This is a genomic window from Candidatus Woesearchaeota archaeon (assembly GCA_016928155.1).
In the GTDB taxonomy this organism is placed as follows: Archaea; Nanobdellota; Nanobdellia; order Woesearchaeales; family JAFGLG01; genus JAFGLG01.
This window is the reverse complement of sequence record JAFGLG010000017.1, coordinates 57,672-115,007: the sequence shown is the minus strand read 5'-3', so window position 1 is coordinate 115,007 and position 57,336 is coordinate 57,672. Positions and strand designations below refer to the sequence as shown.

Below are 57,336 nucleotides of genomic sequence, written 5' to 3'. Positions count from 1 at the left end.
CAACTGAAAGGATTGAACTTGAAACAATCAAAAATTGACTAAATTTAAATAGTCCGGTCTCATATACTGAAATAATACAAACCCTAAAAAGGGCAAAAAAGGCCTTATTGCAAAAATAAAGCCTAAAAAAAGACGGAGAGGTAAAACAAGATGCAAAATGGGAGTTTCAGTGGAGGCGCTCCAGTCCAAATAGGAGAAGAAGTAGATGCAAAGATAGAAGCAGTCGGTGCAAAGGGAGACGGCATTGCAAGAGTGAAAGGATTTGTCATCTTTGTGCCAGGCGTCAATGCAGGGGACGAGGTCAGGATAAGGATAACCAAAGTACTGCAGAAGGTCGGCTTCGGAGAATTGATCGGCGAGGCGAAAGTACAGACAGAACAGGCACTTGAGCCAGAACCGATCGAGGATACAGAAGATTTCGGCAATGAACTAGACCAATAGATTAAAATAGCAAATTCTCTTCTCATCCAGGATGAGATGTTTCATAGCAATAGACATGCCTGCGGATGCTGAAGCAGAGGCGAGAAGAATCCAGGCCATGTTCGGCATGAAAGGCCTGAGGAAGACAAAGAGCTTCCATCTCACTCTCAAATTCCTCGGCGAGACAGACAGGCAAAGGCTTGAGGCTTCAAAGGAGAAGCTCCGGGATATAAAGCTGCCAAGATTCTCCCTCGAGCTAAGCAAGATAGGTGTCTTCCCGGACGAGAAAAGAGCGAGGGTATTATGGATAGGGCTGGATGGGGATGCAGCAAGGCTCCAGAAAGAGATTGATGAGAAACTATCAGGCATTTCTGACAAGGACAACAGGTTCCATCCGCACATAACACTAGCAAGGATAAGCTATCCAGATGACAAGGAAAGATTCCTTGAACTTCTCAGCACAGAAGTCAAGAAAATAAGATTCGACGTGAAAAGCTTCGCGCTATACAAGAGCACGCTCACAAGAGACGGGCCGATCCACGAGAAGATAGAGGAATATCACCTGAGCCCGGAATCGACAAGCTGATCGATCTCATTCTTCGATATTGCGCAGCCATTGAGCTTCAGGCCCCACAGGACAGCCTGCAGCAGATTCTTCCTGGCTTCAGGGATCTTCAATACATACCTGTCAAGGAAGCCGGCATGGTATGCGACAAGAGCGAATTCAGCCGACCGTATCATCCTGATACCCTTAGTCATATTCCTGAACTTCTTCAGATTATCCTTATTGACGCTTATCCTCGTATGGAGCCGATGCTCCATCAGCGACACGAAAGAATCAGGATCCTCAATCATGGCCCGCGTGGTGCGCTCATCGATGACCAGGGCATCAGCATCAAGGACAATGGCGGCAGCAAGAGCTTCAAGCTCGCCCTGATGCACAAGATTAAGATACCTGCCCTTTGCAGAAAGAGTGTGATTAGCTATCTCAAAGATCCTATTAGCCATCTCCTTTATCTTCCTGTCAGCCGTGAGCTTCAATACGCCGGAATCTATCTTCTCCAGCACCATCAAGGCCTCGAACTTGAACTTCTTTGACCTTATCGGCCTGTCGACAAGCTCAGATTTCACTGCCTGCGGAAGATAGAAATCCCCGCCGAACCTATCCCTCATAGGCTCAAGCAGCCACAGCAGATTATTTATGGTCAGGCTGATTACAGGTCCTGCATCGAAAACCAAGGCTCTCATCTAGACACCGAAAATGCTTCTTGCAAGCTTCAATCTCTGACGGGCATTCATCGGCCCTATCATCTCCTCAGGAAGCTTTGTCTTACCGATATAATTCAACAGCTCCCACTGGGTTATGCCAAGCATCTCAGAAGCCTTCCCAATGGAGAAGCCGTGCTCGAAAAGCTTGCTGCCTTTCTTGATATTGGCCTGGTTGATGACCTCTTCAATGTAGAGGCCCAACCTGACATCATGCTTTGCGATGGATCTCAGGATGTGCTTCAGGTTATAGCTGAAACCCTTCAAGTTATCCTTCTGCAGATCAAGAATGAGCTTTGAGATCTTGACAGTTATCCCAGAGATATTGCCTGCGCCCCTCTCCATTATCTTGGAGACAGCATAAATGAGTATCGCAATCGAGAGAGAATCCTTGTCGCCATAGATGCTTGCGTTATGGATGGTGTGGTTCGAGAGCTCCTTGACCTTTGCAGGATCATCCTCTTTTATGGCTGCAAGAACATCTTTCATGACAGAAATGATGTCTGATTTTACCTCTCTTATCATCCTCAGTAATAAGCCTGAAGTTTTTAAATATGTTTTGATTAGGACCAACAATCTTTTTGGATATGGCTTTCAAGCATAATTTCAGAGAACCACAAAAATCAGGACAAATGCTGCCAGAATCATCAGAAGATACCTGTAATTATAAGAAATCATGGATTTGGGCGGCTCAATAGACGCCTTATGATCTTCAATAACTCTCCTGTCATACTGAAGCATAGCAAAATCACCGGATGGTCAAAAGCAGAAGTATAGTGGTTGACTGATTATTTAAACATTGTGTTATTATAATAACAAATCTCATCTTGTCTTATGTTTTGTTACCTGGAAATCCACACAAACCCTGTAAGTCCTGGGACTATGCTGGCCGCATTTCCTGAACCCAAGGAACCTGCACTCCAAGCCCGCCTTTGTGCATGCCTTAAGTATCTTGTCATGGCTCCTCTGCGGTATGTCCTTATCTTCAAGGAAATCATAGAAATGAATGATTGTGCCCTCCTTTGATGCAGAGAGAGCGACATCAAGGAAATCGCCGGCTGATTTAGGTAGAGGCATTATGATGCGGTCAAATCTCTGATCAAGCTTAGGTACAATATGTTTCACATCCCCATTGATGACCTTTACATTCTTCGCCTTGTTGAGCGCAATGTTCTTAAGAGCATAATCATGGCCTGCAGGATTGATCTCAATGCCTACGATGTCACCAGCTTTTGTATTCCTGGACAGAACAATCGGATAAGGGGCGCACCCTGAGAACATGACCAAGACTGATTCGCCTTTCTTGACCATCTTTGCGATGATCTTCCTCTCATTGCCGAGCCTGGGTGAGAAATACACCTTCTCGACATCAAGCATGAAACAGCAGCCATATTCCTTATGGACAGTCTCCTTCTTCCTCTCGCCTGCAAGGTACTTCATCTTCTGGGTCCTGAAAGTCCCCTCATGCGAACCTGCCTTCTTGAGCACAGTCCTGATATTCTTATGAGACAGCAAGAGGGCTTCAGCGATCATCTTCTCTTTAGGGACAAGCTCTCCTGGTATCTCAAGAATGGCGATGTCTCCGATGACATCAAATGAGGTCACAAGAGACCCGAGCTCCTGCGAATTCAGATTCTCGAACAGGAAATCCTTGAAGACCAGCTTCTTCTGCCTAATGTCAAGATCAATATCAACAAACCTTATGTCCAACTCCTTTGACCTGAATCTCCTTATCACAGGGAAGTAAATCTTCCTGCCTGCCTTCTTGACACCATAATCATAATTGAAGAGATGATTCTTGATAAGATACTTCTTGACCTTCTCAGCGTCCTTTATATTGCATCCTATGGCTAGCATAATCTCATATGGCGATGAAAAAAATGCCTGCAATCATGACAATGCAGGCAGCCACCTTCCTCCAAACATCTGATTCATGAAAAAGCTTTCCACCGAGAATGGTGGTGAATAGAGTGCTGAGCCTCTTTATCGGTATGACCAGGCTGACAAAAGCAGCCTTCAAGGCAAAGACATAGAAGAACTTGCTCAACAGGCTGAAGACAGCGATGACGGCGATAAACCTGCCAGAGGAACCAAGACCTTCTGCAAGATCCCTGTAACCACCATACATCAGCGAGGATACGATGAAGAAGTTTATGCCCATGAAGATGATGAACAGGAACAATAATGTCACAGGCCCGATGAAATCCAGCAGGAATTTCTCCCCTGTTGCTGTGAAAGAATAAAGGAAATAAGCGAAAATGACTAACACGACATATCGCGAAGTGAGAAGATGCCTGATGTTCTGCCAGACACCCTCCTGATCCCTGGCCTCAAGATAATAAACACCCAGGACAAGCAGGATGATGCCAATGAACTGGACAAGGGTCAAGGTCTCTCCCAAGAAAAAATATGCAATGACGATAAGGAAAAACGGGCTCAAATTAGTGAGCGGAGCCATAGATGATATCTCAAGATGCCTCATGCCCTTTGTAGTCAAGAGATTAGCGGCAGTGGCAATCATAGAAAGGCCATATACAGCAAAATACACCCAGAGCGGGACACTAAAGTCCATCATCGAAATGAAAAACAGGATCATGACCAGCTCAAATAACTTGAGGATCATGGAAAACTGGAGGGCATGGAGGTCCTTCAGGGACTTCTTTGCACTGAGCTCTGCCAATGAGAAAAACAAGGCAGACAGCATAATCATCACAATACAATTCATCCAAACCACTCCCCAAGGCCTTTCTGCTCCCTCACCTTGAATGATCTCAGCTTCTCAAGGGCCGAGTCAACCCTCTCCCTGGCAAAATCATGACGCTCAACAAGGATCTCAACAACCTTATCAAAGTCAGGAGGAACCCATTCGAGCCTGTAATCATCAGTCGCGGGCATATCCTTGAAGAGATTGAAGACATCCTGCCAAGGATAATCAAAATTGTCATCCCAGCCAGCTTTCCTGAACAGAGAATCATGGTCGCTGCCATGCTCCTTGACAAGGTTCAGGGCCTTTTTCGGGCCTATCCCGGGAATGCCACCAATATTGAAATCTGTGCCGATAAGAATAGCAAGGCAGATGAGAGAATCATGATCAATGCCGAGGCTGTTGAGGGTCTCTGAGAGATCCACAAGCTCAGGGCGGACATCCTGATACTGGAACTTCCCAGGCAGCTTCTTGCGCTGTGAGATAGTAAGGTTCCTGATGAGACGCGGAGCTCCGAACAGGAGCGAGTCAGCATCCTGGGAGGCGATGCCGTAGATGTCTCCTCTCCTTATCATGTAAGAAGCCTGGGCTTCCCCTTCTGAAGGGGCCTGTATGACTGGAAGGCCCAGAGCAGAGATAAGATCCTTTGCCTCATCAACCATCTCCTTTGTGAGCTTCGAAGTGCGGGCAGCATATTTCTTCATGCCGTCAACATCTTCCTCATCCTTAGCTTTCTCAAATCTCTCCTGGGCATCCTTCTTGAGGTCAGCTCGCCTCTGGCGCTCCCGGAACTTAAGCTCAGGTGGGGTCCCATCAAAGACAAAAGCAAGCTTGATGTCCTTCTGCATGAGATTTGCTGTCCTCGAGAAAAGCCCTATGAGGTGGCTTGTCACATTGCCCTGGGAGTCTGTCAGCAGAGTGCCGTCACGCTGCCTTATCGTCGACAAGAACTGATAGAGCACATTAAAGGAATCCACTGTAAGCTTCTTATGCCCCAATGCAGCAAAATCCAGCTCATGCCTGATCAAGAGATCAGTTATCTTCACTCCCATCCTAGATTTCCCCTATCATCATATTTTCCATTTAAAATTATCCAATGAACACCCATCATATGCCCTCATCATAATACCTTCATTATCATCCCTCTAAAATCCTTCTCAAGCATCGATTCAGCCTTCTTTGTGACCTCCCCTGTAGTGATATAAAGTGTGGGCAGCTTCTTTGACTGGCCCTGGATATACGCTGAGCTGAGGTCACCATCATTGCTCTTCTTCTTGTTCTTTGCCTTGCAGAAATACTCTATCTGGCCGATCACGCTCGGGACCCTGATGATGAACTCGATATCAGACCCTCTCCTCAGTATCTCATGAGAGAGGATGTGTATATTATTTGACTTGAAGAAAGCATTTATCCTCTGGAAGAATTCATCATCGATCCCTTCCATGTCGACAGGTGCAGGCTCTTCCTTCGGCGCTTCCCTGAATGGGCTGAATTTTGAGAAAATATCAATGAGCCTCTTCTGACTCTTCTTCTTACTCACTTCTTTCTCTTCTTGCTGTCCCTGAGATCCTGTGTCTTGGATCTCTTCGAGCTCTTGAGGCTCTTCCTGATCCTCCTGCTCTGGCCGGCCTTCTGGTTCTTGAGTCTCCTGCTCTTCCCCTGCACTTTCTTGAGGATCCCGGCTTTCCTGGCTTTCTTCTGCTCTCCTGCTTGGGTCTTCCCTGGTCTCTTCTTCTGTCCCTGCACCGAGCGTCTGCTGGCTTTCCTGGTTTTCCCAGATCTCGTTTTTTTTTTAACGCCAAGATCCTTGGAGGCGTTGAGAATCTCACGGATCCTTGACTCGGCATCCTTCATAGGAAGAAGGAACCATCTCCAGAAAATCTCAGTATGGCCAGCGACTGTGACCTCAAGAGGCTTGGCAAAGTCCCTGATGCTCCTCAAGCTGACCCTCATTATCGGGGTGAGATCAACATCTCTCAAGACACCCTCTTTCTTCAGAGCATCAAATGATTTCTTGTCCTTGTCATTCATGCTGCCATAGAGCGAGACAAGCTTGGGCTCCTGGCCAATGACATAATACAATGGGCTTCCGCCGACCTTGGAGTTCGTAATCTTCACCCTGTCCTTAGAAGCAAGCTCAGAAAGCATGGCACCGATTATTATAGTGTTGCCGCCCACCTCCTTCATTATCTCTACAGGAAGGACCGGGCCTTTCCTCGCAACAATCTGGACAATCTTCTCCCTGAGGTCATTCATGTCATCCACCTATGGCCTCATCCATCTTATCTCATAATAAGTGACGTCACCTTCGTCGTCAACAATGCCTATCATGAGCCTCTTCTTTGTCGAATGCGCTACCCTGTTCTTAGCAGCGAACTCATACCATGTGAGCTCTTCTCCTTCATGGACAGGATAGATTATCCATCGGGCGTGGTCCTCACCAGGCTTGACGCCGCGGTCATAGACGCGGAAATCAGCTCCGAACTTCAGAGCAGTCTTGATTATATAACCGCGATTCCTCATGTCCTTGAACACGCAGAACCTTGTCCAGAAATTCGGTTCGAACTTAGTGGCCTTTGCAAGGAAGCGTTCAAAATCATATAATTTTTTGCGGCCATCCAGGATCTCAATCTTGCCTTTCTCAAGAAGATAAAGGGCTTCTAGTAAGCTGAGCTGGATCTTGCCATTCGCAAGCTTGGTGCCGTACCTGCTCTTGTCAAACAATTCAAGGGCTTCATCGGTCTTATCCAAAAGAACCCTTTCAGTGGAGAGAACTGCCTGGATTGTCATAATAAACTCCAGAAAAGGTGGCTTTATAAATTTTGTTGGATGATTATTTCTATATTGAAAATAAATAAATTTGAAACCCTTTTTATAGGAAAGCCAAATTCAACAGGACATGGAAATCACATTTTTAGGAACAGGATGCATGGTGCCGACAAAGGAAAGGAACCATCAGGCAATCTTCCTCAAATACGACAAATGGGGGCTGCTTTTCGACTGCGGCGAGGGAACACAGAGGCAGCTCCGCATAGCAGGGATCAAACCATCGCAGATAAGCAAGATATTCCTATCCCATTGGCATGGAGACCATGTGCTTGGGCTTCCAGGACTGCTCCAGACAATAAGCGCGAGCGAGTATGAAGGGAAATTAGAGATATACGGGCCAAAAGGGACCAAACAGAGAATAGAATACATGCTCAAGGCATTCGAGTTCGACATGCAGATAGAGATCGAGATAAAAGAGATATCAGACAAAGTGGCCTATGAGAACAGCAGATTCTCAATCGAGGCATACAAGCTCAACCACAGGATACCCTGCTACGGATACAACTTCCTCGAGAAGGACAGGCTACGCATAAATCTGGATTATGTCCGCAAGCTCGGTATACCTGACGGTCCGGTGCTCGGGAGACTGCAGAGCGGAAAAGACGCAGAATGGAAAGGCAAGAAGATAAAAGTGGAGGATGCAACATATGTCGTTGAGGGAAAGAAGATAAGCTTCATATTCGACACATCGCTCTTCAATGGGTGCTATGAAATGGCAGAGAGCGCAGACCTGCTGATATGCGAAGCAGTATATGCAAGCGGGCATGAAGAGAAGGCAGAAGAGTACAAGCACCTGACAGCAAGGGATGCTGCTCTCATAGCCAGCAATGCAGGTGTCAAGAAACTCATACTGACACATTTCAGCCAGAGATACAAGGACATATCAGAGATAGAGGAAGATGCAAGGAACTATTTTGAAAATATCCAATGCGCATATGACTTCATGAAGGTGAACCTATAAATCCAAATCATATAAAAAATCATAATATCCCAAAAACAATATACCCAAAGACAACATATCCAAAAATCATTTATCCAAAAAACTATAAAGCCAGGATTTCATCCCTCATATCAGATAAAGAAATTATTAATATCAAACAATATTCTGATATAACCTATTCATCAAAATATGAATGATATGCGGATGATATATGAATGATGCATCATTAGTTCATAGATATTAAATTATTAGTATATCGATATTACATCATCAACATATGAGCATTGCGTGGTCGGCAAATGGATGATGTGTGAGGTGTATGCAAGAGACATACAATACCAATATCAATATAATACTATTACAATATAACATCATTACAATATAACACCATTAAAACATAACACCATTATCCATATCAACAAGCAGGTGAAAAAATGGGGGGAATATTCGGGATCATCTCAAAGCAGGACTGCGTCCAGGACTGCGTGTATGACCTCTTCTTCGGGACAGATTATCATTTCCATCTCGGCACAAAAAGAGGAGGATTAGCAGTCAAGAATGACGAGGGCATAGAGAAGGCGATACACAGCATAGAAGAGGATCAATTCAGGCCGAAGTTCAAAGAAGACGTGCAAAGATGGCACGGCAAGAAAGGGATCGGGGCCATAAGCGATACAGATCCCCAACCTCTAGTGTTCAGATCGCATCTTGGAGAATACGCCCTTGTAACAGTGGGAAAAGTGTCAAATCTCAATGAGATAGTGAATGAATCATTCATCAGGAAAAAAGCGCATTTCTCAGAAATGAGCGGAGGCGACATAAACCAGACAGAAGTCATCGCAACAATAATGGACCGGGGAGACACGTTCCAAGAAGGTATCAGGCTGGTGCAAGACTCCATAAGAGGATCAATCTCAATGATGGTGCTCACAGACAAGGGAGTATATGCAGCAAGAGACAAATTCGGCAGGACACCCATAATACTTGGTGCAAGAGATGATGCATATGCAGCAGCCTCAGAGACCAACTCTTTCCCGAATCTCGGATTCGAGATATCCAGATTCATGGGTCCGGCAGAGATAGTGCTCATGACGCCTGATGGCATCGAACAGCTTCAAAAGCCCGGTGAGAAACTCCAAATATGCAGCTTCCTATGGGTGTATTTCGGATTCCCAGCATCAGATTATGAAGGGATAAATGTCGAAGACACAAGATACAGGTGCGGAGCCAACCTGGCAAGGGAAGATGATATTGACATAGATATTGTTGCAGGAATACCTGATTCTGGAACAGCACACGCGATAGGCTATGCAAATGCCAGAGGCCTGCATTACAAAAGACCCATAGTCAAGTACACACCCACCTGGCCGAGAAGCTTCATGCCCCAGGAACAGAGAATCAGGGACATGGTGGCAAAGATGAAGCTCATACCGATAAAAACATTGATAGACAGGCAAAGGATACTTTTCTGCGAAGATTCAATAGTGAGAGGGACACAGCTTCAACAGCAAGTACAGGCAATCTATGACTGCGGAGCAAAAGAAGTCCATATGCGTCCAGCGAGCCCGCCACTTGTATTCGGATGCCCATATCTCAACTTCTCGAGATCAAGATCAGAGATGGACCTTGCAGCACGCAGAGCCATCCGCGAGCTTGAAGGCGTGGCTGAAGCGACACCAGAGATGCTCGCAGAATACACTACATCTGATTCAGAAAAACAGCTTGCAATGATCGACCGGATCAGGGAAAGACTGGGGCTTACAACACTCAAATACCAGAAGCTCAATGACCTTGTAGAATCGATCAGCCTGCCTGCAGATAGGCTCTGCCAGTACTGCTGGACAGGAAAATAAACCAAAACAGCCTGATATTCTCTGGAAAAAATATTTAAAAAGAGATGGCTTTCAAGATAAGATGAAGACAAAAGCAAAGGGCAGCAATGCAGAAAGGGAACTGTTCCACAAGTTCTGGAGCAGTGGATGGGCATGCATGCGTGCAGCAGGAAGCGGATCAACAAGCATGCCTGCGCCTGACATACTTGCAGGCAATGTCACAAGGAGACTGGCCATAGAAGTCAAGGTAACAAAAGCCATAAAGCAATACCTGACACGCAAAGAGGTCGAAGAACTCAAAGAATTCTCGAGAATCTTCGGGGCAGAACCATGGATAGGGGTCAAGTTCAACAATGTAGACTGGTATTTCATCAATCCAGAGGATCTCGACGAGACAGAAGGCCAGAATTATGTTGTCTCAATACCGATAGCAAAAAGAAAAGGGCTCCTATTCGAGGAAGCGATCAACAAATAAGGTGATAAAATGGCAGCAACACCAAAAGGGCCCCAAAAGGCCAAAATAGACTATGTGATAGACAGAGGAGTGTATGATTCATTTGTGAGGGCATGCAGCTCAAAAGGATTCGCCCCGCAGATAGTAGTAGAAAGGCTCATGAAAAAATACGTGGAAACAGGACAGATCTGATCAGACAACCTTCAAAAGCTTTCTCAGCACTATGCTGAATACAAGCGAGAGGATGATATAAGTCCCAAGCCATCCCGGATGCCAGCCGAATATCGAGATGGAACCAAGTGGCTTATTAGGAGGATTGTTGATCTGGATAATCTTCACTTTCTCATTCTTGAAAATCTCCTGGAATTTCGCATACTTGTAATTATCAATCAAAAGCTCCTTGTGATACTCCTTGCCATCATAACTGACAGTCAGCACATATTCACCTGCATTCCCCTTCAGATCCCAAGTTGCCTGAGAATCAGCAATCTCAACATCAGGATCCCCGATGACAAGCTCAGGAACAGATGACAGGCTCGCAGAACCAGCTGAACCTTCTGGAAAAAAAGCAGTGACTGAGAAATCAGAAGCAGGATAAATCGGGGCAAAAGCCAGATTGGCATTCATCCAGCCAAATATTATGATCAAAGGGATAAGAGTGAATAAAGTCGGCTTGAAGGAATGGGTCATGTACTGCATATTTGTCTGCATGGCCTTCTTCTGGAGCTCCATCATCTTCTTAGGATCCTCCTTGTGCTTCTTCATCTCGTCCTGATGCATCTTGAGCTCATCCTTGAGCTGCTTCATCAGCTTCTGGTCAGTCAAGTACTTGTAAGCCATAGTCATGACAACAGTGATGCCCAAAGAAAGCATCAGGATGACATAGAAAGGCTGGAGCCTGAGAAGAGGATCAAATACAGGATTCAAAAGATTCTCAAACATCAAGGCCACCCCCTAAAACTTCATGAACTTACGCATCGCAGGATGCATATCAAACATATGCTTACGAGCAATATCCTCGTACAGCTTGTAGATAATCATAACAGTGAGCAGGATACCAGTGCCAGAGCTAAGAGCGCCGATAAGATCAGCACTTGCAGCGATGAACCCGACAAAAATCGCTCCCATGACAGTCAAAGGACCGATATATCTCTCAAGCAACCTCTCCATGACTCTCGGATCCTGCCTGAAGCCAGGAATCTGGAGACCAGAAGACATGATCTGCTTAGCCTGGCTTCTCGCATCCATGCCAGATGTCTGGACCCAGAAATACGAGAAAACCACAGCTCCTCCTATCATGAACAAAAGATAGACCAATCCATGCCAGATGTCCGGCCATGCGATATTCCCTATAATCAGCTTCTCGACAACATTAGGATACTGGATCCAGGAGACAAAACCTGAAACAGGAGTGCCCTGAGAATTGAATGTGCCAAGCAAAGGATGCCCCCAATTCTGCAGCAATCTGCCCCAAAGCTGTATATTAGCAAGCAAAGCTGCCACCAAAATGACCGGGATGTTTGAAGTATAAATGAATGAGAGCGGCCACCTGACGCCATGACCCCTTATCCTGCCGAAAGAAAGAGGGATCTCGACCTTCATGGCCTGACCATAAATGGAAATCATGAAAACAAAGATAGTAGCGAGGATGGCAGCAAGCATCAGAGCAACAAGCTGAGGATCACCTGTCCTCAAGCCGAGGAAAAGCTGCCAAAGAGCACCAGTCGGGACCTCGGGATTAGCAGGGCTCGGAAGCCATGAAAGAAGCCTGACAAAAACAGATTTAGACACTCCAGCTGCGATGAACAATGAGATGCCAGAACCGAAGCCGTGCTTTGAGACGACTTCATCCATGAACATGACCATCAAGCCTCCCAGGAAAAGCTGGAATATCAAAAGCAGATCAAGCTGGAGCTTCAAAGCGCCAGTTATCTCAGCTGCAGGAGCCAAGCCACCCATGAAAACATAGATGAATGCCTCGAACAAAATGAAGAATATAGACAAGAGCTTCTGGATGCCCTGGAACCTCATCTTACCTTCTCTCGATGTCAAGTCAAACTTGACAATGCCTGACCCGTTCAACAGCTGCAGCACAATGGAAGCTGTAACAATCGGGCCGATACCCAGAGACATAAGAGAGCCGAATTCAGCCCCAAGGATCAATGAAAGGTATTCGAACTGCTGCAATGCATTCTGGCCAAGACCGAACAAAGGGATAAGGCCCATAGCAAAGAACAGTACAAGAATCGTCAGAGTCCACTTGAGCTTTGTCTTGAAAGGGACATTCTTCTGGGTAGCCGGAGCAACCTCCGGAAGATTTGCCAGGATATTATCTAGGAATGATGCCATTTTCATTCAGCTTGCACAGGCTCTGCCGGCGCTTCTTTCCTTACAGGAAGCTGAACCTCCCCTCCTGCAGAGCCGATCTTCTCAACAGCGCTCCTGGAAGCATACTTGGCCGAGATCCTGTATCTCCTCGTCGGCATGCCGACACCCAAGAGCTTGTTGCACTTCATATCAGCGAGATTTATCATGAAAGAACCATCAACTTCCTTGACGATACCTCCTGCAAGGAGCTTCTGGAACTTCTCTTCAATGAAAGCTATGTTGATGGCAGAGATCTTCTCCTGATTCTTCTGCTTGAAGCCGTGCCTGCCAAAATAATCTTTATCCTTCCAGATAGATGGCTTCTTCGCGTCCCCTCTCTTGCCAGTGCCTGCCATGCCGCGTCCGCCGCGATTACCTGCGCCACGATGCTTCTTCATAGCACCCCAACCATGGGTGTGAGAGCCTCTCTGCCTGCTTTTCTTCGATCTCTTGTTGACAACCATAATCATAACCTCTGATCTGACATATCCTAATAATCCCTCAAATCATCCTCTTGATGAGATCATTGATCTTCTCGCCCCTATCACCAAGAGCACCTCCGATCCTGAAAGTCCTCTTGACACCTTTCCTCTCAAAACCTTTCCTCGGCGGGTGCAGCCTGAAATAAGGCCTCATATTACCATCCGAATCCTTCTCGCTCCTCTTATCGACAAGGAGCTTTTGAGTTTCATCATCAATGAAACCCCATGTGATATAATCCTTGGCCTTCCTTATCATACCCATGACCGAAGGGTTGGGATCAAGCACAACACAATGATGCTTCCTGATGAGGTTCAGCATCAGCAATGTATCCTTAATAGGCTTCCTTATGCCTGTGAGGCCCCTAAGCCTGATAATGGCGATCTTTCCGTTCTGCACTTTTTTCCCAGATTCCTTTTCCATATTCACTCACTTTCCTCAATCTCAGGCTTCTGGCTGACAATCTTCCCCTCTACGATGCCAAGCCTCTCCTCAAACTTCGCATCAACTTTCGTCGACATGAGCTTCTTCAGGGCATCCTTCAATGCCAGCAGCAGATTCACCTTCGTCTTGCTCTGGCCATAGGCCTTTGACCATATATCCTTGATGCCAGCCATCTTCAGTATCTTGCCGCATTCCTTCTCGACCTTCAGTCCAGCACCCTTCGGGGCGGGCTTCAGGACAATAATGACAGAGCCGCACTTGCCGGTAACCTTGAAAGGTATGGTATGAGGAGTCTTACAGCCGCACTGCCATGAGCCGCATCCTCTCCTGATCTTGAAAATGTCAAGCTTGGCATTCCTGAACGCCTTCTCCCTCGCAGGGACAGTCTCTTTTGCGCTCCCCTCGCTCAGGCCGATATACCCGTTCTCATTGCCGACGACAGCATAAGTCGTGAACTTCGGCTTGTTGCCCTCCATTGTCTTCTTCTGCGTCTGCCTGAAGACCCTTCTCTGGCCTCCTCCAAACTTGCCCTTTGCCTGGCCGATAAGCAGAAGGTCTGACTTAAGGTCAGGGATCAGGACATCAATTATCTCTGACTCCAGAATCTTCCTGCCTTCATCAAGTATCTGATCAATATCTGTGATAATCCCCTCTTTGACCTGCTTCCCCAAAGAGGTCTTCGGATTCCAGACTGCCTGATCCTTCTCCGGCCTTCCCCTCATATCTCTCCTGGGATCAGATTTCTGATCAACTTTCACATTCTCCTCTGCTACATCCTCAGGCTTCTTTTCATCCGGCATCATCTAGCACCCATAATCTGTTTTTTGACCTTATCAAACAATTCAGGAAGCTTTGCAGCATCATACTTGAACTGTCTTTTATCCGAGTATTCTGAAATATGCTTGCCTGAGACCCTATCATCATCAGGCAGGATATCCTTTGAGCATTCTATCCCAAGGCCGCCATCAATAGCACCCCTGACAAGAGCATACAGCCTGGAACCCCTGACAGATGTCGCCAAACCGATATCGACGATTATCCTGCCGCTGACTTTCCCAGCCTTCGCCTTGCTCGCAAGCAGCAGACCCACAAGATATGCTGCAGGAACATTTGACCTCGGGGCTGTCCAACCCATCTTGATGAGCTCCCTCGAAGATGCTGAGAGCAGCACCTTGTCACCCTCAGGTGCAAACTCGATGACCTGTGCAGTCATATTCTTCAGCGATTTCCTGATCACCAGTCTCCTGCTTCCAGAAGAGAGCAGCTTGAGCCTCTTACGATAATCAGTCTTTCCTTCAAGCTTCCTCCTGAAAGGTATATTATATCTGCTCTTCATTTCATTCACTTCTTGAACATCCCATGTTCATCAATATAAAGTTTCATGTGCCTGAGGCTCCTGAAAAATCCGCCCTTTGCCTTAAGGTAAAGCAACCTGTAGTCCTTGACAGACACCTTACCTGACAATTTGACCCTCATCAGGAAATCCCTCTGCTTCCTTATTTTAAACATCCATGCCTCCTTCCTCGGCAGCCTAGCCCCTTTCTTACCTTTCCTGGAACCATGGCCTTTCTGCCTGCCCTTGGATTTCTGGATCTTGATCTTGTTCGCGCGGGCCCTTGAGATGCCCCTTATCGGCTTCTCTCCGATAGCCCTGTCCTTGACCAGCCGCCTTATGTCAGCCTTTGTGATGGCTTCCTTAATCTCTTCAAGCCTCCCCTCATCAAACCATACCCTCTTCGGAGAGCAGTCCATGACATCAGCAGCCAGCTTTTTCTGAAGTTTGAGTTTCATATCGCACCTTAAACAGAGTCTTTCTTTGTCAGGAGCTTATCCATATCCCTCTTCTCCTGCATCTTCTTGTCCTCATCGACAATCTCCTCGACACCCTCTTTCTTCTCTTCCTTGCTCTTCTCCTCTGCCTTCTTCTTGAGATCCTTCTCCTTCTCCTTCTTCGAAGCTTCCCTCATTGTCCTCTTCTCTCTCTTCTCCTTCAATCCAGCCCCGATTTCCTTCAGTTTCTTCTCAGGATCACGGATATTGAGTATGATAACCTTCTTCTCCACGAGCAGCCTTATCAGTTCCTCTCTCCTCTTCATGCCAACTGATGAAGAGATGACCGCGCCCTGAATCCCGGGATCAATAGCCCTGACAGCAGCTGCATTCGCCACGACAACAGGAATAAGGCCCTGCACCGAGAGACCCCTGACAGCACAAGGTGACTTATAGCCCACCTTTATCTTCTTCTTGTAGCTCTTCCACCCCATCCTTATCTTGGAATGGATGCCTTTCGGTCTCCTGTACTTCTTCTGCACCCTGCCCGCCTTATGAGAATCCTGGGCAGTGAATTCAGGCTTCTTCGCCTTCATCTCTTTCCTGATCTTGAGCAAATCCATCATAGCACCTAAATCTTCTTACCATCCTTCTCTATGAAATATATACCATCCTGGAATATCCTCCTGTCACGGTTCGTTATCCTGCAAAGCTGCTCTATATCAGCCGCAACCTGACCGGCGATCTCCTTGTTGACTGAAGTGACCTCAACCATATCACCATCGATCTTGACATCTGCACCCTTCTTTATCTTCAAGATCCTTGGAATCTTCTCACCAAGGAAATTCTTGACACTGAACTCATCACCCTTCAGCGCGACATTCATGGGGAAGTGGCCTGAACAGATCTTCAGCCTGTACATGTGGCCTCTTGTAACCCCTACAATCATGTTCCTGAAATGGGCCACCATCGAGTTGAGGATCTTCTTCTCCTTCTTGGAATCCTTATCAGTGAAAACCGAAACCATATCCCCTTTCACCTCGACATTCAAGATAGGATTGTTGATGAGCCTCTCATTCTCCCCCTTAGGGCCCCTGAACCTGATCCCCCTCTGAGCGAATGTGGCTGTGACTCCTTCAGGCAAATCAATCTCCTCTCTCAGCTCGTGTCTCTTCTTCTCTGCCATCTTAATAACAGTATGCCAGCATCCTTCCGCCGAGCATCTTCTCCTTGGCCTGGATATGTGTCATTATACCTTTCGGCGTCGATACAATAAGTATGCCGAAGTCCTGAGCAGGCAGGAACCTCGTCTCGAACTTCTCATAATCACCAAGCTTGACAGCGTACCTGGGCTTGATGACATTGCACTTGTTTATCTTCCCCAGGAGATTCACAACAAGGAAATTCCCCTTGCCGTCCTCGACCTCCTTATACGTGCCGATGTAGCCATTCTCATTCATGATCTCAAGCACTTTCTTGATGACCTTCGAATGAGGCTTGACCTCCACCTCTTTACTGCCTATCCTCTCACAATTCATGATTCGTGACAATGCATTTGCCAATGGGTCATTCAACATTTTCTTACCTCAGCTGAATTTTTTGAATCCGATATCAAAAGCGACTTCCCTGAAGCATCTCCTGCAGAGATTGAGGCCATACTTGTCGATATGCCCTCTTGCGCTTCCGCATCTCCTGCACTTCTTCATGGAGATCCCGCCCGACCTCTCTTTAGGTGAGTTATGCTTCAAAAACTTCCTGTACTTTACAGGCTTAACCCTCAACTGCTCGAGCATCTTCTTATGATCCGATGTTGTCATATTATCACTCCGCCTGCTCCTCCTTGATCCGTATGCTGAAACTCTGCTTCAAGAAGGCAGCAGATTCCTCCTTGCTGATGTTCTGCCTCATAGGCAGCCTCCTCTTGAGGTGCCTCCTCCTCTTGATCCTGTGGCCATTCCTCTCCAGTGTCAAGCAGACCTGGAGCCCCATGATGCCAATCTCAGGATCATAATTGACCCCGGGGATATCAATATACTCATGGATACCGAAAGCGACATTCCCGAAATCATCAATCTGCTTCAATGAGAGAATGCTGTCCTTAGCCTTGACAAGCTTCAGGAAAACCTCCTCTGCCTTATCCCCTCTCAGTGTGATCTTGCAGCCGATCGGGAGACCCGGCCTAAGGCCCCATGTAGGGATCCTCTTCTGGGTGACAGTCTTGACAGGATCAACACCCACAATATTCTTGATCAGCCTGACAGCTTTCTCAAGCTTCTTCTGATCCTTACCAGCCCCGATGTTAAGCGTGAGCTTCTCTATCTTGACACTCTTCATCGGATTCGTATCATTTGCCTTTGCCATCATTTAGTCACTGTCAAAAGAGGCTTATCCTTCCCGATCACCAAGGCATATGCCTTCAGAGTCTGGATAGATCCGGCCTCAGACCTTATATTGATTGTGTCCTCCTTTATCCCCTCAACGACCCCTGTCTGGCCTGCATACTTCCCTTTCTTCAGGTAGACTGCAGCACCTTTCTCAAGCTTCAGCAGCTCCAGGATCTTCTGGTCAGGAAGATGCAGAAGCAGCGAATCGCCGACACCATATGATCCCTTCGCTCCCTTGTCAGCAAGGATATTCTTACCGTCATCAAGGTTCAGCTGGGTCCTGCCACTGACCATGCTCTTGTTAATGATCTTGCATATCTTCATGTCTGCCTCATCTTTTCCGATCGCGACAAGATCAATCTTGCCTTTCTTATTGAAAATGACCCTGTAATATTCATTGAGATCAGGAACCTGGACTGTATCCATGACGCCGACATTGAATTTGAGGCTCTTCCTCCTCATGCCGTCGATAAGCACATTTCTGTTATTTATGATGTACTTTATCTCCTTTGATGTCCTGCCATACTTCAGGATATCAGCCATAATTATCCTCAAAGGGAGGCATTCATCCTTGGGATGAGCACCGGGTGCAGGCCTAACAAGGAAAACCTGCGATTTCCTCTTGATAGCCCATGTCTTCGGGGCTGCCAGTGTCTTCAGATGATTCTTAACCATTTTGCTGCACCTTTGGCCTGAGCTTCTCAGCCCTTTTCTTGTCACTCAAGTTCAATTCGACAATAAGCAGATTAGGGATCCTGAACGGATAAAGCACCTTGTTGCCGTCCTTCCTTATGGTCTCTATGCCTGTGATGTAGACCCTGCTGTTCTTGACATCCACCCTCTCGACCTTGCCTTCTCTCTTCCTGTGGGTGCCTTTCATGATCCTGACCCTGTCACCCCTGATGAGCCTCACTGCTCTCCTGCTGTGCTTGCCCCTCAGTTCCTTGGACAAATGGCATCCGAGCATCCCGCTCTTCACATGCTGCGGTGCATTGTAAAGGAATTTCCTCTGCTTCCTCGGCTGCTTGCTCCTGTTCCATGATTTCGAATATTCGTTCTTCATATCAATCACAATATTATGCTGGCTATCTTAGCGACAGCAGGCCATCTCTCTGCAGCCTCTTTCGCAATCGGACCCTTGTATATGGTGCCTTTCGGATTGCCCTTGTCGTCCTTCAGCACGACAGCTGCATTGTCCTCGAACTGTATCCTGATACCATCAGGCCTCTGATACTCCTTCTTCTGCCTCACAATCACAGCAAAAACAACCTGCTTCCTCATGTCAGGCTTGCCCTTGACGACAGCAGCCCAGACCAGGTCGCCGATGCCTGCAGCAGGAATCCTGTTCTTGACAGTCTTCCCGCCCTTCACAGCGATTATCTTCAGGATCTTGGCCCCGGAATTATCGCAGGTAGGCACCCTCGTGCCGAGGTTCAACGGCTTGGTCATTTTCGCATTAACAGCTTTCATTATGATTCACTTTCATCCAGTCTTTTTCTTAATTATCTCCACGATGACAAAGTTCTTTGTCTTGCTCAGAGGCCTGCTCTCCATGACCCTCACCTGGTCGCCCTTCTTCGCATTCAGGCAATCCGGGCTATGTGCATGGATCTTGGTCCTCTTCTTCTCATACCTCTCATATTTAGGGATATAAGCCCTGCGCTCCCACTGGATGACAGCAGACCTCCTCATCTTGTCTGATACGACCTCACCCACAAAAACCCTGCCTCTCAGCTTGAGGGTGCCGTGGAATGGGCAGTTCACGTCATCACACCGCTCTTTCGGGGCAGGAACGTCAATGCCGATGCTTTTCTTCATTTTTTCACCTTCAATCCAGCAACCTTATCCTTATCCTATCTTCTGGCCTCTCATTTATTATGCTTCCGTCAATCTCATGATGACCGATCATCAGCATGATCCCGGTCTTGATGAACCTGATCCTCCTCATATCACCTGTGAGCAAGGTTATCATACCCTTTGTCTCATCTATGACCTTCCCTTGAACCTCTCTGCCATCCTTTTTCTGCCTTATCCTGACCTGCAATCCTATGAACTCCCCGCGAACAAGGCCTATGTTCATCTGATCTCGATGGTCTCCGGAGCGAATCCATACTTTATGAGCTGTTCTTTGACCCTTGACTTGTGATTGCCCTGGAGCTCGATATATCTCTCCTTGAACGTCCCTCCGCAGGCAAAAAAATTCTTGAGTCTCTTGGTCAGGTCGCTCATATTTATCTCCTTTGAATCGATGCCCTCTATGATGGTGTAGCTCTTGTTGTATTTCTTCTTGACGATCTTGACAGTGATCTTCTGGCTCTCCTTGGCTATTGTCTCACAAACGCACAGCTCTGAAGGCAGCCCGCAAACCGAGCAAATTTCACTCATCCTATTTAACATCCTCCTTTTGTTTCTTTATCGTGAGCACCCTCGCCATGGTCTTCTTTATGTTCCTTATCTGGCTGGGGTTCTTCGGATTGGTACCTGTCGCGACCTGGGCACCCAGCTTGACAAGCTCCTTCTTCATCTCAGCAAGCTTCGCGTCAAGCTGCTCGGGTTTCATATCCCTCAGGTCCTTAGCCTTCATCGTGCACCTCAGGCGCGCTGAGATCGCTCATCCCGGCGTCATCCGCCTTTTCCTCCCTGACCGGCTTGGCCTCCCTCTTCCTGGACTTCCCAGCCCTGTCATCCTTCGGCCTGGAGGATTTCCTCGATCTCTTCTGAGACTTCTTCTTGGCATCATCCTTCTTCTCTGACTCAGGCTTCTTCTCATCAGTCATCTCTTCTTCCACGAACTCCGCCTCGTCGAGGAATCTGAAATGATCAGGCAGCTTCAGATCAGGGGGCATGATAGACACCTTAATGCCTATGGTCCCGGTCTTGAGCTCAGCCCTCGAGTAAGCATGATTGACACCGCTTATCGATATGTCCCCGCATTTCTTCAGATAGCCTGCATAGAACCTCCAAGACTTTGCCCTGCTGCTGGGTATCTTGCCTGAGATCACGATCTCGATCCCTCTGGCACCAGCCTCAAGCACACTGGTCATCATCTTGTGACCTATGCCCTTGAACCTGTTCGAGCCGAACTTCTCCAATGATGTGGCGATGCTCTCAGCGATGATGTCAGCGTCGAGGTACATGTTAGATACCTCTGAGGTCTCGATCTGTGGATTCTCCAGGTTGAAATGCCTCTTGAGATCAGCCGTAAGCTTCTTGATGTTCTGGCCCTTCCTTCCGACAACAAGGCCCGGATGCGAAGTGAATATGATTATCTTCTCGCCGAGAGGGGTCCTCTGCACCTTCGTGTGGCTGTGGCCCGCCCTCTTGAGGTTCTTTGAGATAAATTCCTGTATCTCCATCTCCTTAATGTTCTGCTTGACAAAATCCCTTTCAATCATTCACGTCACTCTCTTGCTTTTTTTCCTTCTTCTGTGATATAGACACATCCTTCTCTGATTTCCTGCCTGCCTGCTGAGCATCAGATACCCGGACATTCTCTTCCTGCCCGGGCGCTTCCGGATTCTTCACTGCCTTCTGCTTCCTGGGCCTTCTCTCCTTGCTGACTTCAGCTTCCTTGACAACAATCTCGACATGGCTCCTCTTCATGACCCTGCCCCTGTGCCTTCCCGGCTTCATGGGCCTTGAGGCCTGATGAGACGAGACGTGGACAAGTGTCAGATTACCTGTGTTGAGGCCCTTTGACTGAGCATTCGCCTCGACAGACAGGAGCAGCTTCAGGAATTCACCGCCTGCCTTCACAGGATACCTTCCCGGGCCGATGCCCTTCTTATGGCCCATGTCCATATTGAATCTCCTGAACGGGACAGCCTTCTTCTTTGAAATGACATCTTCCAGGCATCTCTTCGCCTTCTGGAGATCCATGCCCCTTATGAAGCTGGATATCTCAATCGAATGCTTTGTGGATATAGCCAAGTCTAACCCGGCCACCCTGGCCATGTTGTTCTTGTCATAATCCCTGAACGAATATCTGAAGTTCGACATATTATTTCACTGATATATTTGAGCTTGATTTTGTGGCACCTACACCAGGCGAACTGTGAGTGACCCTCTTCCTTGTCATGGCAAACTCACCCAAGCAATGGCCTATCATCTCCTCATTTATGCTGACAAGCACATAATCATTGCCCTTGTGGACCTTCACCATGATCCCGACCATCTCAGGAAGGATAACCATGTCCCTGCAGTGGGTCTTGATGTTGGATTTCTTCTCCTTGATATTGCTGAGCAGTATCTTCTCCTGGTCTGTGAAGCCCCTCTTCATCTTCCTTCTGGCTGAAGCCGGCAGAATCTCAAGGAGCTCTTCCCTGCTGAGGTTCTTCATCTCGTCAAGAGTCTTTCCGCGATACATGAATTCTTTCTTTGCCATTTTTACCTCTTCATACCAGTCCTTCTCGGTTTAAGCTTACCAACTTTCCTGCCCGGAGGCGCGAACCTCGGAGCGATAGTGGGCCTTCCCTTCTTAGACGAATGCTTGCCACCAAACGGGTGGTCGACTGCATTCTGGGAAATCCCGCAGACCCTCGGATACAGCTTGTTCTTGGCCCTCATCTTATGATAATGATTCCCTGCCTTTATGAAGGGCTTCTCAGGCCTACCGCCGCCGGCAACCACACCTATAGTCGCCTTGCACAAAGGATGGAACTCCTTCTTCTTCTTCGAAGGCAGCACGACAATTATCTTGTTCTCCATCTTGGTCAGGATCCTGGCGGCTGTGCCTGATGACCTGACAAACTTGCCTCCGTCACCCGGCTGAGACTCAATATTGAAAATCATCGTCCCTTCCGGGATCGATTTCAGTGACATCGTGTTCCCTGCAGCAAGCACAGTCTCAGTGCCAATCTCGACTGTGTCACCGACCTTGATCCCCTCGGGAGCCATATTATAAGTAATTGTGGCATCATCATACCTTATCTGGATCATGGGTGCAGTGTGGGCGGGACAGTGCAGGATATCGATGATCCTCCCGACCACCTTCTTATCCTCAGCAACCTGCTTATAGCCCGGCTTGGCCTTGAACCTATGGCTCGGAGCCCTGTAAGTGGTGCTCCCTTTCCCCCTTGCCTGCTGTATAAGATTCTTTCCCATTTCACATCAGACCCAATTGAGTCGCAATATCCATGGCAGGTGTCTCGTCCGAAAGCTTGACATAAGCCTTCTTCTCCCCCTGCGGCGAAACGAATGTGTTTATCTTGACAACCTTGACCTTGAACATCTCCTCGACAGCCTTCTTTATCTCAGGCTTCTTAGCCTTCTTTGCCACAGAGAACACCAGCTTGTTCTCTGACTCCATAAGCCTTATGGATTTCTCTGTCGAGAGCGGATAATTTATGATCCTGATCTTCTCCTTCCTCACTGATTTGCCGGCAGCCATTTTACATGAACAAACTTTCTTTCTCCATCCTATTCAGAGCAGCATCTGTCCAGATGGTCACCCTTCCTGGTATCGTGCCCGGAGCCAGGAGCTCTGCATTGAGGCTGTTGACAGTGACGACGTCGACGCCTGTGATGTTCCTCGCGGATTTCAGGAGCCCGCAGTCCTTTGAGACAACAAGCAGAGGACCTTTCTTCTTCCTGTACCTCCTACCTCTTGTCTTGCCCTTGCCAGCCCTGACCTTCTTGACAGAGCATCTCTCAAGCTCCCTGCTGAAACCCAGCTTCTGCAGGGCTTCGACGACATCCTTTGTCTTTGACAGATCCTCAAATTTGGATTCGACTGTGAACGGGTAATTATCCGGAGCGAAATGGCCCCTCTGTGTCACGAGGACCCTATCGATAGTCGCTGAGATAGCAGACCGGATGGCTTTCCTGTTCTCTTTCTTATTGATCTTCTGGGACCAGATCTTCTCAGCCTTCGGCGGATGAGCCCGCCTTCCAGAGACAGTCCCCGGCGCAAACGCTCCAGCCCAGATCATCCTCGTGCCTCTCCTGGCAAAGATCTTCCTCGGCACCCTGCTGATGCCAAGGCCGTATGATCCCCTGTATTTTCTCCTTCTCCTGGAGACCTCTGCGGACGCCCTCTTGCCTGCCATAGGATCAGATCCATAAGGCTGCCTAGCGTTTGACTGCAGAGAGAGCACAGCCCTCTTGATAAGATTGGGCATCACTTCCTCTGAAAACTGCGCGGGCATCTTCATCTTACCTGCTTCAGCATTCGACAATGAAAATATCTTCAGTTCCATGTTCAGTTACCCTGATTTGATTTCAATGATATTGATGATATGTCCATGGCCCCATATTCGAGCTTCTTGTTCGGCCTGACCGGCCTGTTGAACCTTATGAGCCTCTTAGTCGGACCAGGCACAGAGCCCTTCACAAGCACATATGTGTTCCTGACGACGCCATATCTTATGAATCCACCCTGCTTGTTGACCTCCTCAGCCTTGCCTGATATCTTGAGGAGGATCTTGTTGTAGTCTGTCCTAGAATGATAGCCCATCTGGCCTGCATGAGGGACAGTCCATGACCTCTTCCCTTTCATGCCCCAGGCACCCACGTTGGCAGGGCCTCTCTTTGTCTTCTCTGCCTTGTGGCTCCTTATTGTGACACCGAACCTCTTGACAGGACCCTGGAATCCCTTCCCTTTTGTGATCGCTTTCATATCGACCTGAGAGCCGTCAGCAAAAACATCTTCGATGGGGATCTCCTTACCCAGCTTATCCCTTGCGAATTTCAGCTTGTCATCCCCGGATCCGCCGATAGCAATCTCAAAGACCTCAGGCTTCTTCTTCCCAATCCCAGTAAGCCTCGGCTGTGTGTAAGCAAGTATCCTTATATCATCATAATCAGAGGCATCCTGCGGCAGCTCAGCGGAGCCATCCTTTGATTTCGGGAGCTTCCTCTCCAAGTCCCTGTCTGTCTTGGCGACAATCTCCCTGATGCACGCAAGCCCGTATGTCTTCTTCTTATAGAATCTTATCGAATGGACTTTCAATGGCGGGCATTCGAGTATAGTCACAGGCCATCTCACTGTCTTGCCTTTTGACAATGAGTTCTTCCTCGGATCCACAAAAGAAACATGTGTCATGCCGACCTTGTAGCCTGCGAAACCCAGAAGCTTCGCATCCTTTGCAACCGGCCAGCTCCTTGTCCTCTGGTATTCACGTTTAGCCCTCTTCCTAGGCCAAACACCCATGCTCCCTCTCCTCGGTCTTACGCTCGATGCCATTTTTCAGTTTTTACCCTTTGATCTTGAATAGTCTGAATCAGAGCCTGAGATGTAGCTGAACATAATCTGCCATAAAAAGGCCTATTATTGCAGGTTTTCTTCAGAACAAGGTTTTTCAACCAATATTGTACTGAAAAACTGCTTTTCAGGCTTTGATTGGTGTAATCATGTGTTTAAACAATTTTTTTTGGATTTAAACACTGCTTGATGATTTTGTGATGAATCAGCATGTGTTTTATAAATCTATCGAAACATTTTATTTAATTTTATTTAGTTATAATATTGAAAATAACCCCTTTAATCCTATCCCCGACTGTGTTTCCTAAGCAAAAATCATTCAGCTGATTCAGCCGGCTTCTTCTTATCTTTCTTGGGCTTGCTCGGCTTGAGATGTCTTGCCTTCCTTAAAGAATACTGTGCAGGATTCTTTATCTTCTGGCAGAGATTATCAGGGAAGCATACGCCGATGCCTTTCATGTACATCATGTTGTCGCAGTTAGGCGGCAGGATGCTCTTCTTCCTGGACATATGATATCTCAGCTGGCCAAGCCAGATGTTCTCCCTCAAGGGCTCAGGATTCCTCATGTTCCACTCCCGCATGTACGCTTCAATCTTAGCATAATCCCAGCCGATGCTGGTGAGATAATTCATCAGGATGAAGACAGCCCGCTTCTTGCCGTCGTCAAGACCCTTATGGATCCTCTGGATGCACGGCGGGAAGAAGCTCTCGTCAAGAGCGATCTTCAGATCATCAGCAAAGTGTTGCATCTTCCTGACCTCCTTCTGCCTCTTCAAGGTCTCCTTGACGTGGAAGTCAAAAGCCTGGACAAAAAGGGACTTGGTCTCATTCTGCTCCGAATGTACGCTGTCGAGGAACCTGAATCCGGAAACTTCGACGACATCGGGCCTTGCAGAATCCTTATCAAAGTCAAGGATCCTCTTCGGATCGATCGGGATGCTGACGAGGCCGCTCTTCTCATTGATGGAGTAGGGCATCCTGTAAAGGTGTCTTGACGATATGAGAACTGTGTCGATGTCGAGTATCCTGAAAGGGTCGAATTCCGGCTTCCCCGAGGATCTCCCGACGAGATCACTGAAGCTGATGCCTGTTGTCTCGGATATACTGTCAATGCTGTCCGCAGCAAGAATCCTCTCTGCAAGAGGCTTCCTTATCATCTCCTTGAGATAGAGCGCGATCTGCTGGGCGCCATCCGGGAAAAGCAGCTTAGTCTCCCTGCCGTGCACATTATCCGGGAATGATCCGAAAGGGACACCGATATGGAAGCCATGATTGCCGGAGAACTTGCAGCTGATGCTGGAGATGCCATGATGGGACAAGGCCTTCACCAGGAGGTCTGCTGCAATCCTGCTGTAATCAAGGAACTTGCAGTCGATATCCAGCACAAGATCCCAGCCAGACCTGAGCTTATCAATATCCGCTTTCTTCATGCTCGGCTGGAGCTGGAGCGGGCTGCTCCAGATCTCCTCAGAGACATGGAAGCTAGTGGCTCCCTGCCTGGCTGCCTCGAGGATATCATTCGGATACTGAAGTATGTCAGGCCTCTTGCCGAAGCCTTTTGAGCCATACTTGATGGCCACTTCCCTGCTTCTTGAACTCCTCAGCATCTCCTGCCTGATGTCTTCCCTCTTGTAGAACTTCAGGGTAGTCGAGAGAGGGATATCGAGATATTTAGCCTCTTTTGCCATAAAACCCCCTGACCAGACCATTCATCTGAGGTATTTAATGTTTATGGAAAACAACATGGAAAACAATAAAAGAGCTCCTTCATCTGCCACAGCATGGACATCCTGGAAAAAGAGATTCTTGACAAATGGATCATCGATGTGAATGAGACGCAGACGCCTTTGATTGTCGAGGGAAAAAAAGATGTTGCAGCGCTCAGGAACATCGGGATAAGGAACAGAATTTTTTCCCTGAACAAGCCATTGTACTCTTTTGTCGAGCAGATCGTCGAGAGCACTGACAGCATAATAATCCTCACAGACCTGGACAGGGAAGGCAAAGAGCTCTACCATAAGCTGAAGACCGGGCTCGAAAGGTTCGGAGTGAAAGTCGACAGGAGATTCAGGGAGAGGCTCCAGAAGAACACAAAGATAAGCCACATTGAAGGCATTGATACATATTATCAGAACCTATAAGAACCTAGACATTTTGGCGGAAAACTCAATGTTTTTATGTAATCATGAGATATTAGACATTAAATAATCACAAGATATCATATAACCCGCAAGTAGAGATGGTATATGACTAGCATCTTTCCATCCATGAATCTATTGCATGCTGCTATGCTTCCTGAATCTGACTCCTGGTGGGCAATTTTATAAATAGTTTTCATCAAAATCGAAAAATATATAAACTAGTGTATGTAAAAGCTATACCAATTGTGGCAAACTACCACAAATATTCACTTTTGTGTGATTAACAAAAAGGAGGTTAAAAAATGGGTGACATCTCAAAGAAGACAGTGCTTGTTCTCTTGATTTTGACAATATGTCTTTCAGTGTTCACCACATGGGCAATGTGGAGCAGGATTACAGAGACAGCGACAGAGTTCCCAGCAGGAACAACAACACCTGTCGGCCAAGTGAAATTAGGGATAACCGGCAGCAATCTACCACCTGTGCAGACAACCGGCAGAGTGGCATTGGAAATTACTAATATGGCAAAAGGAGGTTAAAAAATGGGTGAAGTTTCAAACAAAACATTAGTATATCTATTAGTAGCAGCAATCGTGGTCTCTCTAGCAAGCTTTGCCTGGCTCATGGGAGGGATCTCAGAGTTAGGGATGCTGGCAGGATTCGCAACAGGCGAGACCAATTACACAGGCAAGGTCAACATAACCATCACACAAGTTCTGTCAATCAATGCGACTGACCTGCTTATAGATTTTGGCGTCAACTCTAATTTCTCTAGGGTGATTAATAATATCACCTGCGACTCAGCAACCGGAACACAGGTTGTTGATGCAGTCACAACTGATGCAAACGGATTCAATGGGCCGGGATGCCTGAGTGGAGATCACTTTGCACTCTGGAATGATGGTAACGTTGAAGTCAACATCAGCATCAATGTGACAGGAACAGCTGCAGAACTTGTATGCCAAGATGCAACATCAGGCAATTATACATTCTGTACAGCACAAGCTGCATTGGAGTTCAAGCTTGACGGACATAACTGTGCCAGTGGTATTACCACTTACCAGGAATTCCCAAAGAATGTGGAGAATGTAAGCTGGTGTAATGCCCTTCCAATTGGAAGCACCCCTCAAAAATGGGCAAATGTATCTGCAAAAGTCCTGGTGCCTCTCGGTGCATCCACATTAGGTAACGAAGCTTCTGTCAATGTGATCTTTGAGGCAGTCAAGAAATAAATTATCTTTTTTTTCTTACTTTTTAAAATGGCAAAAAACATATTTTTCCTAATCTTAATATTAGTCCTCATAATCCCAGCAGCAAACGGCATAAGAGGGACTTCTGATCTGCTGAACAGGAACCTAAATGTCGAGCTCGGCAAAAGCCATGAGTATGAATACACCATCATAAATAACCAAAAAATACCCCAAAGCTATTCAATAACCTTTCAGGACAGGGGCGGCGGGAAGACAGACCTCAATAAATATTTCTCAGCAGAGCCGGCCTCGATACCTGAACTCAAACCCATGGAGACATTCACCTTCAAGGTAAAAGTCAATTTCTTCGAAGACTCAGAGCACTTCGGGCAGCATGTGATAAAAATGTCAGTGACAGAGGGCAACACTATCGAAGGAGCTCTGACAGTGAAGGGATCACTGGCTTTCCTCTTTTCTCTCCATGTATTGCATCCTGGCCTGCTGGCAGAGACCAGACTCAATGCCAGGGACATCGGCGAGAATGAGACTGAGATAACAACAGTATCAATATCCAACAAAGGAAAGATAATGATAGAGGATGCGCATGCAGAGCTGAGGTTCTACAACTCATCAGGCGGGCTTGTCCATACCGCAGACACATCAAAAGTCTCTCTCAATTCCTTCCAAAGCCATAATTGGGATGTGAGGTTCCCGATGGGGGGTTATCCCCCAGGAAAATATTCAGTCGAGGCAGATGTCCATTACAACGAAATAACAGAAAATCTCAATGATTCCTATCTTGTCGGCACAAGACAGCTCAAGATAAACAACCACACCAAAGAGATATACTCAGACATGATAAACAAATTCGAATTTGAGGTAGAGAGCCTCTGGAACGGAGAGCTCAAAGATGTCTGGGGGGAAGTGACCTTCAATGGTGTGGTGGCAAAGACATCTCCGATAACGCTCGGGCCGTTCGGCAAAGGAAACCTGTCGACATACCTCGATGCAAACGGGGTTAATGCAAGCGCATACCCGATACAGCTGAGAGCATATTATGGGGAAAGGATAACAGAGAAGGACAGCCTTCTCGCAGTTCTTGAGAAAACCCTCCATAGGCCGATGTTCCTGCAGTACTTCAACATAACAAACCTCCTGCTGCTGATACTAACCCTAATCATGCTGATATTCCTGATACTCAGGGTACAGGACAGGAAAGAGATGAGAAGATACAGTCATAAGGCAGGGGGGAATGATCCTGATTTCGATGAACTCGAAGGTGATGCCCCCAAGCCAGACAAAAAGAAAAAGGCAAAGAAGCTCGAGGCCCCAAAGCATCCCTGAAATAAAATCATACACTCCAAATAAAAAAATAATAAAAAATATAAATATAACCTCAAAATCAGCCAATATGCGTAAGAAACATAAATTCGGACATACATCAGGATTCTCAACAAAACAACTCATCATAGCTCTCATTGCCATAATCATATTGACAGTGTCCTTGACAAGCATAGCCTATTTCTCATACATGCATGTCGAGACAAGGACCATAGAGATGGACATCAAAGTGGTGGAGAAAGGCGTTGGCATAAACCTCGGGGATGATTTCCTGCATTTCGGCTCAGCACAAAAAGGAGGCAGCACACTGATAAGGGAAGTCGTCCTAATCAACCCCTATAATTTCCCGCTCGATGTCAAGATGAAGGTGGTTGGGAACATCAGCGGTATGGTAGAAGCCATTCCATCAATGCCTCATCTCGAACCCAATGAGGCGAAGACAATACAGCTGATTGGAATACCCAACAAAGAGATAGGGTATTATCATGGGTATGCCAAGATGACATTCTGGCGAAGCAAGTAAGTATTTGTCTCTTGTTCTTTTTTCTGAGCATCCTTGACCCAATATACCCAGTTCCATATCTTTTCTATATCTTTTTTATACCCTTTTTTATATATCTTATAATAACATTTATAAATAAATGTATCAAAATGATATTATTTGTATATCAAAATGATATATGTTGATTCATACAGTAAGAAGGATATAGATGTCTGATCTGGTCCACATAAGAATCGGGAAAGAGCTGAAGAAAAAGATACAGGAACTGATAGACGAAGGCATGTTCTCAAACCAATCTGAGATAACAAGAGAAGCGCTCAGGGATCTTCTGGTCAAATACAAGAAAATAAGGAGGAAAGATGAAGATATCCAATAATGTGATAGCTGTGCTTGTAATCATGTACATCATCACTATCGGATATTCTAATTACTCACTGCACAACCAGATCTCCGGGCAGGTCACAGCTGCCGGGAAAGTCAGGATATGTATAGGTGGAGTCCCCACACTCACCAACCTCCATCCTCAAGCAGGAGTATATTCAGGGGTGATAACAGTATCAGTGTATGCAAACTACACTGACTACAACTTAAATGTCTCTGAAGTCAGCTTTGACTACAGAGGTGCATCCATAGGTTCCCTCGGGACCGATTACTTTGATGGAGATGATTATTTCAATGTGACATGGGATACGACAACAGTGCCGGATTCCATGTGCGGTTATTTTGTGAGGGCAGCAGCCAAGGGAGAATGCGCCGACAGCGGGGTTTTCGGAGGACTGTTCTCAATAAACAATGTGGATATAGAGCCTATCTGGGAGAATTACAAGAACAACTACACGACTAACCTCTCTAATTTTACAGCATGGATACAGTTGTCAGACATAACAATCGGCAACGAGCACGGGGACATCAATTACTCCGGCCCATCAAAAGTGGATCTTGATGAGATGAACATAGATGCAAACCTGATCATCGAAAAAAACTTCATCAGAGCTTATGGCTTCAACACCATGTGCATACTGTCATACCCCCAAATCACACTGCATAACATAAGCGCCATATTGCCGATAATACTGAAAAACGGCGAGTTCTGCAGCGATTGTCTGATAACAGATTTCACGAACGGCTCAATCCTATTTGAAGACACAGCCGGATTCGAGGGGAACTATACCACAATAGAGAACGCATCGCTCAAGGTCAACATATCCATAGAGGACCCGACGCAGGACAACTCACCATATTTCAATGTGACAACATATGCAACAGGCTATGGCGACATATCATTCCCCATCATAGCAAACTGCTCTTACAGGACAGACTACAACCCCACAAGCTTCACCCTGATGGCTGTAACAGGAGGATTTTTACACTGGGATTGGATGCCCAAGCAAAGCCTGATACATCTGTACATACCGCAGATATCACTCTACAAATACATACAGCATTGGAGATACATCGAGGGGAACCACACATTGGATGCATACTGCACCCACGCCAACCTGACAGGCTACGCAAACACAACATTCAGGGTCAAGCCGCCGAACAGGGACAAGGTGTTCTACAAGGAGAACTCTGAGGCCATAATAAGCGTGAAGCTCGAGGAGAGCACACTGAATGTGACCTCTGGTTTCTCAGATATAGACCCATCATTCAACCCGGCAGATGTCACGACTTACAGCAATGGAAGATACTACAATGTGACCTATGGCCTCTCACTGCCAAACACGGTGCAGAACGGGCAGTACAATGTGACGACGACAGCATATAACAACAGCCAGCTGACAATGGACAACACAATGTTCTTCCACATCCACAGGAGCAACACATGGCTGTGGGATGATGTCGATCATGCAGTATCCTGCTACACAAACAATCCCGGATGGTACTTTGACGAGCTGAACTGCTCATGGGTCAGCGACGTCAACTTTGCGATAAAACAGCAGGCTAGTGCACTCGTAGAGGATGAATGCGATGATGGTGTGGACAATGACGGAGACCTGCGCATCGACTGCGATGATCCTGACTGCGCAGGAGTGAGATACGAATGCAGGAACAGCAGGAGCATAGACAGCGCAATATGGCTCGACGACCCATGCATGAACAATGTCTGCTGGTTCGACATGGGAGCTACGACAGTCTATTACATAAAAGCAGTCAAGCCAGGGTCAGATTATACAGCAAAGTTCAAGCAATGCGATGTGGACAGCAAGCTTGTGCAGGTGGCACTAAATGACCTACCGCCCGATTTCGGGATATCAGACAGCACAACCGAGACAAGACAGCTGCCAACCAAGCTGTATACAACAATGTCATTAACATCAAAATCATACACTCCTGACGGCAATCCGGACAATGACAGATTCACAGGACACTTATGGGAGATGCTAAGGTTCGGCATGCCTGCAGAAGCGCCTGGAGGCGGGTATGACATAGAGTTCGTGAGGAGCATGGACGACGGGTACGGTACTGTGAGGCTGTACCAGACAATCAATGTGACAGATTCAGCACCTGCCAATGAAAGCGACTACATAAATTCAAGCGGATATGCCGAATACTGCAATGATGGCATAGACAATGACCTCAACAGCCTTCTATCGACAACAGGCGAATGCGCCGAGATACCTGTGCTTGACTGCCTCGACATCGGCTGCGACGGAGCGCTGATACTGGAAGGCATTAGATGCGAATACGGGACTGAGCTGACATGCGACGACGGATTCGACAATGACGGCGACGGATACATAGACTGCTTCGACAATGACTGCTTCATGGACAACGAGTCATGTCCCCTGATAGATGAGATCTGCTATGACCTCCTAAACAATGACTATGACTACGGATATTTCGGGGTATGGGACAGCAGCACAAGCTATCAGGACAGCACACCGAGCATGATTGCATGGACAGACTGCCTGGATGACGACTGCCATACGCTCGTCGGCAACCTGACACTGGATGCGATATGCGAATTCGGTACAGAACTGACATGCGATGACCGCTTCGACAACGACGCAGACGGCCCATATGACTGCTATGTGAGCGGGTCATATTATGAAAGGGACTGCGACAGATGGCACAGGACATCAGACTACCTTTGTGCTCTCTACGAAGTCATATGCTATGACAACAATGACAATGACCTGGATTATGACCATCCGGCAAGTCCCCAGTTCGGAGGGATAGACTGCGGAGACATAGACTGCGACACAAGAGTCGGCGACCTGAGCAGCGGTGCATTGTGCGAATATGGGACTGAGCTGACATGCGACGATGATTTCGACAATGATCGTGACGGGGACACTGACTGCTATGACCTGACATGCTATGGCACAGGCGGTGTCTGCTATCCATGCCCGTATCAAGAGAACATATCAATCGACTCATGCGCAGACTCATCGGACAATGATGCAGACGGCGCAGCAGACTGCGATGATGCAGACTGCTATGGTCAGGTGGGTCCTGACGGAAGGCTGTGCGGTGTCACAGAGACAGACTGTTCAGACGGCCTTGACAATGACCATGACGGATTCACAGACTGCGATGACATGGACTGCGCAGAATGCTATTACGGGCCGGCCGAGTTCTGCAATGACGGCCTTGACAATGACGGCGACGGGCTATCAGACTGCGGAGATACAGAATGCAACATGGCACTCGTGTGCCTTGGCATAACCCCCACAAATGTAACTGACACAATAGTCGGAGTCAATGTGACCCATGACCAGGTCGTCACTCTGGGGAATAACCTCACAGCTGAGTTCATGGACATAGAATTCAACGGGACTGTCCTCATCCTGATAGGGCATGTCCACTACCCGATAAGCCAGATAAACAGCGAGCCGAACGAGAACAACACCTACATGTATGGAACGACAACAGGATTCATCAAGCTTGTCAACAACAACACAATCCAGCTAGAAAACCCCTCCGGGTTCGAAGGGGATCTTGACCTATCTGCAGCAGTGAACGCAACCGAGATAGGGCTGCATGAGCTAAGGATAACAGTCTCTGTGGAGGGCAATGTCGCCTATTGGGACTCAACGATCTATGTCACAGAAAACGAGCCGCCGCTTGTCACATCAGTAGAACCTCCTCCAGGCACAGTCCTTTACGGAGCAAGCCAGGAAATCGTGATCAATGTGACGGACAACCGGACCTACAATACAGGAATAGACTACTGCGAGATAAACATCTCCGGAGAGGTCTATATCGTCGATGACTGCTCAATGGAATACCCTTTCCCTGACGGGACATGGAACATAAGCTATGTCGTGTATGACGGTGTGGGCAACTCTGCGAGCGGATCATACAACATAACAGTCGTCCGCGGGCCGTACCAGTCAAGCCCTTACTATGCATACACAAACTACCCGGACAGGATGCACTTCTCATCTGAACAGCTGCTTGGCATCGGGGTAAATTTCAACAGCTCAAACGGGTTCACAACAAGCACCGGATGTCTCGTGAAATTCTATCATCTCAATGAGACCTACATAAAGAGCGAGACTGTGCCCATGAATAACCTAACCGGAGACAATAAGATGGTATCATGCACCGGAGAAGTGCCTATCGGCGACATACTCAACACAAACATCACCAGCGAGGTTATCAGATTCGATGTGACAGTAACAGACGATGCTGATATGGATTCCACGTCAGCAAGGCAGTCCATATTCATGTGCAGCAACCTCAATGATTCAGGGGTCTACAGGTGCCTGGACAGCTGCGAGCTCGGATCAATTTTCAATAACCCACCTTATCTTATACAGCCGATACCAGACCAGATATGGAAAGAAGACACATCGCTGACAGGGCTCGACCTAGATGACTATTTCGCAGATCCTGACGGGGACCCGCTGGTATACACATGGAGCTACATAGACAAGATAACAATATCAATGAACCAATACCATGTGCTGACTTTCACACCCGAACCGAACTGGTTCGGCATCAGGCTGGTCACATTCAGGGCAGAAGACCCCTACGGAGAGTTCGTCTACTCGAACCAGGTGATGCTGAAAGTAATGGATATGCCAGATCCACGCCCCAGTCCAGGAGGCGGGGGAGGCGGAGGCGGAGGGGGAAGCCCGGACAGGCCTTCCAAGTGGTGCACTGTCAACTGGACCTGCAATGCATGGTCAGAATGCCTGCCAAGCGGAATACAGATAAGGGTCTGCACTGACATAAACAACTGCGAAAGTCCAATACTCCAGCCAAACCTCACAAGAGAATGCATCTATGAGCCGACATGCCATGACGGCATACAGAACCATGGCGAGACAGGCATAGACTGCGGTGGGCCATGCTCTCCATGCCCGACTTGCAATGACGGGATCCATAATGGCGCAGAACAGGGAATCGATTGCGGAGGGCCATGCCCTCCATGCCCATTATGCAGGGATGGAATCAAGAACCAAGGAGAGGAAAGGACAGACTGCGGTGGGCCATGCCCTCCATGTCCGACTTGCCATGACGGCATACAGAACCAGGGCGAGACAGGGATAGATGTGGGAGGCCCATGCCCGCCAAAGAGACTTTATGAGCAGCCCATGATGATAATGTGGGTCATATTATGGTGGCTCCTGATCATACTGGCGCTGTGCCTGCTTGCCGGATACCTCTTCTACAAATACTACGGCAAGTACCTGCCTGACCTGCTCTATAATATACTGAGATGGTTCCCAGCGGCAGCAAAGAGGAAAGATGACTTCGGATTCATCATACTCCAGGCAGTCAGGGTGACAGAGCTGGAAGAGAAGAGTGCCGTCGACAAGCTGGAGACCCTCGCCTATATCCTGAGAGTTTTCATGAAAGAGGTATTCGACACCAAATATTCATCGACCCTTGAAGAGATGATAGACGATGCTAGGAGGAACATAGACAACATACTCCTAAAAGACCTGATAACCCATTATATCCTGAAACTCAATGACAAGGTCTATGGAAAGAAGCAGACAGATGGCGGGGAGCTCAAGGAATTCTTTGAGAACATAAGGAAGATAGTGACAAGTTCAGTGGATGTGCCTGCCAAGGAGCAGAATGAGGCATATGAGACCCCGCTCAAGGATAAAGAAGAAATATTTAAAAAACTGAGAGAGATTGAAAGACGCAGGAAAGTCTCAAAGGGGATACAGGCTTTCAACATCAGGATCAGGAAGATAAACACAGCAATCAAGACAAAGAAGATAGGGGTATCAGAGCTGGAGAATCTCAGGAGATCATACGAAGCGGCAAACGACATATACAAGAAGATGAACAAGGATGAAAGGACAGCATCCTATGAATCCCTGAAGTCAGCACATGAGAAGATAACAAGACTGGAGGAGGGCCAGCCAGAATGATAGCCGAAAAGAGGTGGATACTGTATGCGATGCTACTTGTGATAGTCGCACCCTTCGTAATCGCAGCCACATTCACATTCAGTCCCCCTATCCATGGAACCGTCTTTTATCTCACACAAGGTGTCTCCTGGAGCTATGACGTAAACGTATCCATAGATGAGTCCAATGTGTCTTATGCTATACAAAATAACACTTTCTCTTCACTAACCATAAATGAGGATACAGGGGTCTTGAATTTCACACCTAACAATGATGATGTGATAATATGGTATAAAGCTGTGACAATAATTGCGATAAATGTGAGCGATAAGACAGGATTTGATCGTGAAGTTGCCACAATTGGTTTCAACATAACAAACATCAACGATCCACCAAACATCACCTCAGTAAGCCCATACAATGAGTCAGACCCAGACAATTTCACGACAGAGATAGACGAGCTTGAGCCATTATACATGAACATCACTGTTATTGATGTCGATATGCTTACCTATGAAGGGGACACACTCAACTACACATGGTATATTGATGGCGTGATAAACGAGACAGTGCTGAACTCGACAAGCCTGAACGCAACCTACATACCAGATTACCTCTCTGCAGGACCCAATGCATCAATGGTGCACAACATCACAGTCAAGGTGACAGATAGCCATGGCGCTTCTGACAATTACACATGGAGAGTCAATGTCACAGACATGAACAGGCCCCCATGGCTTGACCAGAACATAACCCCTGACTACTTCAACTGGACAGAAGACACAAACCTGACAGATGTGTTCAACCTTGATGACTATTTCAAGGACAATGACACAGACAATTATCCATTGACTTACATAGCAAACTATGCCGGGTCAGACATGCAGGTAAACATCACAGAAACAGGTGCATGGAACCATACAGTATCATTCTATCCAGACCAGGACTTCTTCGGTGTCATAATACTGACTTTCAACGCATCAGACTACATGAATTCAACAGAAAGCAATAATGTGACATTGAACGTGACCCCAGTCAATGATGCACCATACATTTATCCTGTGCCGAACCAGACAGCATTTGTGGGAGCGCCATTCCTGCTGAAGATAGATGCCTATGATGTCGATGATACTGCGCTGAACTACTACAATAACCATACAGGGCTGTTCAACATATCGGCCAGCGGGCTGATAAACTTCACACCCACAGCCGGCCAAGTCGGCAATTATACTGTCAGGATATGGGTCGATGACAACAAAGTGAACAGCACAATCAGCTTCAACCTAGAGATAATGGCCAACAATATACCAATACTGAGACCTTACCCGATACCAGATGAAATAGTACCTGAAAAATCGCTTTATTCCCTCTATGTCAATGCGACAGACCTCGACAATGACAGCATGACATTCTACAGCAACTTCAGCTATTTCAGCGTCAATCAGGTCAATGTCAACTCTTCATTCGCCTATGCGACATTCAGCTTCACACCCAGCCAGATCCATGTGGGGCTCAATACAATCAGAATATATGTCAATGATTCGCACGGAGCAGTGAACAGCAGCACATATCTGCTTAACATAACAGACCAGAATGATCCGCCTGTGCTGGGGCCGATACCTGATCCCATAATAACAAGAGTGAACAAGACATACACGATCCGCATAAACGCTTCTGATACAGACCTAGACATAGAAACATTCTACGAGAACAGCACATACTTCAACATAACAGACATAACCGGGGCAGGCACAGGATATGCGACCGGCCTCATCAACTTCACACCAGACCATACTGGCTGGGAATATGTCAGGATAAGCGTCAATGATTCCCTGCGCTTCAATGATGAGGTGATTGTGCTGGTTAATGTGACAGACAACCACGCCCCTTATTTCACAAATGTGCCGGGCATGATGAACTGCTCAGAGGACAGCCTGTGCGAATATGACATAGATGCGGATGATTTCGACAATGACGACCTGTATTATTACAGCAATGCAAGCATATTCACCATAAACGAGACAACAGGACTGATATCGTTCACGCCTGGATGGGAGCTAGTCGGCCTCTATTCAATCTATCTCAATGTGACAGATGGAGAGCTCTGGAACTCAACAAACTTCACCTTGAACATCAGTGCAGTCAATGATACCCCCTATTTCGACCCGCCAATCGATTCATATCCTGAATGGGATTCAGTGTATGAAGGGTTCAATTTCTTCCTGGTGCTCAATGCGACAGACGAGGAGAATGATACGCTGAACTTCTCAAATGTTTTCATAAATGAGACAAACCTGTTCAACATCAGCATATACAACCTCACGCTCAGGCAGGCGCTGATAAATTTCACGCCAAACATAACACAAGTGGGCAACCACACAGTCAACATATCTGTAACAGACGGGAATTCAACAAATACCACTACATTAAGATTCGAAGTCCTGTTCTACAATGATCCTCCTGAGATATTATGGTGGAATGCGACAAACGGAACATACTGGACAAATGAGACAAACCTCACAATACTGGAGACAGACACCTGGACTTTCATAATAAATGCGACTGATCCAGACCTGCCATACAATGATTCCTTGAGCTATAACTGGACAATGGATAGAAAGAGCAAGCAGATAAATGGCACAGAGTATGATTACTATCCAGGGTACTTTGCCCAAGGGAACCATACACTCAATGTGACAATAACTGACAGGTGGGGTGAGAACACAAGCTTCTGGTGGCATATAGAGGTATTGAATGTGAACAGGGCACCTGTATTCGGAAAAAAGGAATACCTATCAGAAGGATCATTCCAGAACGGGACATTCATCAACCTCACATTCCAATCAGGCAGAATGAAACTTGCAGACCCACCTCCGCCATACCTGAGCGGGCTCTACACATCAGAGATCATCGACATGGTAGAGGATGACGGAAACTTCAGGTTCTCGATCATGGATCTGGGATCCTCAGAGCCGAACGGCACAAACATAACATTCCAGACAAGGAGCTCACAATACGAGACAACAGATTTCACAGACTGGTCTGACCCGGGAAATGCGACAAGCAATGCAATAGACAGCCCAAGCTACCAGTTCTTCCAATACCGGTTACTGTTCAGATCAAATGAATCAGGAGAGAGCCCATCACTAGCCAATGCAACAGTCAATTACGTCATAAGCAACCTCACGAGAGACGAGGATGTGATAGTCGACCCATGGATAGACCTCGATGACTTCTTCTATGATGCAGACGGGAACACAGAGCTGCACTACAATGTGTCAGGAGCAGTCCACCTTGAGATACTGATAAACACCTCAAACAACAAGGTCTCAATCTTCCCAGAGGCAGACTGGTCCGGTGTCGAGACAGTTTATTTCACAGCATCAGACGGGAATGCGACCGCATGGAGCAACAACATAACAATAATCTACAATCCAGTAGAGGATGAGACCCAGACCCAGACAGAGACAATCACAAGGACAGTGACAAGGACAAGCCTCAAGAGGGAAGAGGTGCGGGTATTCACGCCAATAAAAATACTTTATCCGGGCAACATAACCATGTACAAGAACAACACATTCATGACACCAATATACATCAAGAACAACGGCAACCAGACATTCAGGGGAGTGAACCTGACATTTGAGGCAGAGAATCCCGATATAAAAGCATATTTCAGCGAGCCATACTTCGACGAGATAGGAGTCAACGAGCAGGAATATACCGAGATGTACATAGAGTCATACAAGATCTTCGGGACATATGAGATAATCATAAGGGCAAATGTGACCAGCCCCGCATTCTCAGACAGTGCAAAGATATACATAAACTCCCTCGAGAAGGCAGAAGGCAACAGGACAGCTGTCAATACAAAAGTCGCTTTCACAAGAGACCTGCTCCAAAGGAATCCCAAATGCCTGGAACTCAACGAAGTCCTTGAACGAGCCGAGGAACAGATAGATCTTGGGAACTATGAAGAGGCAGACAAGATGCTCGAACAGGTGCGTACAGTGTGCAACTACCTGCTTGAGCCACCTGAGAAAGAGGTCCAGAACCCCAGGATACTCAATGCTATAGGAAACTCACTCCTGTTCATGTTCGGATTCATGCTGGTAGGGCTCACATCAATTGCCGGATATTTCATCTACAGGAGATACGGAGGCAGGAAAAAATGAAAAAAGCCCCTCCAAAAAATCGTCAGAATCGTCAGAATCGTCAGAAGCAGCAGAAGCAGGCGAAAAGGAAAATACTCGGCGAGATAATGATAGACAAGGCAGAGCACCTGCACACGCAGAACATGCTCGAAGAACTCAATCAGATAGTCAAGAGATTCTTCTCTGAATACTATGCTCTGCCGCATGAATACACAATAGAAGAGATACCCGGCATTGTCCAGAAAAAATCAAAGGGGATGGGCGAGGTATTCTACAGGAGCGTGACAGAATTCTCCGGAGCGCTCACACAGAAAAGATACAGCGGGGGATCCGTGACCAAGGAAGAGCTGCAGGACCTAGTAAAAGAATTCGAGAGGATAATAGAGAAGCTCACATCAGCAGGCTCGTCCCATACAGCAGAGAAAAAAGAACTCGAGAGACAGGAAGATAAGGCCAGAGAGAAGGAAACAGAGATGAAGAGATACCATGAGAAGCTAAGCATGCCCATCGAGCCTGAGAATCCGAAAGCAATCAGGCCAGAGAAGACAATAGAGAAAAAAGTCGAGCCAGAGCCACAGCATCCGGAGACTGAGAGGACAAAGTCCGAGAAGCAAGAAGCCCGGAAGCCAGTAAAACCAGTGATCAAGAGAATAAAATCCTTATTCGTAGAGGAGAATCACAATGATGTTATAAAGCTGAAGAAAGAGTCCGGAAGGATAAGACAGATGGCGTCAAAAGCCGCAAAAATCAGGATATAACCAAACAGGTGATCAAAATGCTGAAACAGATAATGCAAAAAGCCAAGACAATAAATACTGGGGAGAAGAAATCAGAGTTCAACGGGAAATGCCAGTTATACAATGAAGACCTGCAGAAAGCAAGAGAGGAGATATCAAAAGCAGTGGTGGGCCAGGATCATGTCGTGAACAGCCTTTTCAGGGCGCTGATCGCCAGCGGGAACGTACTTCTTGAGGGAGTGCCCGGGATAGCCAAGACACTCCTTGTCAAGACCCTTGCTAGCGTAACAGGGTGCAGCTTCAAGAGGATCCAGTTCACAGCGGACCTGCTGCCTACAGACATCACAGGAATCACGGCTTATGACGAGAAGAAAGGATTCTATGTCGTCAAGGGTCCGATCTTCAGCAACTTCGTGCTCGCAGACGAGATAAACAGGGCACCGCCCAAAGCCCAGTCCGCACTCCTTGAGTGCATGCAGGAGAAACAGGCAACAATCGGAAAGGAGACATACAACATCGACAGGCCATTCTTCGTACTTGCGACGCAGAACCCCATAGAATCTCTCGGGACATATCCCCTCCCGGAGGCACAGGTCGACAGGTTCCTGTTCAAGCTGAACATAATGTACCCCGACATAAACCAGGAAAAGGAGATACTCGAGAAGAACATGACCCTGGAAGGACTGGAGAAGCCCGAGATGAAAATAATCCTCACAAAAGAGAAGCTCCTGGCGATGCAGTCAGATGTCCACAAGATATTCATGGATGACAAGGTCAGGCAATATCTTGTCAGCCTTGTAGATGCAACAAGATTCCCGAAAAATTACCATCTGAAGATGGGCAAGTACATAGAATGGGGTTGCTCTCCCAGGGCATCTATCGGTCTCTTCATTGCAGCCAAGGCAGAGGCGCTGATGAACAACAGGAACTATGTGACCCCCAATGATGTCAAGACCATAGCGCATGATGTGCTCAGACACAGGATACTGCTCAACTATGAAGGACAGAGCGAAGGGATAAATTCAGACAGTGTGATAGATGAGATACTGGAGAAAGTGCCGATACCATGACTGAAAGAAGCCTCAACATAAACCTGAAGCCGCTGCTGAAAAAGCTTGAGATTGTCACAAAACAGACAACCCGCGGTGCAGGAGGGATACAAGGCGAGTTCAGGAGCTACTTCAAAGGCATAGGCCTCGAGTTCGCTGACTACAGGGTATACACGCCGGCGGATGACGCCTCAAAGATAGACTGGAAGGCCAGCCTGAGAGCAGGCGAGACACTGATAAAAGAGTATATGGAAGGGAGGAACCTGAATGTGTTCTTCGTGATAGATGTGAGCGACAGCATGATAACAGGCACAGCAGAGAAGCTGAAGTGTGAATATGCAGCAGAGGTCGCAGCGAACATAGCATTCGCAAGCCTGGAATCCCAGAACAATGTAGGATACATCATGTTCAGCGACACAGTCAAGGCATTCAAGATGCCAAAGAGGGGGAACCAGCAGCTGTTCCTGCTCTCAAAAGATATATCAAACCCTTACTTATACGGAGGCAGGAACAATTTCGATGATCCAATAAAATTCATAATGAGAGCACTGCCACAGGGAAGCATGCTGATACTCATCTCTGACTTCCTGAGCCTGTCAAAGAGCTGGGAAGAAGCAATGCAACTCCTATCACAGAAATTCGACCTGATATGCATAATGATACGCGACAGGATAGACTACGAGCTTCCGGGGAAAGGAGAGATAATTGTCTCAGACATAAACACAGGACAGCAGATGCTCATAGACACAAGCCAGGTCAGGAGCAGATATCATACAGACAGCGAGAGCTACCTCGCGCATGTAAAGAGTGTGATATCAAAATCCAAGGGAGACCTTCTCGTGCTCGAGACTCACGAGCCGTTCAACCAGAAGATAAGGAGATTCTTCATTGAGAGGCAGGCAAGATGGAGATAACATTCACACATCCCGTATACCTGTGGTTCCTACTCAGCATCCCACTGCTCATAGCCACCCATTTCCTGACCCTCAGATTCACACAGCTAAGGGCGCTGAAATTCGCGAACTACAAGGCGCTCGAGAGAGTGACAGGCAAGAAAGTCATAACAAAGAACTACACTCTCCTCGCATTCAGGCTATCCATACTCTTCTTCCTGATATTCTCCATAGCAGGAGCAGTCCTCTGGTATGAAGGCAAAGTCAGCGACTTCTCCTATGTCATAGCGCTGGATGCGTCAGGAAGCATGATAGCAGACGATTTCCACCCGAGCAGGTTCGAGGCAGCCAAAGAGACAGCGCAGATATTTGTCGACAGCATCGGTGCATACACGGATATAGGGCTTGTCAGCTTCGCAGGCACAGCATCAATAGAGTCAGACATGACAATCCTCAAAAACAATGTCAACAGCGGGATACGCGGCATGGAGATAAGCCCGAGCGGAGGCACAGACCTCGGAGAAGCGATAATAACATCTGCAAACCTCCTTGAAGGGGCAGACAATGCCAAGGCGATAGTGCTGCTCACAGACGGGCAGAGCAATGTCGGAACGCACCCAGACACCGGCATAGAATTCGCCAGGAGGAAGAATGTGGCAGTACACACGATAGGGATAGGCACAGAGCAGGGAGGAAAATTCGCAGGGATAGACATAATAAGCATGCTGGATGAGCCATTGCTGAAGAAGATCTCATCTGAGACAGGCGGCAAATACTTCAGGGCAGAGAGCAAAGAAGACCTGGCAGCAGCATTCATGGAGATAGCGTCATTCAACATACAGAACATACCAATAAAACTGCAGGTGCCCCTGCTATTCCTGTCCTTATTGCTGCTATTCATAGAGTGGGGCATGATAAACACGAGATTCAGGATACTGCCTTGAAGCATTTTCACAAAGCCACCTCCAAAGCAAATATATTTAAACAGGCCCGGAGTCCATGAAAACAATGGCAGGATACATATACACAACATCAGAAGCACAATTCCTCATAGATGAGGGCATGAAGAATGCAAAGAGAATAGGGGACGGGCTCTCTGATGAGGAGATGCTGGAGAAGGCACAGGGCAAGATAACAGACAGAGAGCAAGAGAGCTGCAAGCAAAATTCTGCCAGGCTGCTGTATGCCATAAACAATGCGATCGCAGAAAATGACCTGCAGAAGATACGCAGGGCAATGCTCCTGGTGCATGCCGATCCCGGGAACAGGGAGAAGGCCATCAGGACAGTGAAGATGCAGGTGAGCAATTCTGTCAATGACGACAACCTCATAATCCAGACGACAAGCAGCATAGAGGAGCTTGACAAGTCAATAAACACCCACGCAAAGAGGCTCAGAGAGTGGTTCTCCCTCCATGTGCCGGAGATAGACAGGAGCATACAGGACCACGAGCAATATGCCGACGAGATATTAGGGTGCAAAGGAAAGAAGAGGGACGACGTGCTCAAGGCCCGCTCCATAGAGATCACAATGGGCAGGGACCTCCCGCCAGAGGACCTTGAGGAGATATACTCTCTGGCAGAGCACACAAAAGGCCTGTTCAGGCTGAGGAAGAAACACATGGAATACCTCGACAATGTCGAGGAGAGATACTGCCCCCACATGAAGAAGATAGGCGGGACAATGATAGTGGCAAAGCTGCTATGCATAGCAAAGAGCCTGAAGAAGCTTGCCGAAGTGCCAAGCAGCACAATACAGATCCTCGGAGCAGAGAAAGCCCTGTTCAGGCATCTCAAGACAAAAGCGAAACCGCCGAAATACGGTGTGCTCTACAGCCATCCTGAGGTCCAGAAGGCAAAACGGGACCAAAGGGGGAAAACAGCGAGGAAGCTCGCATCAAAGCTGTCCATTGCGGCAAAACAGGACTACTTCGGCAAGAAATGAAATAATGATGCAGCAAGAAATAAAATGAAAAAGACCAGATTTGACAGCGTGTTCGAAGCGAACAGGAGGATCTATACAGAGAACCTGGTCCCAGGCACGCAGGTCTACGGAGAAAGGATATGGCGGGAAGGCGGCAAAGAGTACCGCGAGTGGGACTGCTTCAAATCAAAGCTCGGCGCTGCGATGATGCTCGGGATCAGGGAGACCGGGATAATGAGAGGGGCAAAAGTGCTCTACCTGGGAGCAAGCACAGGAACCACAATAAGCCATGTGTCAGACATAGTCAAAGATGGTGTGGCTTTCGGGGTCGAGTTCGCTCCGAGAATGATGAGGGATCTTGTGTTCCTGTGCCAGGAAAGGAAAAACATCATCCCGATAATGGCAGATGCATTCCACCCAGAGAGATACCTGCATCTTGTGCCGCAGACAGATGCGGTCTTCCAGGATATCGCACAGAAGAACCAGGAAGAGATATTCAGGAAGAACTGCCAGCTCTATCTTAAGAACGGGGGAAGAGGGATACTTGCACTGAAGGCAAGATCTGTCGATGTGACAAAGAAACCAAGAGACATCTTCCAGGAGACTGAGAAGAAGCTCAGGGAGTGGGCCAGGATAATCGACATAAGAGATATAGGGGACTATGAGAAGGACCATTGCGTATTCGTAATAGAAATAAGGTAAAATTTTCCTTTTTAAAGCCAACAAAAGCCAGAAAAAACATTATTTTTTCAAAGAGGCTTATTTTTTGAATCAAATGGCAAAAAATGTTCTAGAATGTTTTCAAACACTTATTATGTCTTAAAAATTTCTTTTCTCTGCTTTAACCTGTCCCTTTCAAAAACAAAATATTTATATAGTTGTTTTGCTTCAAATCTAATTCTCAATAAGCCCTTTTTTGATTTAACAAGGTTTATATTGAATTTTATTGAAATGAAAAGGAAAAAACCTGATTTGAATCAAAATAAAGGGATAAAATTGGCCTTTTTTAACCAAAAGCAGAATTATTTGGCCCAGAACAATACTATCAAAAACACACCCTGAAAAAGGGTTGGAGGGTAGAATGGCAACAAAGGCTTTGAAAAAATCAACAGAAATGAGCTTCACCGGACTCAGGAGGAAGGTGGTGGGCTTGGGTTATGGTCCTCATCTCACAATTGACGGTTATAATGCAGACAAGAAGGCATTGGGCGATTATCTCCTAGTAAGAGATGTCCTCGACAACCTGCCGTCTGTAATCGGCATGACAAAGATAATCCCGCCCTATGTGATAAAGTACGACGGCAAGCACAAGCCAGAGGACTGGGGCATCACAGGATTCGTGGTGATCGCCGAGAGCCACATAAGCATCCACACATACCCTGACAAGGGGTATATCGCATTCGACATCTTCTCATGCAGGCAGTTCGATGCGGACAAGGCTTTCGACTACATCATCAATGCATTCAAGATCAAGAGATTCGAGAAAAACCTTGTCCAGAGAGGGCTTGAGTTCCCAAGGACATAATTTTTTTTATATTCTTTAATTGAATCTTTTTTAGTGGCAGCAGCAATGCTATCAGGAAGCCCTGAATTCATCAAGAAATTAGAAGAAAACAATCAAAAATCTAGCAAAGGCCTAGTATTTTTTAAAGCCAATTCTTGGACCGCTCGGCTTAGGTTTTGACCTTTCTATCTCATCCAACCAATCTTTGGTTGTCAGAATATAACCTTTCCCCTGATTCACAGACAGCTCTTCTGCTTTGTAAAGCAGAGACGAGAAGACACTCCTCTTTTCACCAACCAGATCTCTGCCAGACAAACCTTCACTCGCCTTCGCAATCGCATTGTAATCAATTTCACCAAACAGGCCAGGCCGGAAATCACTCCTGTATCTTTCTGTTCTTCTTCTGACCAGCTCTGCCCTTGCTTCCAAGTCAGGCAATGGCACATAAATTGTATCTAATCTCTGGATTATCGCTCCATCAATAACATCAAGACGATTGGTAGTACCAATCATATATACATTATCCTGCTTTTTAAATCCATCCAAGAAACCCAACAGAATATTCACGATTCTTGCCTCTGTCCCATGAGAACTTGAGTCACTCATTTCCCTTTTCCTTCCCAGAGCATCAAATTCATCGATTATCAGTATGCACCGGTCATATTTTGCCGCTTCTCTCAGCAGATTCCCCAGATTATTTTCAGACTCTCCTGAAAATTTGCTCAATATATCATAAGATTCGCATAACAAGAATTTCGCTTCTGCATCATTAGCCATTGCTCTGGCCAACAAAGTCTTTCCAGTCCCAGAAGGGCCATGAAGCAAAACACCTGCTTTTGGTGTTATACCAAATTCTCTATATCTTTCAGGATTCTTAAAATGATTGCATGCCCTCATCAACTCTTTTTTTGCTTCAACAGCCCCGACAACATCGTCCAATGTGACAATACCTGAATCTTCGGCTTTTCTCGTATCTGGCTTTTTCTGAACATAATGCGGCTTCAGTATCTGCGCTGATTTCGGCTTATCCTCAATTGATGTGCCTGATCCTGCCTTCTGCTGCACATCTGTGAAGCTGCCAATCTTGAAATGGCCTGTGCCAGGATCAGGGTGATAACAATACAGCTTTGTTCCCTGATAATCCCTGATGTCATATGATTTTGCCACGCCTTTTAGACCTTTATCATAATGAAAAATAACATCATCGGTCCGAGAAAACATATAAGCAACCTGCACCTCGCCGATTGATTTAATCGGCTCTCCCAAATATGTGAACACAGAGTTAACACCCCTTTCCAGTGTTTGACAAATCCTAACAAGATTGTCAATAATAATAACTTCTTTTGCGGGCATATCATCCGGCAATCTAGCCATCCTGGATTTTTTTTGGGTCGTTTCAGCAATCTTTTTCCTTCCAAGGAATCCTTTGGCCTCTTGCCTGACTTTTTCAGTTATCTCCCTCTGAAGATTACCTTCTAAGTCAGCATTTATCCCAATACTCAAGCCAAACAAATTATCCCTATCCCCAAAAATATGCCCCAATTCAATTAATCCATCCTTTTCTTTATGATGATCCAAACTTAAAATGAAATCCCCCAAATCAACACCATGCAACGGAAACCCGATGGGTAATCTTTCAATGTCTTTCTGTCTGAATAAACGCTGGGTCCTCAAATACCCCCCGATAACATATTCATACCCATCACCAGCCATACTGATTCTCATATCCTGGATGATAGGATCACCGCGGAAAGTTACCACCTCATTGACTGCAGCAGTATACTTCTCAGTGTCATCTATTTGAAAATCTTCGCAATCTATCACTAAACCTGTGTCTTCTAAGTCCGCGAATATCGAAACCTGCTTTTCTGAAGGATTAACAAATTGCAGGCCAATCTCAGTAACCGAATCACCCCTTTCAGATATGGGTAAATGGATCAATGATGGGTTCTGAACTGCTATTGAGATATATCTGCTTTTTTCCGGGTTCATCTAAACAGGGGATTTCAAGGAATATATATAGATTTCGTAATGTTATTACTCTTAAGATATAAATATACTCTTAAATCACTTAGTCACTTCACTGTCAAATCAAGAGCACTGACAAAATCCTGAGCATACAGAAATATTTACTCTCTTATCTGGCAATCCAGCCATATCCCGGATGCCCTGATAGTCTACCATGGATCAAAGCACCATAAGCCAAATGATAATTTTTAAGCCAGATGATAGTTTTGCCTTAATAGCCTGGGTTGCCGAAATGCGCTTGTTCTGCCAGAACAACTCTCCTGATCAGGGCTAATCGGCTCAAGCCCCGGATGACAAGTATCGGTCATGAATGCATCGTACCATGACATCAGATTTTTAAATCAGCAAATTATACCCTTGCTATGGCATTCAAAATATTCAACACACTGACACGCGAGAAGGACATGTTCAAACCCATTGTCCAGGGCAAGGTCGGCATGTATACATGCGGGCCCACAGTCTATAATTTCGCGCACATAGGCAATTTCAGGGCATATGTGTGCTCTGACCTCCTGCGCAGATATCTGGAGCATTCCGGCCATGATGTCAGGCATATCATGAACCTCACAGATGTCGACGACAAGACAATCAGGGACTCACAGAAAGAGGGAGTCTCTCTCAAAGAGTTCACCGAAAGATATTCCAGGGCGTTCTTCGAGGATATCGATATGCTTAATATCGAAAGGGCCCATGCATTCCCGAAAGCCACAGAGCACATACCTGAGATGGTGAATGCTGTCAAGAAACTGATGGCGGACGGGGTCGCGTACAAAGGAGAGGACGGATCAATATACTATTCTGTGGCCAAATTCCCAGACTATGGGAAGCTCTCAAAAATAAGAGCGGATGAGCTGCAAGCAGGAGCCAGAGTGAAACAGGACGAATACACAAAGGAAAGCGCGCGCGATTTTGCGCTCTGGAAATCATATGATCCATCTGATGGGGATGTGTACTGGGAGACGGAACTGGGTAAGGGACGGCCTGGATGGCACATAGAGTGCAGCGTGATGTCTACAAAGTATCTGGGCAACCACTTCGATATCCATTGCGGCGGAATAGACCTCGTGTTCCCGCATCACGAGAACGAGATCGCACAGGCAGAGGCATATTCCGGAGAGAAATTCGTCAACTACTGGGTGCACAACGAATGGATACTTGTCGACGGCAAGAAGATGTCAAAATCACTCGGCAATTTCTATACGCTGCGGGATCTTCTCCAAAAAGGATATCCTGCGATGGCGATAAGGTACCTGCTCCTGTCGACACATTACAGGGTGCAGCTCAACTTCACGCTGGACGGCATCGAAGCAGCCAAGAGCACAGTCAACAGGCTGAATGAATTCATAAGGAACCTGAAAGATGTGAAAGAAGGGGAAGAAAATCCTGAGATCAGCAAAGATATCGAAGCTGCACGAACAGGATTCAATGAGAAGATGGATGATGACCTCAACATATCAGAGGGACTCGCTGTATTGTTCGAATTTGTCAGGAAGATCAACATCTCCATCCAGGAAAAGAGGATATCACATGAAGATGCGGCTTCGGTCATTAAATTCATGCAGCAGACAGACAAGGTGCTCGGCGTGATGACCTTCGAAGATGAAGAGATGCCCCCGGATCTTGCTGAGATGATAGAAAAAAGAAAAGCTGCGCGAGCAGCAAAGGACTGGGCAGAGGCAGACAGGATAAGAGACATGATCAAGGAGAAAGGCTATATAGTCGAGGATTCCAAGGACGGGTTCAGATGGAAAAGGGCCTGAGGCTGGATCTAGTTGTCTGCGGCCATCTGATACATGACAATAAACTGCTTCTCATACACCACAAGAAACTTGACATGTGGCTGCCTCCAGGAGGCCATATAGACAAGGATGAAACGCCTGATGACACCCTCATACGTGAGTTCAAAGAGGAAGTCAATCTTGATATAGAGATCCTCAACAGGAATGATGTCGATCCTGCTGGCAACATAATATCACAGCTTGCACTGCCATTCTACTGCAATGTCCACAGTGTGGGGGACCATGCTCACAGCTGTTCATTCTATCTGTGCAGAGCTCTCAAGAATGAAATCAAGAAGAAGGATGATGAAGTCAATGATTTCAGATGGTTCACAAAAGAAGAATTGAACGATCCTTCAGTGCCAGTTGATGTCAGGAACATCGGATTCAAGGCATTCGAGGCGCTTGACAGACTTAAAAGACAATAATCATGCATATCTTATTCTGAGCATCCTCTGCCTTGCTTGACTCACATAAAAATTTCAAAGGATTACAACCAGATCCGCGCTGCGGATCTGGATAAACCCTGATATATTCTTTGAAATTTTTCCTTCAAGAGAACTTGGCAAAGAAGAGAGCGAAAAGGAAATAAAAATAAAGGCGGATTATTATTATTATTATTCTGCGATGACCTTAATCTCATCACCATACTCCACCTTCTCTATGTTATGGGTGATGATAAGCTCTTTCTCGACAGGCCTGTATTTTTCTGTCAAAGTGACCATCTTTATGGGGTTCTTCAAGGAGATGCTGTGCTCCTCCTTTGCCTTCCACACAGCGCTGTTTATATCGATGATATCCTGATTTGTGACCTGGGATGAGACATCATGCTCCACCTCAGGGAAAGGCATATGGTGGATCTCGCCTTCGAACAAGCTGGAATAAAGCTTCTCAGTGATGAAAGGCGTGATCGGCGAGAGGAGCCTAAGCAGTGTTTTTGTGCAATAGTCAAGAGTGTACAATGCTCCGTTCTGCTCCTCTTTCGAGAAGATACCTCCATCATTATATGCGCGCTTCTTTGCCATCTCGAGATAATGGCTTGCAAGAGTATCCCAGATGAAATGCTTCAGCTGGATACCCGGATTATGGAAATCATATACCTCATAGCTCTTCCTGCAGAGATCGATGAGCTCATTGACCTCTGAAATGATCCACTTGTCGAGCTCTGTAAGCTTGTATTCTGAAGTCTTGTCATATTCGAACATGGATATGAACCTAGTGACATTCCAGAGCTTGGTAAGGGTCTTGCCAGCACCATCGATCCTCTCATAAGAGCAGCGCAGGTCAGAGTTATCAAGATTCCCCTCGACAGCGCACCAAAGCCTGAAGGGCTCTGCCCCGAATTTCTCCAGGATATCATGCGGGTCGATGACATTGCCCAATGACTTGGACATCTTTGTGCCCTTCTCATCCACTATATGATAATTTATCCACGCATCCCTGAATATCTTTTCACCAGTAAGGTGATAGCACTTGAGCAGGGTATAGTACAGCCAGGTCCTGATTATCTCTTTGCCCTGGGGCCTCAATGTGCAAGGCTTGGCTCTCTGGAAGAACTCGGGATCACGGCCATAACCGAGGATATACAAGGGGGTTATCGACGAGTCAAACCAGGTGTCAAAGACCCTCATCTCAGGAACAAATTCAGATGAACCGCACCTGCACCTGCCAAAAGGCGCCTTGTCTTTCCATGGCCTGTAATACCTGCCTTTCTCAGGAACCATCTTCGCATTGCAGGACTTGCAGTACCAGAGCGGGATCTCAGTCGCATAAACCCTCCTCCTTGAGATGGGCCAGTCAATCTTGACAGAATCAATCCAGGCATCAAGGATCTGCTTTGACTTAGGCGCAAAGAAATTCAGCCCATTGCTCACCCTCTTCATGTCATCGAGGAAATCAAGCTGCTTGAGATAGTATTCCTTCATGCTGATGAACTCTATCTCATCCTTGCTCCTCTCGCAAACAGGCGTGCGGTGCGTTATCTCCTTCTGCTTCACAAGCAAGCCTGCGGACCTGAGATCCTCAATAATCTTCTCCCTGGCCTCCCTGACAGCAAGGCCATTGTACTGGCCGGCGTTCTCATTCATCTTGCCGTCGATATTTATCGATATGATAGGTTCGAGGTTCATATCCCTGAAGAACCTTATGTCAGTATAATCACCGAAAGAGCACATCATGACCAATCCCGTGCCCTTCTCCATGCTTGCGCTCGGATGTGCCCTGATAGGGACTTTCTTATTGAAAACCGGGGTGATCGCGTGCTTGCCTTCAAGATGGTGATACCTCGCATCATCAGGATGGAAGACGACCATCGCACAGCTGCAGATGAGCTCGGGCCTTGTGGTGCCGATGATGATCTCTTCACCTGTCTCCTCAATCTTGAAGATGACATCATTGAACAGAGAAGGGATGTCCATATAATCAATCTCAGAGTCAGCGATAGTTGTCTGGCAGCCTGGGCAGTAATTATTGGTACGCTCATCCTCATAGATCAGGCCCTTGTTCCAGAGATCGATGAAAGTCTCCTGAGTCAGGGTCCTGTACTCATCAGAGTCAGTGTAATACATATCGCCTATGCCACTGCCAAGCTCCCAGGAATTGAAAGAGATGCCCAGCTTCAGGAAAGAATCAGTCGATTCAGCAGAGGACTCCTCCAGGACCTGATTGCACATCTTCACAAACTCTGCCCTTGAAACCTCACTGAGCTTCTTGCCGAACCTGCGTTCTGCTGCCATCTCAATCGGCAGTCCATTGCGGTCCAGACCAAGCGGGAAAAGCACTTCGTGGCCAGTCATCCTGCGATACCTGGCAAACATATCCATCAGCACATAAGTGACAGCATGCCCGATATGGATCGGAGTGTTCACATAAGGCGGAGGGGTGTCAATGCTATAGAATGGCTTTATTGCATCCTTATTGAAGGCAAACAGCTTATCAGCCTTCCACCTGGCATAAACAGGCTTCTCAAATGACTTATCCCAGCGTTTTTCAGTGATCTTGGCTGTTGCCATGAATGAATTGTGAAATATGGGGCTTTTTTAAATCTTTTGAATGCACTGGCCATATTCGCGTCAAATTAATAAACCAAGCTGGAAATGGATTAAGCAATGAAAAGCACAACACCATGGATCAAGAAATATGAACCAAGGAAGCCCAAGGATGTCATCGGGCAAGAGGGAGCCATCAAGACACTCGGGGAATTCGTGAAGATCCACAGGAAACAGAAGAAGGCAGTCCTCATCCACGGACCGACAGGATGCGGGAAGACGAGCTCGGTATATGCACTTGCATCTGAGATGGATCTTGAGTTAATAGAGGTCAATGCATCAGACTTCAGGAACAAAGACCAGATAGAGAGCGTGCTGGGCAATGCTGTAAAGCAGATGAGCCTGTTCAGCTCAGGGAAGATAATATTCGTGGATGAAGTCGACGGCGTTGCAGGCAGGGAGGACAGGGGCGGGCTGAGTGCTATAACTGACCTGATAGCCGAGACAAAATTCCCGATGATATTGTCTGCGAACAACATCTGGGACCAGAAATTCAGCACACTCAGGAAGAAATGCATGCTTGTCGAGTTCGCTGACCTGGGGTATAAAGAGATATCCCTGATACTCGAGAGGATAGCGAAAGAAGAGAAAGTAGCTTATGATGACCATGCACTTAAATCATTGGCGCGACGTGCTGGCGGGGATGCAAGGGCAGCAATAAATGACCTGCAGACATTGTACCAGATGCATGGAAAGATAGGCATGGATGAGGTTGACACGCTCTCGCAGAGAGAGAAGGTAGAGACGATCAACAATGCACTTGTAAAAGTGTTCAAGAGCAAGGACCTCAAAGTGACAAACCACGCATTTGACAATCTTGATGAGGATCTGGACAAGATATTCTTCTGGGTCGATGAGAACCTGCCAAAAGAATACACCAGGGCTGATGACCTCGCAGCAGCATATGATTTCGTCAGCCAGGCAGATGTTTTCAGGGGGAGGATAAGAAGATGGCAGCACTGGAGGTTCCTTGTGTATATCAATTCATTCCTGAGTTCAGGAGTTGCTGTGAGCAAGCAAGAGAAATACAAAGACCAAGTCAGCTACGGGCCGACACAGAGGATACTCAAGTTATGGATAGCAAAACAGAAGAACCTCAAGAAGAAAGCCATATCAGGCAAGATCGGCGAAAAGTGCCATACAGGCACAAAGGATGCGCTGCAGGAGATATATCCATTTGTCCGCAGCATGATGAGGTCAAAGAGAAAAGACAAAGAATTCTTAACATCATTTGCTGATTATTTTGACCTGGACAAGGAAGAAGCCGATCATATGCTGAAGTGAATACCTATTCAATGAATGAAAATCCAACCTTTTGCAGTATTGTCATGGCGTTTTTATAATCCTCCTCTTTAAAGAGGGCATAATCTTTAGAGAAAGTTGATACGAACAATATATTGATATTATTTTCTGCAACTGCAGAAGATATTTTTGCAAGAAATCCAGGTGCTAGAAAGGGGATTGATACTTTGAATTCAAAAAGTTTGAACCATTTTACATCCTTAACATAGTCAGTTCCACCAATGTTAGCCTCTTCTGTCACTATGGTGATTTCATCATCATCTTTACAGATTAAGAAATGTTCTTTGATAGTGGTTTCTTTACCCTGTAAATAAGCATAACGTCCAGGGTGTATAACCACCGGACTATTCCTAATAACTTCCTGCAAATCAGGATTATTCATAGTAATAAATTACTGCTTAAGTTATTTAAATGTTTCTCAAAAGAAATCTGACTACAGATCCAGCCTTGGCTTCTTCTGCGGGTTGTCTATCTTCGGCTGGTCTTTCTTGGGCTTGAAGGTCGTGACAGGCCTTGCCTGGGTGAGGAATACCTTATCACCTTCGATGGCCCACTCCATGTCCTGCGGGAAATCATAATGCTTCTCGACAAGAAGGGCATAATCGAGCAGCTGCTTGAGCTCAGAATCTGACAATAGCCTTTTTTCTTGATCAAATTCAGGGATATCTTTCTTTATTGTTGCTCCATTCTGATCCTTGAAATAACCCCAAGTCTTAGATGCTATGTTCTCGCTCGTGACCTTGCCGCTGGACTTGTTAATAATATAAGAGTCAGGATTGACAGAGCCAGAGACAACAGCCTCACCCAATCCATAGCTGCCTTCGATGATGATCTCTCTGTCATCATTAGTGACCGGATTGACTGAGAACATCACGCCAGCCTTGTCTGAGTTGACCATCTTCTGGATGACGACTGAGATAAGGACTTTCATGTGGTCAAAATTGTTCTTGTCCCTATAATAAATCGCTCTTGCAGTGAACAGAGATGCCCAGCACTCCCTGACAGCTTTGATGACTTCTTCATTGCCCTTTATATTTAGGAAAGTGGCCTGCTGGCCTGCAAAAGAAGCAGTCGGCAGGTCTTCTGCAGTTGCGCTGCTTCTTACAGCGACAAATCCTCCAAGGTTTCTGTAAGACCTGATGATATCATCTTTCATATCATCCGGAATTTGCTTTGAGAGAATGAGCTTCTCTATCTTAGCCGAAGCCTGCTGAAGCTTCTCAGTATCCTCGACATCCAAGGAACTGAGAATCGATGTCATCTCAGGAGCGAGATTGTTCTTCTGGATGAATTCTTCATAAGCCTGGGCTGTCACGCAGAAACCATCAGGTATCGGCAGGCCAACATTGAACATCTCACCGAGGTTAGCGCCTTTTCCGCCAACTGTCGGGATGTCGCTTTTTCCCAGATCCCTGAACCATCTTATATACTTCATGTATTCTTGAGAACAGAGTAAATATTAAATTGTTATGGTTATATAATATAATCATGTATATACTCTTTTGAGATCTTTTCATATCTTGGAGTGTAAGATGAGGATATGATCACTGTCAGCTTCATCTCTGGATTCTTGTCTTTCTTCATTTTCAGTGGGCTCTTGACTGCTCAAGATTAATGCCTTGACTGGTCAGAACAGTGCTCTTGATGAAGACATCCTTGTTCATCTCTTTCTTCTTCTGCTCGTGCAGGAATTTCTCAGGTTCTGTAGCATTTTCTGACCTCCTTTTCTGTTGCTTTTCGTATCCTATCTTAAGATGTCTGAGTATATAAACCTTTCTTATTTTTGTCACTTAATAGTGATAATTTATATATATTTGTTAATTATTGTTTATATAGAAAATAAATAAATTGTCCATAGTAAAACATTTAAAACATAAAGCGACAGATGTTCATAAAAAGGTGGTCATATGGAAAAAAAGAATGATACTTCCCAAAAAGGAGCAATGCTAGCAATACTTGTCATAGTAAGCATTGTGGCACTTGTCATGATTGTCCAGAAAGTCAGGGCGCCAATCATCGGTGCAGACCTATCAGGGCAGGCAACTGCAGGCGGCCTCTATGAAACAGAGCAGATGATGAAAGAGACAGGACTGGCTGCGCTAAGCAAAGCAGGAGTCAGCAATCCATCAGTCGTCTCATCAGTTAGCAATGGCAAGATAAAAGTCACATTCTATCATGCAGCAGTCTCTCCAGAGCTGATGGTTGTTGCGCACCAGCATCTTTCAGACAACCTTCCGGACAGCATCGGGATATACATAATCGTGGACAAGCTAGAGCTTACATATCCCAGAGAAGCTGGTGTTGAGGAAGAGAATCTGGCTGGGTTGACGGCAAA

The 57,336-nt window shown here is 46.6% G+C and carries 66 protein-coding genes (2 of these 66 running past the window's edge); 26 read left to right on the top strand and 40 right to left on the bottom strand.

The genetic code is table 11. The features are described from left to right. The 3 genes from JW968_07500 to thpR form a co-directional block, all read left to right on the top strand. A protein-coding gene (locus JW968_07500; GenBank protein MBN1386783.1) for a hypothetical protein crosses the window boundary here: on the top strand, positions 1–38 show its 3' portion. The gene continues 217 nt to the left of window position 1, outside the view; the window shows 38 of its 255 coding nt (coding positions 218–255); its start codon lies beyond the left edge, outside the window; the stop codon is at positions 36–38. A 112-nt stretch (positions 39–150) separates the two neighbouring features. Further along, complete coding sequence (locus JW968_07495) at positions 151–441, top strand: TRAM domain-containing protein (protein MBN1386782.1); 291 nt, start codon at positions 151–153, stop codon at positions 439–441. 31 nt (positions 442–472) lie between these two features. Then, positions 473–1,006 (top strand): RNA 2',3'-cyclic phosphodiesterase, encoded by a 534-nt coding sequence (gene thpR / locus JW968_07490; protein ID MBN1386781.1) that lies wholly within the window; start codon positions 473–475, stop codon positions 1,004–1,006. Here the strand turns inward: thpR and JW968_07485 are convergent. From JW968_07485 to endA, 8 genes are all read right to left on the bottom strand, one after another. Continuing rightward, the gene (locus JW968_07485) at positions 979–1,668 is read right to left on the bottom strand and encodes a hypothetical protein (protein ID MBN1386780.1); all 690 of its coding nucleotides are present in this window, start codon (positions 1,666–1,668) and stop codon (positions 979–981) included. The genes thpR and JW968_07485 overlap by 28 nt on opposite strands. After that, positions 1,669–2,211 (bottom strand): hypothetical protein, encoded by a 543-nt coding sequence (locus JW968_07480; GenBank protein ID MBN1386779.1) that lies wholly within the window; start codon positions 2,209–2,211, stop codon positions 1,669–1,671. It abuts the gene before it with no gap. A 297-nt stretch (positions 2,212–2,508) separates the two neighbouring features. Then, positions 2,509–3,543 carry a class I SAM-dependent methyltransferase family protein gene (locus JW968_07475; GenBank protein ID MBN1386778.1) on the bottom strand — a complete coding sequence of 345 codons (1,035 nt, stop codon included), beginning with the start codon at positions 3,541–3,543 and terminating at the stop codon, positions 2,509–2,511. A 4-nt stretch (positions 3,544–3,547) separates the two neighbouring features. After that, a complete protein-coding gene (locus JW968_07470) occupies positions 3,548–4,411 on the bottom strand; it encodes a DMT family transporter (GenBank protein ID MBN1386777.1) in 864 nt (287 codons plus the stop codon). Further along, on the bottom strand, positions 4,408–5,442 hold the full coding sequence (gene fen / locus JW968_07465) for a flap endonuclease-1 (protein ID MBN1386776.1): 1,035 nt from the start codon (positions 5,440–5,442) through the stop codon (positions 4,408–4,410). The genes JW968_07470 and fen overlap by 4 nt, the downstream gene beginning before the upstream one ends. 68 nt (positions 5,443–5,510) lie before the next feature. Then, positions 5,511–5,930, bottom strand: coding sequence for a hypothetical protein (locus JW968_07460; protein MBN1386775.1), 420 nt, complete (start codon positions 5,928–5,930; stop codon positions 5,511–5,513). Next, the gene (locus JW968_07455; protein MBN1386774.1) at positions 5,927–6,655 is read right to left on the bottom strand and encodes a hypothetical protein; all 729 of its coding nucleotides are present in this window, start codon (positions 6,653–6,655) and stop codon (positions 5,927–5,929) included. Before JW968_07455 ends, JW968_07460 begins: the two co-directional genes overlap by 4 nt. After that, entirely contained in the window at positions 6,656–7,180 is a 525-nt protein-coding gene (gene endA, locus JW968_07450) for a tRNA-intron lyase (protein MBN1386773.1), read from the bottom strand. Positions 7,181–7,289: 109 nt separating this feature from the next. Between endA and rnz the strand changes: the two genes are divergently transcribed. From rnz to JW968_07430, 4 genes are all read left to right on the top strand, one after another. Further along, the gene (rnz, locus tag JW968_07445; protein ID MBN1386772.1) at positions 7,290–8,180 is read left to right on the top strand and encodes a ribonuclease Z; all 891 of its coding nucleotides are present in this window, start codon (positions 7,290–7,292) and stop codon (positions 8,178–8,180) included. A gap of 413 nt (positions 8,181–8,593) precedes the next feature. Continuing rightward, positions 8,594–10,012, top strand: a complete 1,419-nt coding sequence (locus tag JW968_07440) for an amidophosphoribosyltransferase (GenBank protein ID MBN1386771.1) — start codon at positions 8,594–8,596, stop codon at positions 10,010–10,012. Between the two features lie 61 nt (positions 10,013–10,073). Beyond that, positions 10,074–10,466 carry a Holliday junction resolvase gene (locus JW968_07435; protein MBN1386770.1) on the top strand — a complete coding sequence of 131 codons (393 nt, stop codon included), beginning with the start codon at positions 10,074–10,076 and terminating at the stop codon, positions 10,464–10,466. Positions 10,467–10,475: 9 nt separating this feature from the next. Then, complete coding sequence (locus JW968_07430) at positions 10,476–10,637, top strand: hypothetical protein (protein ID MBN1386769.1); 162 nt, start codon at positions 10,476–10,478, stop codon at positions 10,635–10,637. On the opposite strand, the gene JW968_07425 is transcribed toward JW968_07430, so the two are convergent. From JW968_07425 to JW968_07295, 27 genes are all read right to left on the bottom strand, one after another. Then, positions 10,638–11,387 (bottom strand): DUF106 domain-containing protein, encoded by a 750-nt coding sequence (locus JW968_07425; protein ID MBN1386768.1) that lies wholly within the window; start codon positions 11,385–11,387, stop codon positions 10,638–10,640. Between the two features lie 12 nt (positions 11,388–11,399). Next, positions 11,400–12,794: a preprotein translocase subunit SecY gene (secY, locus tag JW968_07420; protein ID MBN1386767.1), complete on the bottom strand. Its 1,395-nt coding sequence runs from the start codon at positions 12,792–12,794 to the stop codon at positions 11,400–11,402. 2 nt (positions 12,795–12,796) lie between these two features. Next, a complete protein-coding gene (locus JW968_07415) occupies positions 12,797–13,276 on the bottom strand; it encodes an uL15 family ribosomal protein (GenBank protein ID MBN1386766.1) in 480 nt (159 codons plus the stop codon). Positions 13,277–13,313: 37 nt separating this feature from the next. Further along, positions 13,314–13,715, bottom strand: a complete 402-nt coding sequence (locus tag JW968_07410) for an uL30 family ribosomal protein (GenBank protein MBN1386765.1) — start codon at positions 13,713–13,715, stop codon at positions 13,314–13,316. Positions 13,716–13,717: 2 nt separating this feature from the next. Then, a complete protein-coding gene (gene rpsE, locus JW968_07405; GenBank protein MBN1386764.1) occupies positions 13,718–14,458 on the bottom strand; it encodes a 30S ribosomal protein S5 in 741 nt (246 codons plus the stop codon). Positions 14,459–14,535: 77 nt separating this feature from the next. Continuing rightward, positions 14,536–15,072: a 50S ribosomal protein L18 gene (locus JW968_07400; protein ID MBN1386763.1), complete on the bottom strand. Its 537-nt coding sequence runs from the start codon at positions 15,070–15,072 to the stop codon at positions 14,536–14,538. A gap of 5 nt (positions 15,073–15,077) precedes the next feature. Further along, a complete protein-coding gene (locus JW968_07395; GenBank protein MBN1386762.1) occupies positions 15,078–15,527 on the bottom strand; it encodes a 50S ribosomal protein L19e in 450 nt (149 codons plus the stop codon). An 8-nt stretch (positions 15,528–15,535) separates the two neighbouring features. Then, on the bottom strand, positions 15,536–16,129 hold the full coding sequence (rpl32e, locus tag JW968_07390) for a 50S ribosomal protein L32e (GenBank protein ID MBN1386761.1): 594 nt from the start codon (positions 16,127–16,129) through the stop codon (positions 15,536–15,538). Between the two features lie 8 nt (positions 16,130–16,137). Then, the gene (rpl6p, locus tag JW968_07385; GenBank protein MBN1386760.1) at positions 16,138–16,692 is read right to left on the bottom strand and encodes a 50S ribosomal protein L6; all 555 of its coding nucleotides are present in this window, start codon (positions 16,690–16,692) and stop codon (positions 16,138–16,140) included. Position 16,693: 1 nt separating this feature from the next. After that, a complete protein-coding gene (locus JW968_07380; GenBank protein MBN1386759.1) occupies positions 16,694–17,083 on the bottom strand; it encodes a 30S ribosomal protein S8 in 390 nt (129 codons plus the stop codon). Between the two features lie 9 nt (positions 17,084–17,092). Then, the gene (locus JW968_07375; protein ID MBN1386758.1) at positions 17,093–17,299 is read right to left on the bottom strand and encodes a 30S ribosomal protein S14; all 207 of its coding nucleotides are present in this window, start codon (positions 17,297–17,299) and stop codon (positions 17,093–17,095) included. Positions 17,300–17,327: 28 nt separating this feature from the next. Next, complete coding sequence (locus JW968_07370) at positions 17,328–17,867, bottom strand: 50S ribosomal protein L5 (GenBank protein ID MBN1386757.1); 540 nt, start codon at positions 17,865–17,867, stop codon at positions 17,328–17,330. Further along, positions 17,867–18,565 carry a 30S ribosomal protein S4e gene (locus JW968_07365; GenBank protein MBN1386756.1) on the bottom strand — a complete coding sequence of 233 codons (699 nt, stop codon included), beginning with the start codon at positions 18,563–18,565 and terminating at the stop codon, positions 17,867–17,869. Before JW968_07365 ends, JW968_07370 begins: the two co-directional genes overlap by 1 nt. Then, complete coding sequence (locus JW968_07360; protein MBN1386755.1) at positions 18,558–18,953, bottom strand: 50S ribosomal protein L24; 396 nt, start codon at positions 18,951–18,953, stop codon at positions 18,558–18,560. The genes JW968_07365 and JW968_07360 overlap by 8 nt, the downstream gene beginning before the upstream one ends. Before the next feature lie 5 nt (positions 18,954–18,958). Beyond that, the gene (locus tag JW968_07355) at positions 18,959–19,360 is read right to left on the bottom strand and encodes a 50S ribosomal protein L14 (GenBank protein ID MBN1386754.1); all 402 of its coding nucleotides are present in this window, start codon (positions 19,358–19,360) and stop codon (positions 18,959–18,961) included. 12 nt (positions 19,361–19,372) lie between these two features. Continuing rightward, positions 19,373–19,708: a 30S ribosomal protein S17 gene (locus JW968_07350; protein ID MBN1386753.1), complete on the bottom strand. Its 336-nt coding sequence runs from the start codon at positions 19,706–19,708 to the stop codon at positions 19,373–19,375. Between the two features lie 10 nt (positions 19,709–19,718). Next, on the bottom strand, positions 19,719–19,970 hold the full coding sequence (locus JW968_07345) for a ribonuclease P protein subunit (GenBank protein MBN1386752.1): 252 nt from the start codon (positions 19,968–19,970) through the stop codon (positions 19,719–19,721). Further along, positions 19,967–20,275 carry a stress response translation initiation inhibitor YciH gene (yciH, locus tag JW968_07340; GenBank protein ID MBN1386751.1) on the bottom strand — a complete coding sequence of 103 codons (309 nt, stop codon included), beginning with the start codon at positions 20,273–20,275 and terminating at the stop codon, positions 19,967–19,969. The genes JW968_07345 and yciH overlap by 4 nt, the downstream gene beginning before the upstream one ends. A 1-nt stretch (position 20,276) precedes the next feature. Continuing rightward, positions 20,277–20,474: a 50S ribosomal protein L29 gene (rpmC, locus tag JW968_07335; GenBank protein MBN1386750.1), complete on the bottom strand. Its 198-nt coding sequence runs from the start codon at positions 20,472–20,474 to the stop codon at positions 20,277–20,279. After that, complete coding sequence (locus JW968_07330) at positions 20,464–21,285, bottom strand: 30S ribosomal protein S3 (protein ID MBN1386749.1); 822 nt, start codon at positions 21,283–21,285, stop codon at positions 20,464–20,466. Before JW968_07330 ends, rpmC begins: the two co-directional genes overlap by 11 nt. After that, positions 21,278–21,889 carry a 50S ribosomal protein L22 gene (locus JW968_07325; protein ID MBN1386748.1) on the bottom strand — a complete coding sequence of 204 codons (612 nt, stop codon included), beginning with the start codon at positions 21,887–21,889 and terminating at the stop codon, positions 21,278–21,280. The genes JW968_07330 and JW968_07325 overlap by 8 nt, the downstream gene beginning before the upstream one ends. Before the next feature lies 1 nt (position 21,890). Next, the gene (locus JW968_07320) at positions 21,891–22,274 is read right to left on the bottom strand and encodes a 30S ribosomal protein S19 (GenBank protein MBN1386747.1); all 384 of its coding nucleotides are present in this window, start codon (positions 22,272–22,274) and stop codon (positions 21,891–21,893) included. 2 nt (positions 22,275–22,276) lie between these two features. Beyond that, positions 22,277–22,993 carry a 50S ribosomal protein L2 gene (locus tag JW968_07315; GenBank protein ID MBN1386746.1) on the bottom strand — a complete coding sequence of 239 codons (717 nt, stop codon included), beginning with the start codon at positions 22,991–22,993 and terminating at the stop codon, positions 22,277–22,279. A 1-nt stretch (position 22,994) separates the two neighbouring features. Further along, positions 22,995–23,279: a 50S ribosomal protein L23 gene (locus tag JW968_07310; protein ID MBN1386745.1), complete on the bottom strand. Its 285-nt coding sequence runs from the start codon at positions 23,277–23,279 to the stop codon at positions 22,995–22,997. 1 nt (position 23,280) lies between these two features. Continuing rightward, positions 23,281–24,087: a 50S ribosomal protein L4 gene (locus JW968_07305; protein ID MBN1386744.1), complete on the bottom strand. Its 807-nt coding sequence runs from the start codon at positions 24,085–24,087 to the stop codon at positions 23,281–23,283. A 2-nt stretch (positions 24,088–24,089) separates the two neighbouring features. Continuing rightward, on the bottom strand, positions 24,090–25,073 hold the full coding sequence (locus JW968_07300; protein ID MBN1386743.1) for a 50S ribosomal protein L3: 984 nt from the start codon (positions 25,071–25,073) through the stop codon (positions 24,090–24,092). A gap of 333 nt (positions 25,074–25,406) precedes the next feature. Continuing rightward, entirely contained in the window at positions 25,407–26,780 is a 1,374-nt protein-coding gene (locus JW968_07295; GenBank protein MBN1386742.1) for a hypothetical protein, read from the bottom strand. A gap of 93 nt (positions 26,781–26,873) precedes the next feature. Between JW968_07295 and JW968_07290 the strand changes: the two genes are divergently transcribed. The 15 genes from JW968_07290 (at position 26,874) to speD (ending at position 46,867) form a co-directional block, all read left to right on the top strand. Then, positions 26,874–27,233: a toprim domain-containing protein gene (locus JW968_07290; protein MBN1386741.1), complete on the top strand. Its 360-nt coding sequence runs from the start codon at positions 26,874–26,876 to the stop codon at positions 27,231–27,233. Positions 27,234–27,535: 302 nt separating this feature from the next. Beyond that, complete coding sequence (locus JW968_07285) at positions 27,536–27,772, top strand: hypothetical protein (protein ID MBN1386740.1); 237 nt, start codon at positions 27,536–27,538, stop codon at positions 27,770–27,772. A gap of 3 nt (positions 27,773–27,775) precedes the next feature. Next, positions 27,776–28,465 carry a hypothetical protein gene (locus JW968_07280; GenBank protein MBN1386739.1) on the top strand — a complete coding sequence of 230 codons (690 nt, stop codon included), beginning with the start codon at positions 27,776–27,778 and terminating at the stop codon, positions 28,463–28,465. A 27-nt stretch (positions 28,466–28,492) separates the two neighbouring features. Continuing rightward, positions 28,493–29,767, top strand: coding sequence for a hypothetical protein (locus JW968_07275; GenBank protein ID MBN1386738.1), 1,275 nt, complete (start codon positions 28,493–28,495; stop codon positions 29,765–29,767). Positions 29,768–29,834: 67 nt separating this feature from the next. After that, positions 29,835–30,287, top strand: coding sequence for a hypothetical protein (locus JW968_07270; GenBank protein MBN1386737.1), 453 nt, complete (start codon positions 29,835–29,837; stop codon positions 30,285–30,287). Between the two features lie 187 nt (positions 30,288–30,474). Then, positions 30,475–30,642 carry a ribbon-helix-helix protein, CopG family gene (locus JW968_07265; GenBank protein ID MBN1386736.1) on the top strand — a complete coding sequence of 56 codons (168 nt, stop codon included), beginning with the start codon at positions 30,475–30,477 and terminating at the stop codon, positions 30,640–30,642. Next, the gene (locus tag JW968_07260; GenBank protein ID MBN1386735.1) at positions 30,626–36,607 is read left to right on the top strand and encodes a hypothetical protein; all 5,982 of its coding nucleotides are present in this window, start codon (positions 30,626–30,628) and stop codon (positions 36,605–36,607) included. The genes JW968_07265 and JW968_07260 overlap by 17 nt, the downstream gene beginning before the upstream one ends. Continuing rightward, a complete protein-coding gene (locus tag JW968_07255; GenBank protein ID MBN1386734.1) occupies positions 36,604–40,761 on the top strand; it encodes a tandem-95 repeat protein in 4,158 nt (1,385 codons plus the stop codon). Before JW968_07260 ends, JW968_07255 begins: the two co-directional genes overlap by 4 nt. Next, positions 40,758–41,498 (top strand): hypothetical protein, encoded by a 741-nt coding sequence (locus JW968_07250; GenBank protein ID MBN1386733.1) that lies wholly within the window; start codon positions 40,758–40,760, stop codon positions 41,496–41,498. Before JW968_07255 ends, JW968_07250 begins: the two co-directional genes overlap by 4 nt. Before the next feature lie 32 nt (positions 41,499–41,530). Next, on the top strand, positions 41,531–42,547 hold the full coding sequence (locus tag JW968_07245) for a MoxR family ATPase (protein ID MBN1386732.1): 1,017 nt from the start codon (positions 41,531–41,533) through the stop codon (positions 42,545–42,547). Continuing rightward, on the top strand, positions 42,544–43,440 hold the full coding sequence (locus JW968_07240) for a DUF58 domain-containing protein (GenBank protein MBN1386731.1): 897 nt from the start codon (positions 42,544–42,546) through the stop codon (positions 43,438–43,440). The genes JW968_07245 and JW968_07240 overlap by 4 nt, the downstream gene beginning before the upstream one ends. Beyond that, a complete protein-coding gene (locus JW968_07235) occupies positions 43,431–44,363 on the top strand; it encodes a VWA domain-containing protein (GenBank protein ID MBN1386730.1) in 933 nt (310 codons plus the stop codon). Before JW968_07240 ends, JW968_07235 begins: the two co-directional genes overlap by 10 nt. Before the next feature lie 64 nt (positions 44,364–44,427). After that, positions 44,428–45,363 (top strand): NOP58 family protein, encoded by a 936-nt coding sequence (locus JW968_07230; protein ID MBN1386729.1) that lies wholly within the window; start codon positions 44,428–44,430, stop codon positions 45,361–45,363. Positions 45,364–45,387: 24 nt separating this feature from the next. Beyond that, positions 45,388–46,044, top strand: coding sequence for a fibrillarin-like rRNA/tRNA 2'-O-methyltransferase (locus tag JW968_07225; GenBank protein ID MBN1386728.1), 657 nt, complete (start codon positions 45,388–45,390; stop codon positions 46,042–46,044). 412 nt (positions 46,045–46,456) lie between these two features. Then, positions 46,457–46,867, top strand: a complete 411-nt coding sequence (speD, locus tag JW968_07220) for an adenosylmethionine decarboxylase (GenBank protein MBN1386727.1) — start codon at positions 46,457–46,459, stop codon at positions 46,865–46,867. Positions 46,868–46,978: 111 nt separating this feature from the next. Here speD and JW968_07215 read toward each other — a convergent pair whose 3' ends face one another. Continuing rightward, positions 46,979–48,838, bottom strand: a complete 1,860-nt coding sequence (locus JW968_07215; protein ID MBN1386726.1) for an ATP-binding protein — start codon at positions 48,836–48,838, stop codon at positions 46,979–46,981. 398 nt (positions 48,839–49,236) lie between these two features. Between JW968_07215 and JW968_07210 the strand changes: the two genes are divergently transcribed. Both JW968_07210 and JW968_07205 read left to right on the top strand, forming a co-directional pair. Then, positions 49,237–50,634, top strand: a complete 1,398-nt coding sequence (locus JW968_07210; protein MBN1386725.1) for a cysteine--tRNA ligase — start codon at positions 49,237–49,239, stop codon at positions 50,632–50,634. Beyond that, entirely contained in the window at positions 50,619–51,080 is a 462-nt protein-coding gene (locus tag JW968_07205) for an NUDIX domain-containing protein (protein MBN1386724.1), read from the top strand. Before JW968_07210 ends, JW968_07205 begins: the two co-directional genes overlap by 16 nt. 189 nt (positions 51,081–51,269) lie before the next feature. On the opposite strand, the gene JW968_07200 is transcribed toward JW968_07205, so the two are convergent. Then, the gene (locus tag JW968_07200) at positions 51,270–53,663 is read right to left on the bottom strand and encodes a valine--tRNA ligase (protein ID MBN1386723.1); all 2,394 of its coding nucleotides are present in this window, start codon (positions 53,661–53,663) and stop codon (positions 51,270–51,272) included. A 96-nt stretch (positions 53,664–53,759) separates the two neighbouring features. Here JW968_07200 and JW968_07195 point away from each other — a divergent pair, with 96 nt between their 5' ends. Continuing rightward, entirely contained in the window at positions 53,760–54,983 is a 1,224-nt protein-coding gene (locus tag JW968_07195) for a replication factor C large subunit (protein MBN1386722.1), read from the top strand. Positions 54,984–54,987: 4 nt separating this feature from the next. On the opposite strand, the gene JW968_07190 is transcribed toward JW968_07195, so the two are convergent. From JW968_07190 to JW968_07180, 3 genes are all read right to left on the bottom strand, one after another. Then, positions 54,988–55,383, bottom strand: coding sequence for an ACT domain-containing protein (locus JW968_07190; GenBank protein ID MBN1386721.1), 396 nt, complete (start codon positions 55,381–55,383; stop codon positions 54,988–54,990). A gap of 51 nt (positions 55,384–55,434) precedes the next feature. After that, positions 55,435–56,436 (bottom strand): hypothetical protein, encoded by a 1,002-nt coding sequence (locus JW968_07185; GenBank protein MBN1386720.1) that lies wholly within the window; start codon positions 56,434–56,436, stop codon positions 55,435–55,437. A gap of 151 nt (positions 56,437–56,587) precedes the next feature. After that, positions 56,588–56,791 (bottom strand): hypothetical protein, encoded by a 204-nt coding sequence (locus JW968_07180; protein ID MBN1386719.1) that lies wholly within the window; start codon positions 56,789–56,791, stop codon positions 56,588–56,590. 117 nt (positions 56,792–56,908) lie between these two features. Between JW968_07180 and JW968_07175 the strand changes: the two genes are divergently transcribed. Further along, on the top strand, positions 56,909–57,336 hold the 5' portion of the coding sequence (locus JW968_07175) for a hypothetical protein (GenBank protein MBN1386718.1). The gene runs 58 nt beyond the window's last position; 428 of the gene's 486 nt are visible here — the first part of the coding sequence; the start codon lies at positions 56,909–56,911; its stop codon lies beyond the right edge, outside the window.

Bases quoted from the DNA above. Each gene is read 5' to 3' on its own strand.
- JW968_07425 (MBN1386768.1), bottom strand. From the start codon at position 11,387: ATGTTTGAGAATCTTTTGAATCCTGTATTTGATCCTCTTCTCAGGCTC.
- JW968_07185 (MBN1386720.1), bottom strand. From the start codon at position 56,436: ATGAAGTATATAAGATGGTTCAGGGATCTGGGAAAAAGCGACATCCCG.
- JW968_07350 (MBN1386753.1), bottom strand. From the start codon at position 19,708: ATGAAGAAAAGCATCGGCATTGACGTTCCTGCCCCGAAAGAGCGGTGT.
- JW968_07430 (MBN1386769.1), top strand. From the start codon at position 10,476: ATGGCAGCAACACCAAAAGGGCCCCAAAAGGCCAAAATAGACTATGTG.
- rpmC (MBN1386750.1), bottom strand. From the start codon at position 20,474: ATGAAGGCTAAGGACCTGAGGGATATGAAACCCGAGCAGCTTGACGCG.
- JW968_07345 (MBN1386752.1), bottom strand. From the start codon at position 19,970: ATGAACATAGGCCTTGTTCGCGGGGAGTTCATAGGATTGCAGGTCAGG.
- JW968_07260 (MBN1386735.1), top strand. From the start codon at position 30,626: ATGAAGATATCCAATAATGTGATAGCTGTGCTTGTAATCATGTACATC.
- JW968_07205 (MBN1386724.1), top strand. From the start codon at position 50,619: ATGGAAAAGGGCCTGAGGCTGGATCTAGTTGTCTGCGGCCATCTGATA.
- JW968_07195 (MBN1386722.1), top strand. From the start codon at position 53,760: ATGAAAAGCACAACACCATGGATCAAGAAATATGAACCAAGGAAGCCC.
- rnz (MBN1386772.1), top strand. From the start codon at position 7,290: ATGGAAATCACATTTTTAGGAACAGGATGCATGGTGCCGACAAAGGAA.
- JW968_07230 (MBN1386729.1), top strand. From the start codon at position 44,428: ATGGCAGGATACATATACACAACATCAGAAGCACAATTCCTCATAGAT.
- JW968_07415 (MBN1386766.1), bottom strand. From the start codon at position 13,276: ATGGTTGTCAACAAGAGATCGAAGAAAAGCAGGCAGAGAGGCTCTCAC.
- JW968_07215 (MBN1386726.1), bottom strand. From the start codon at position 48,838: ATGAACCCGGAAAAAAGCAGATATATCTCAATAGCAGTTCAGAACCCA.
- JW968_07495 (MBN1386782.1), top strand. From the start codon at position 151: ATGCAAAATGGGAGTTTCAGTGGAGGCGCTCCAGTCCAAATAGGAGAA.
- JW968_07355 (MBN1386754.1), bottom strand. From the start codon at position 19,360: ATGAAAGCTGTTAATGCGAAAATGACCAAGCCGTTGAACCTCGGCACG.
- JW968_07265 (MBN1386736.1), top strand. From the start codon at position 30,475: ATGTCTGATCTGGTCCACATAAGAATCGGGAAAGAGCTGAAGAAAAAG.
- JW968_07315 (MBN1386746.1), bottom strand. From the start codon at position 22,993: ATGGGAAAGAATCTTATACAGCAGGCAAGGGGGAAAGGGAGCACCACT.
- speD (MBN1386727.1), top strand. From the start codon at position 46,457: ATGAGCTTCACCGGACTCAGGAGGAAGGTGGTGGGCTTGGGTTATGGT.
- JW968_07360 (MBN1386755.1), bottom strand. From the start codon at position 18,953: ATGAAGAACGAATATTCGAAATCATGGAACAGGAGCAAGCAGCCGAGG.
- JW968_07410 (MBN1386765.1), bottom strand. From the start codon at position 13,715: ATGGAAAAGGAATCTGGGAAAAAAGTGCAGAACGGAAAGATCGCCATT.
- JW968_07285 (MBN1386740.1), top strand. From the start codon at position 27,536: ATGGGTGACATCTCAAAGAAGACAGTGCTTGTTCTCTTGATTTTGACA.
- JW968_07275 (MBN1386738.1), top strand. From the start codon at position 28,493: ATGGCAAAAAACATATTTTTCCTAATCTTAATATTAGTCCTCATAATC.
- rpsE (MBN1386764.1), bottom strand. From the start codon at position 14,458: ATGAGGGGAAGGCCGGAGAAGGATCAGGCAGTCTGGAATCCGAAGACC.
- JW968_07395 (MBN1386762.1), bottom strand. From the start codon at position 15,527: ATGAAACTCAAACTTCAGAAAAAGCTGGCTGCTGATGTCATGGACTGC.
- JW968_07435 (MBN1386770.1), top strand. From the start codon at position 10,074: ATGAAGACAAAAGCAAAGGGCAGCAATGCAGAAAGGGAACTGTTCCAC.
- JW968_07250 (MBN1386733.1), top strand. From the start codon at position 40,758: ATGAAAAAAGCCCCTCCAAAAAATCGTCAGAATCGTCAGAATCGTCAG.
- JW968_07300 (MBN1386743.1), bottom strand. From the start codon at position 25,073: ATGGCATCGAGCGTAAGACCGAGGAGAGGGAGCATGGGTGTTTGGCCT.
- JW968_07475 (MBN1386778.1), bottom strand. From the start codon at position 3,543: ATGCTAGCCATAGGATGCAATATAAAGGACGCTGAGAAGGTCAAGAAG.
- JW968_07330 (MBN1386749.1), bottom strand. From the start codon at position 21,285: ATGATTGAAAGGGATTTTGTCAAGCAGAACATTAAGGAGATGGAGATA.
- JW968_07235 (MBN1386730.1), top strand. From the start codon at position 43,431: ATGGAGATAACATTCACACATCCCGTATACCTGTGGTTCCTACTCAGC.
- JW968_07470 (MBN1386777.1), bottom strand. From the start codon at position 4,411: ATGAATTGTATTGTGATGATTATGCTGTCTGCCTTGTTTTTCTCATTG.
- JW968_07380 (MBN1386759.1), bottom strand. From the start codon at position 17,083: ATGTTGAATGACCCATTGGCAAATGCATTGTCACGAATCATGAATTGT.
- JW968_07255 (MBN1386734.1), top strand. From the start codon at position 36,604: ATGATAGCCGAAAAGAGGTGGATACTGTATGCGATGCTACTTGTGATA.
- JW968_07225 (MBN1386728.1), top strand. From the start codon at position 45,388: ATGAAAAAGACCAGATTTGACAGCGTGTTCGAAGCGAACAGGAGGATC.
- JW968_07325 (MBN1386748.1), bottom strand. From the start codon at position 21,889: ATGTCGAACTTCAGATATTCGTTCAGGGATTATGACAAGAACAACATG.
- JW968_07295 (MBN1386742.1), bottom strand. From the start codon at position 26,780: ATGGCAAAAGAGGCTAAATATCTCGATATCCCTCTCTCGACTACCCTG.
- endA (MBN1386773.1), bottom strand. From the start codon at position 7,180: ATGACAATCCAGGCAGTTCTCTCCACTGAAAGGGTTCTTTTGGATAAG.
- JW968_07200 (MBN1386723.1), bottom strand. From the start codon at position 53,663: ATGGCAACAGCCAAGATCACTGAAAAACGCTGGGATAAGTCATTTGAG.
- JW968_07305 (MBN1386744.1), bottom strand. From the start codon at position 24,087: ATGGAACTGAAGATATTTTCATTGTCGAATGCTGAAGCAGGTAAGATG.
- JW968_07375 (MBN1386758.1), bottom strand. From the start codon at position 17,299: ATGCTCGAGCAGTTGAGGGTTAAGCCTGTAAAGTACAGGAAGTTTTTG.
- JW968_07245 (MBN1386732.1), top strand. From the start codon at position 41,531: ATGCAAAAAGCCAAGACAATAAATACTGGGGAGAAGAAATCAGAGTTC.
- JW968_07310 (MBN1386745.1), bottom strand. From the start codon at position 23,279: ATGGCTGCCGGCAAATCAGTGAGGAAGGAGAAGATCAGGATCATAAAT.
- JW968_07365 (MBN1386756.1), bottom strand. From the start codon at position 18,565: ATGGTTAAGAATCATCTGAAGACACTGGCAGCCCCGAAGACATGGGCT.
- JW968_07485 (MBN1386780.1), bottom strand. From the start codon at position 1,668: ATGAGAGCCTTGGTTTTCGATGCAGGACCTGTAATCAGCCTGACCATA.
- JW968_07400 (MBN1386763.1), bottom strand. From the start codon at position 15,072: ATGAAGAGCAGATATAATATACCTTTCAGGAGGAAGCTTGAAGGAAAG.
- JW968_07280 (MBN1386739.1), top strand. From the start codon at position 27,776: ATGGGTGAAGTTTCAAACAAAACATTAGTATATCTATTAGTAGCAGCA.
- JW968_07370 (MBN1386757.1), bottom strand. From the start codon at position 17,867: ATGGCAAAGGCAAATGATACGAATCCGATGAAGAGTGTCAAGATAGAG.
- JW968_07480 (MBN1386779.1), bottom strand. From the start codon at position 2,211: ATGATAAGAGAGGTAAAATCAGACATCATTTCTGTCATGAAAGATGTT.
- rpl32e (MBN1386761.1), bottom strand. From the start codon at position 16,129: ATGGATTTGCTCAAGATCAGGAAAGAGATGAAGGCGAAGAAGCCTGAA.
- JW968_07210 (MBN1386725.1), top strand. From the start codon at position 49,237: ATGGCATTCAAAATATTCAACACACTGACACGCGAGAAGGACATGTTC.
- JW968_07320 (MBN1386747.1), bottom strand. From the start codon at position 22,274: ATGGCAAAGAAAGAATTCATGTATCGCGGAAAGACTCTTGACGAGATG.
- secY (MBN1386767.1), bottom strand. From the start codon at position 12,794: ATGGCATCATTCCTAGATAATATCCTGGCAAATCTTCCGGAGGTTGCT.
- JW968_07240 (MBN1386731.1), top strand. From the start codon at position 42,544: ATGACTGAAAGAAGCCTCAACATAAACCTGAAGCCGCTGCTGAAAAAG.
- thpR (MBN1386781.1), top strand. From the start codon at position 473: ATGAGATGTTTCATAGCAATAGACATGCCTGCGGATGCTGAAGCAGAG.
- JW968_07290 (MBN1386741.1), top strand. From the start codon at position 26,874: ATGGACATCCTGGAAAAAGAGATTCTTGACAAATGGATCATCGATGTG.
- rpl6p (MBN1386760.1), bottom strand. From the start codon at position 16,692: ATGGCAGAGAAGAAGAGACACGAGCTGAGAGAGGAGATTGATTTGCCT.
- JW968_07190 (MBN1386721.1), bottom strand. From the start codon at position 55,383: ATGAATAATCCTGATTTGCAGGAAGTTATTAGGAATAGTCCGGTGGTT.
- JW968_07440 (MBN1386771.1), top strand. From the start codon at position 8,594: ATGGGGGGAATATTCGGGATCATCTCAAAGCAGGACTGCGTCCAGGAC.
- yciH (MBN1386751.1), bottom strand. From the start codon at position 20,275: ATGAGTGAAATTTGCTCGGTTTGCGGGCTGCCTTCAGAGCTGTGCGTT.
- JW968_07270 (MBN1386737.1), top strand. From the start codon at position 29,835: ATGCGTAAGAAACATAAATTCGGACATACATCAGGATTCTCAACAAAA.
- fen (MBN1386776.1), bottom strand. From the start codon at position 5,442: ATGGGAGTGAAGATAACTGATCTCTTGATCAGGCATGAGCTGGATTTT.